56 protein-coding genes (2 of these 56 running past the window's edge) are annotated in these 57671 nt (G+C 46.1%); 37 read left to right on the forward strand and 19 right to left on the reverse strand.

Going from position 1 to position 57671, the window contains the following annotated elements; genetic code table 11:
- The 3 genes in view from I2494_RS15990 to I2494_RS16000 are tightly spaced (at most 55 nt apart) and all read left to right on the forward strand, a layout consistent with a single transcriptional unit that may run on beyond the window.
- On the forward strand, positions 1 to 1180 hold the 3' portion of the coding sequence (locus I2494_RS15990) for an AMP-binding protein (RefSeq protein ID WP_228350991.1). It extends 407 nt beyond the left edge of the window; 1180 of the gene's 1587 nt are visible here — the last part of the coding sequence; its start codon lies beyond the left edge, outside the window; it ends in the stop codon at positions 1178 to 1180.
- Positions 1180 to 1803 (forward strand): CDP-alcohol phosphatidyltransferase family protein, encoded by a 624-nt coding sequence (locus I2494_RS15995; protein ID WP_218467856.1) that lies wholly within the window; start codon positions 1180 to 1182, stop codon positions 1801 to 1803. The genes I2494_RS15990 and I2494_RS15995 overlap by 1 nt, the downstream gene beginning before the upstream one ends.
- A gap of 55 nt (positions 1804 to 1858) precedes the next feature.
- Positions 1859 to 2275, forward strand: a complete 417-nt coding sequence (locus I2494_RS16000; RefSeq protein WP_228350992.1) for a CDP-archaeol synthase — start codon at positions 1859 to 1861, stop codon at positions 2273 to 2275.
- Between the two features lie 137 nt (positions 2276 to 2412).
- Here the strand turns inward: I2494_RS16000 and rnk are convergent, their stop codons facing one another.
- The 10 genes from rnk to I2494_RS16050 all read right to left on the reverse strand — a co-directional run bounded on the left by rnk (position 2413) and on the right by I2494_RS16050 (position 10636).
- Complete coding sequence (gene rnk / locus I2494_RS16005; protein ID WP_218467857.1) at positions 2413 to 2808, reverse strand: nucleoside diphosphate kinase regulator; 396 nt, start codon at positions 2806 to 2808, stop codon at positions 2413 to 2415.
- Between the two features lie 326 nt (positions 2809 to 3134).
- Entirely contained in the window at positions 3135 to 4007 is an 873-nt protein-coding gene (gene rapZ, locus I2494_RS16010) for an RNase adapter RapZ (RefSeq protein ID WP_140920150.1), read from the reverse strand.
- 132 nt (positions 4008 to 4139) lie between these two features.
- Positions 4140 to 4649 carry a PTS IIA-like nitrogen regulatory protein PtsN gene (gene ptsN / locus I2494_RS16015; RefSeq protein ID WP_407657921.1) on the reverse strand — a complete coding sequence of 170 codons (510 nt, stop codon included), beginning with the start codon at positions 4647 to 4649 and terminating at the stop codon, positions 4140 to 4142.
- A gap of 20 nt (positions 4650 to 4669) precedes the next feature.
- The gene (rpoN, locus tag I2494_RS16020) at positions 4670 to 6100 is read right to left on the reverse strand and encodes an RNA polymerase factor sigma-54 (protein ID WP_218467859.1); all 1431 of its coding nucleotides are present in this window, start codon (positions 6098 to 6100) and stop codon (positions 4670 to 4672) included.
- A 70-nt stretch (positions 6101 to 6170) separates the two neighbouring features.
- Complete coding sequence (gene lptB, locus I2494_RS16025) at positions 6171 to 6896, reverse strand: LPS export ABC transporter ATP-binding protein (protein WP_130592741.1); 726 nt, start codon at positions 6894 to 6896, stop codon at positions 6171 to 6173.
- Positions 6897 to 6938: 42 nt separating this feature from the next.
- Complete coding sequence (gene lptA / locus I2494_RS16030; RefSeq protein WP_218467860.1) at positions 6939 to 7460, reverse strand: lipopolysaccharide ABC transporter substrate-binding protein LptA; 522 nt, start codon at positions 7458 to 7460, stop codon at positions 6939 to 6941.
- The gene (lptC, locus tag I2494_RS16035) at positions 7438 to 8031 is read right to left on the reverse strand and encodes an LPS export ABC transporter periplasmic protein LptC (RefSeq protein WP_218467940.1); all 594 of its coding nucleotides are present in this window, start codon (positions 8029 to 8031) and stop codon (positions 7438 to 7440) included. The genes lptA and lptC overlap by 23 nt, the downstream gene beginning before the upstream one ends.
- Positions 8032 to 8033: 2 nt before the next feature.
- Entirely contained in the window at positions 8034 to 8582 is a 549-nt protein-coding gene (kdsC, locus tag I2494_RS16040; RefSeq protein ID WP_218467861.1) for a 3-deoxy-manno-octulosonate-8-phosphatase KdsC, read from the reverse strand.
- Positions 8583 to 8634: 52 nt separating this feature from the next.
- Positions 8635 to 9603, reverse strand: coding sequence for an arabinose-5-phosphate isomerase KdsD (gene kdsD / locus I2494_RS16045; protein WP_218467862.1), 969 nt, complete (start codon positions 9601 to 9603; stop codon positions 8635 to 8637).
- Positions 9604 to 9667: 64 nt separating this feature from the next.
- Positions 9668 to 10636, reverse strand: a complete 969-nt coding sequence (locus tag I2494_RS16050; protein ID WP_218467863.1) for a calcium/sodium antiporter — start codon at positions 10634 to 10636, stop codon at positions 9668 to 9670.
- Between the two features lie 299 nt (positions 10637 to 10935).
- On the opposite strand from I2494_RS16050, the gene mlaF reads away from it, so the two are divergent.
- The 7 genes from mlaF to murA all read left to right on the forward strand — a co-directional run bounded on the left by mlaF (position 10936) and on the right by murA (position 15875).
- Positions 10936 to 11739: a phospholipid ABC transporter ATP-binding protein MlaF gene (gene mlaF / locus I2494_RS16055; protein WP_218467864.1), complete on the forward strand. Its 804-nt coding sequence runs from the start codon at positions 10936 to 10938 to the stop codon at positions 11737 to 11739.
- Positions 11739 to 12521: a lipid asymmetry maintenance ABC transporter permease subunit MlaE gene (mlaE, locus tag I2494_RS16060; protein WP_130592736.1), complete on the forward strand. Its 783-nt coding sequence runs from the start codon at positions 11739 to 11741 to the stop codon at positions 12519 to 12521. The genes mlaF and mlaE overlap by 1 nt, the downstream gene beginning before the upstream one ends.
- Before the next feature lie 4 nt (positions 12522 to 12525).
- A complete protein-coding gene (mlaD, locus tag I2494_RS16065; RefSeq protein WP_130592735.1) occupies positions 12526 to 13041 on the forward strand; it encodes an outer membrane lipid asymmetry maintenance protein MlaD in 516 nt (171 codons plus the stop codon).
- Positions 13042 to 13125: 84 nt separating this feature from the next.
- On the forward strand, positions 13126 to 13758 hold the full coding sequence (gene mlaC, locus I2494_RS16070; protein WP_218467865.1) for a phospholipid-binding protein MlaC: 633 nt from the start codon (positions 13126 to 13128) through the stop codon (positions 13756 to 13758).
- Positions 13758 to 14078: a lipid asymmetry maintenance protein MlaB gene (mlaB, locus tag I2494_RS16075; protein WP_218467866.1), complete on the forward strand. Its 321-nt coding sequence runs from the start codon at positions 13758 to 13760 to the stop codon at positions 14076 to 14078. The genes mlaC and mlaB overlap by 1 nt, the downstream gene beginning before the upstream one ends.
- 153 nt (positions 14079 to 14231) lie before the next feature.
- Positions 14232 to 14486, forward strand: coding sequence for a BolA family iron metabolism protein IbaG (gene ibaG, locus I2494_RS16080; protein ID WP_130592732.1), 255 nt, complete (start codon positions 14232 to 14234; stop codon positions 14484 to 14486).
- A gap of 123 nt (positions 14487 to 14609) precedes the next feature.
- Positions 14610 to 15875, forward strand: a complete 1266-nt coding sequence (gene murA, locus I2494_RS16085) for a UDP-N-acetylglucosamine 1-carboxyvinyltransferase (protein ID WP_218467867.1) — start codon at positions 14610 to 14612, stop codon at positions 15873 to 15875.
- Positions 15876 to 15964: 89 nt separating this feature from the next.
- On the opposite strand, the gene degS is transcribed toward murA, so the two are convergent.
- The 5 genes from degS to dpiB form a co-directional block, all read right to left on the reverse strand.
- Complete coding sequence (degS, locus tag I2494_RS16090; protein ID WP_218467941.1) at positions 15965 to 17038, reverse strand: outer membrane-stress sensor serine endopeptidase DegS; 1074 nt, start codon at positions 17036 to 17038, stop codon at positions 15965 to 15967.
- 88 nt (positions 17039 to 17126) lie between these two features.
- Positions 17127 to 18500, reverse strand: a complete 1374-nt coding sequence (gene degQ, locus I2494_RS16095) for a serine endoprotease DegQ (RefSeq protein ID WP_218467868.1) — start codon at positions 18498 to 18500, stop codon at positions 17127 to 17129.
- Between the two features lie 254 nt (positions 18501 to 18754).
- Positions 18755 to 19165, reverse strand: a complete 411-nt coding sequence (gene zapG / locus I2494_RS16100; RefSeq protein ID WP_218467869.1) for a Z-ring associated protein ZapG — start codon at positions 19163 to 19165, stop codon at positions 18755 to 18757.
- Between the two features lie 285 nt (positions 19166 to 19450).
- Positions 19451 to 20140: a two-component response regulator DpiA gene (dpiA, locus tag I2494_RS16105; RefSeq protein ID WP_218467870.1), complete on the reverse strand. Its 690-nt coding sequence runs from the start codon at positions 20138 to 20140 to the stop codon at positions 19451 to 19453.
- A gap of 4 nt (positions 20141 to 20144) precedes the next feature.
- Complete coding sequence (gene dpiB / locus I2494_RS16110; RefSeq protein ID WP_218467871.1) at positions 20145 to 21773, reverse strand: sensor histidine kinase DpiB; 1629 nt, start codon at positions 21771 to 21773, stop codon at positions 20145 to 20147.
- Between the two features lie 336 nt (positions 21774 to 22109).
- Between dpiB and citC the strand changes: the two genes are divergently transcribed.
- The 12 genes from citC (at position 22110) to sspB (ending at position 33111) form a co-directional block, all read left to right on the forward strand.
- Entirely contained in the window at positions 22110 to 23186 is a 1077-nt protein-coding gene (gene citC, locus I2494_RS16115; protein WP_218467872.1) for a [citrate (pro-3S)-lyase] ligase, read from the forward strand.
- On the forward strand, positions 23183 to 23479 hold the full coding sequence (gene citD, locus I2494_RS16120; protein ID WP_130592725.1) for a citrate lyase acyl carrier protein: 297 nt from the start codon (positions 23183 to 23185) through the stop codon (positions 23477 to 23479). The genes citC and citD overlap by 4 nt, the downstream gene beginning before the upstream one ends.
- Positions 23476 to 24372 (forward strand): citrate (pro-3S)-lyase subunit beta, encoded by an 897-nt coding sequence (gene citE / locus I2494_RS16125; RefSeq protein WP_218467873.1) that lies wholly within the window; start codon positions 23476 to 23478, stop codon positions 24370 to 24372. Before citD ends, citE begins: the two co-directional genes overlap by 4 nt.
- Before the next feature lie 16 nt (positions 24373 to 24388).
- The gene (citF, locus tag I2494_RS16130) at positions 24389 to 25945 is read left to right on the forward strand and encodes a citrate lyase subunit alpha (RefSeq protein WP_218467874.1); all 1557 of its coding nucleotides are present in this window, start codon (positions 24389 to 24391) and stop codon (positions 25943 to 25945) included.
- Positions 25946 to 25952: 7 nt separating this feature from the next.
- Entirely contained in the window at positions 25953 to 26483 is a 531-nt protein-coding gene (gene citX, locus I2494_RS16135; RefSeq protein WP_218467875.1) for a citrate lyase holo-[acyl-carrier protein] synthase, read from the forward strand.
- Positions 26473 to 27393 carry a triphosphoribosyl-dephospho-CoA synthase CitG gene (gene citG / locus I2494_RS16140; RefSeq protein ID WP_407657922.1) on the forward strand — a complete coding sequence of 307 codons (921 nt, stop codon included), beginning with the start codon at positions 26473 to 26475 and terminating at the stop codon, positions 27391 to 27393. Before citX ends, citG begins: the two co-directional genes overlap by 11 nt.
- Positions 27394 to 27414: 21 nt before the next feature.
- Entirely contained in the window at positions 27415 to 28560 is a 1146-nt protein-coding gene (locus tag I2494_RS16145) for a 2-methylaconitate cis-trans isomerase PrpF family protein (RefSeq protein ID WP_218467876.1), read from the forward strand.
- Positions 28561 to 29053: 493 nt separating this feature from the next.
- A complete protein-coding gene (locus I2494_RS16150; RefSeq protein WP_218467877.1) occupies positions 29054 to 30487 on the forward strand; it encodes an anion permease in 1434 nt (477 codons plus the stop codon).
- Positions 30488 to 30808: 321 nt separating this feature from the next.
- Positions 30809 to 31237, forward strand: a complete 429-nt coding sequence (gene rplM / locus I2494_RS16155) for a 50S ribosomal protein L13 (protein ID WP_130592719.1) — start codon at positions 30809 to 30811, stop codon at positions 31235 to 31237.
- A 15-nt stretch (positions 31238 to 31252) separates the two neighbouring features.
- Complete coding sequence (gene rpsI / locus I2494_RS16160) at positions 31253 to 31645, forward strand: 30S ribosomal protein S9 (RefSeq protein ID WP_130592718.1); 393 nt, start codon at positions 31253 to 31255, stop codon at positions 31643 to 31645.
- 318 nt (positions 31646 to 31963) lie between these two features.
- Positions 31964 to 32605, forward strand: coding sequence for a stringent starvation protein SspA (sspA, locus tag I2494_RS16165; protein WP_218467878.1), 642 nt, complete (start codon positions 31964 to 31966; stop codon positions 32603 to 32605).
- A 5-nt stretch (positions 32606 to 32610) separates the two neighbouring features.
- Positions 32611 to 33111, forward strand: a complete 501-nt coding sequence (sspB, locus tag I2494_RS16170) for a ClpXP protease specificity-enhancing factor (RefSeq protein WP_140920131.1) — start codon at positions 32611 to 32613, stop codon at positions 33109 to 33111.
- A 144-nt stretch (positions 33112 to 33255) separates the two neighbouring features.
- On the opposite strand, the gene I2494_RS16175 is transcribed toward sspB, so the two are convergent.
- The gene (locus tag I2494_RS16175; protein WP_218467879.1) at positions 33256 to 34674 is read right to left on the reverse strand and encodes a glutamate synthase small subunit; all 1419 of its coding nucleotides are present in this window, start codon (positions 34672 to 34674) and stop codon (positions 33256 to 33258) included.
- Between the two features lie 14 nt (positions 34675 to 34688).
- Positions 34689 to 39152, reverse strand: a complete 4464-nt coding sequence (gene gltB / locus I2494_RS16180; protein ID WP_218467880.1) for a glutamate synthase large subunit — start codon at positions 39150 to 39152, stop codon at positions 34689 to 34691.
- 719 nt (positions 39153 to 39871) lie between these two features.
- On the opposite strand from gltB, the gene I2494_RS16185 reads away from it, so the two are divergent.
- From I2494_RS16185 to I2494_RS16205, 5 genes are all read left to right on the forward strand, one after another.
- Entirely contained in the window at positions 39872 to 40798 is a 927-nt protein-coding gene (locus I2494_RS16185) for a TIGR01212 family radical SAM protein (RefSeq protein WP_218467881.1), read from the forward strand.
- Between the two features lie 313 nt (positions 40799 to 41111).
- Complete coding sequence (gene arcB / locus I2494_RS16190) at positions 41112 to 43442, forward strand: aerobic respiration two-component sensor histidine kinase ArcB (RefSeq protein ID WP_218467882.1); 2331 nt, start codon at positions 41112 to 41114, stop codon at positions 43440 to 43442.
- A gap of 184 nt (positions 43443 to 43626) precedes the next feature.
- Positions 43627 to 44280 carry an isoprenoid biosynthesis glyoxalase ElbB gene (elbB, locus tag I2494_RS16195; protein WP_218467883.1) on the forward strand — a complete coding sequence of 218 codons (654 nt, stop codon included), beginning with the start codon at positions 43627 to 43629 and terminating at the stop codon, positions 44278 to 44280.
- A complete protein-coding gene (gene mtgA, locus I2494_RS16200; protein ID WP_218467884.1) occupies positions 44277 to 44993 on the forward strand; it encodes a monofunctional biosynthetic peptidoglycan transglycosylase in 717 nt (238 codons plus the stop codon). Before elbB ends, mtgA begins: the two co-directional genes overlap by 4 nt.
- Positions 44994 to 45036: 43 nt before the next feature.
- Positions 45037 to 45177 carry a hypothetical protein gene (locus I2494_RS16205; protein WP_218467885.1) on the forward strand — a complete coding sequence of 47 codons (141 nt, stop codon included), beginning with the start codon at positions 45037 to 45039 and terminating at the stop codon, positions 45175 to 45177.
- Positions 45178 to 45374: 197 nt separating this feature from the next.
- On the opposite strand, the gene I2494_RS16210 is transcribed toward I2494_RS16205, so the two are convergent.
- Positions 45375 to 45953, reverse strand: coding sequence for a hypothetical protein (locus I2494_RS16210; protein WP_218467886.1), 579 nt, complete (start codon positions 45951 to 45953; stop codon positions 45375 to 45377).
- Between the two features lie 2 nt (positions 45954 to 45955).
- Positions 45956 to 47326, reverse strand: a complete 1371-nt coding sequence (locus tag I2494_RS16215) for an ExeA family protein (protein WP_218467887.1) — start codon at positions 47324 to 47326, stop codon at positions 45956 to 45958.
- 1019 nt (positions 47327 to 48345) lie between these two features.
- Between I2494_RS16215 and I2494_RS16220 the strand changes: the two genes are divergently transcribed.
- The 10 genes in view from I2494_RS16220 to gspL are tightly spaced (at most 22 nt apart) and all read left to right on the forward strand, a layout consistent with a single transcriptional unit that may run on beyond the window.
- Positions 48346 to 49122, forward strand: coding sequence for a PDZ domain-containing protein (locus I2494_RS16220; RefSeq protein WP_218467888.1), 777 nt, complete (start codon positions 48346 to 48348; stop codon positions 49120 to 49122).
- Positions 49123 to 49144: 22 nt separating this feature from the next.
- Complete coding sequence (gene gspD / locus I2494_RS16225) at positions 49145 to 51172, forward strand: type II secretion system secretin GspD (protein ID WP_218467889.1); 2028 nt, start codon at positions 49145 to 49147, stop codon at positions 51170 to 51172.
- A 19-nt stretch (positions 51173 to 51191) separates the two neighbouring features.
- Positions 51192 to 52676, forward strand: a complete 1485-nt coding sequence (gene gspE, locus I2494_RS16230; RefSeq protein ID WP_218467890.1) for a type II secretion system ATPase GspE — start codon at positions 51192 to 51194, stop codon at positions 52674 to 52676.
- Entirely contained in the window at positions 52676 to 53884 is a 1209-nt protein-coding gene (gspF, locus tag I2494_RS16235; protein ID WP_218467891.1) for a type II secretion system inner membrane protein GspF, read from the forward strand. The genes gspE and gspF overlap by 1 nt, the downstream gene beginning before the upstream one ends.
- Before the next feature lie 7 nt (positions 53885 to 53891).
- Positions 53892 to 54368, forward strand: coding sequence for a type II secretion system major pseudopilin GspG (gene gspG / locus I2494_RS16240; RefSeq protein ID WP_218467892.1), 477 nt, complete (start codon positions 53892 to 53894; stop codon positions 54366 to 54368).
- Positions 54368 to 54913, forward strand: coding sequence for a type II secretion system minor pseudopilin GspH (gene gspH / locus I2494_RS16245; protein ID WP_218467893.1), 546 nt, complete (start codon positions 54368 to 54370; stop codon positions 54911 to 54913). Before gspG ends, gspH begins: the two co-directional genes overlap by 1 nt.
- Positions 54894 to 55271 carry a type II secretion system minor pseudopilin GspI gene (gene gspI, locus I2494_RS16250; RefSeq protein WP_218467894.1) on the forward strand — a complete coding sequence of 126 codons (378 nt, stop codon included), beginning with the start codon at positions 54894 to 54896 and terminating at the stop codon, positions 55269 to 55271. Before gspH ends, gspI begins: the two co-directional genes overlap by 20 nt.
- Positions 55268 to 55999 carry a type II secretion system minor pseudopilin GspJ gene (gene gspJ / locus I2494_RS16255; protein WP_218467895.1) on the forward strand — a complete coding sequence of 244 codons (732 nt, stop codon included), beginning with the start codon at positions 55268 to 55270 and terminating at the stop codon, positions 55997 to 55999. The genes gspI and gspJ overlap by 4 nt, the downstream gene beginning before the upstream one ends.
- Entirely contained in the window at positions 55996 to 57006 is a 1011-nt protein-coding gene (gspK, locus tag I2494_RS16260; RefSeq protein WP_218467896.1) for a type II secretion system minor pseudopilin GspK, read from the forward strand. Before gspJ ends, gspK begins: the two co-directional genes overlap by 4 nt.
- Before the next feature lie 14 nt (positions 57007 to 57020).
- Positions 57021 to 57671, forward strand: the 5' portion of a protein-coding gene (gspL, locus tag I2494_RS16265; RefSeq protein WP_218467897.1) for a type II secretion system protein GspL. The gene runs 507 nt beyond the window's last position; the window shows 651 of its 1158 coding nt (coding positions 1-651); its start codon is at positions 57021 to 57023; its stop codon lies beyond the right edge, outside the window.

The following is a 57671-nucleotide window of genomic DNA, read 5'->3' on the forward strand; positions in this document are numbered from 1 at the left end:
TGGTATGAAGCAGCTACAGGCCAGTCTTAACCCACCGGATGACATGTTTATTTGTAAGTCTCTTACATCAGAGACTACCGGGTTGATTACCTTTACTTCCGGTACTACAGGAACCCCAAAAGGGGCAAATCGGACTCACGGTAGCCTGATGGAGCAGCATCTGGCTATCGAAAATAATTTTCCTTCAACAATTCATGATGTTGATTTACATAGTTTTCCTGTGCTTGTTTTGCAGTCTTTGAGTACCGGACTACAGAGTTTGTTACCCCATTTTGATTTTGCTAAGCCGGGTGAGGTCAATCCCCTTGATGTTATTCAGCAAATTAGTCGCTTTGGTGTTACACGCATCAGTGGTGCCCCCGCTTATATGCAAAAAATTATCCGTTATGCACAAACGCAGGGCTTAACCTTTCCTAAGGTTCGTCAGGTTGTTATCGGTGGTGCACCGGGCAATAAAGCGTTGTATTTGGGCTGCCTGCAAGTTTTTCCTCTGGCACAGCAGCATGTCATTTATGGTTCAACAGAAGCGGAGCCTATTGCTTCTATCGATCTGCAAACCTTAACCGAGTATTGGTCGCAACATGATGGCTATCTGGTTGGTAAGCCGATAGAGGTTGCTGAGATCTGCCTGCGGGAAATCATGCTGTCCGGAGATTCAGGGGCACTTAAAGCACCGATTGCCGGTGAAATCGGTGAAATTCTGGTGGCCGGGCCTCATGTGCTGTCGGAATATATTGATAATCCGCAGGCTACCCGGCTGCATAAAATTCCTCGAGAACAGGGTGGAATCTGGCACTGTACCGGAGATGTAGGTTACTTCGATGAATCAGGGCAAATATGGCTGCTGGGGCGAGTCAATGACGGGATCATGGTAAATCAGCAACGAATAATATATCCCTATACGCTTGAAAAAAGGCTTAACGATCTTAAAGAGATAGATCGTTGTGCTTTGGTAGCCCATCCGGAAGGGAATGCTGCTTTGATTTTGCAGTGTACCAGCCTGCCACAAGATCTGGCGGTCATTCTGGAAGAGCTACAGCTGGCAGATGCTACCCGAATTTACCAAATACCGGAGATGCCGGTTGATGTTCGGCATAACAGTAAAATTAACCGTCTGCAGCTGAAAAGTTTACTGGTAAAAAATGCTTTAACAGCCTGCCGTTTGAACCGGGAGGCTTAGTGAAACAATCTCATTTTCTCGTACGTTTAAATTCTGCCGATTGCATTACATTGCTTGGATTACTTTTTAGTGCCATTGCGATGGTTTGCGCTCTGCATCAGCAGTTATTTTTATCGGTTTCTTGGCTATTTCTTGCCATGTTAGCCGATGCACTCGATGGTATCTGGGCTCGTCGCAATAAACTGGTTCGTGCTTTTGGGCGTTATCTTGATGGGTTTATGGATCAGTTGATTTACCTGATTTCACCGGCAGTAGTGTTATACCTTTCTGGTTTTGATGGCTACTGGTCACTGTTTTTATTGCTGATGATTGCCTGCGGGTCTATCCGGCTCTCGGTGTTTAATGAAGTAGGTAATATCGAAGGTGGCAGTGGGCTTTCTTATCTGGGGATGCCAGTATTCTGGAGCCTGTTTATTCTTAGTGCTTATCTGCTGCTACGTTTTGTTCTATCACCGTTGCCGGGCTATCTGTTGCTTAGTACTACGCTGTTTCTGTTTAGCATGGCTATGTTGTGGCGACGGCCGTTTTATAAATTTAAGCATCTTAGCGTCATCGTATTGATTACCTTGTCTGGCGCATTCACTTTCTTCCTGCTCCATTTTAGAGGCTTCTGTGTGGTATAAAATATTACATGCCTGGTATCTGATGATCCCCGTGATACTAGGGGGCTGTGCCCATATGGTCATTGTTAAATATCACCGTTTTTCTGCGCTAAATATTCCTCTGGCTCCCTCCTGCTTCGGTGCCAATAAAACCTGGCGTGGACTGTTGCTGGTTCCTTTGTTAACCGCGCTGTTTTCTCTTTTGTGGATACCTATCGCTCAACTGCATTCACAACAGATATTGCCAGTGCTAATAGAAGAGTGCCTGCTGGCAGGGATGTTTGCCGGGCTTGGCTATATTTTGCTGGAGTTGCCTAACTCATGGATGAAAAGACGACTGGGTATTCCCCCGGGCACCTTACCCACTCGAAACCGGGCTTTTTTTATCTTCAGCGATCAGGTGGACTCGGCTATTGGCGTAACCTTAGCCTATACCCTCTATTTTGAATTGCCTGCCGTTTCAGCAATGCTGGTTCTGATTTTTTCTTGCTGAGTGCTTTTGTGGTGAAACGCCTGTTGTATTTACTGGCGTTGAAGAAGACGAAGTTTTAGGTTTGCTGTTGGATTAAAAGTGCAGCGTTATGTTGCTGCACTTATTTGCTATCTCATTTTTGAACCGGACTACGATACTTAGCCAACTTTTGGCTGAGACAATATCTCCAGTACTTTAATCTGTGTGACGGTACCGTTTGGTAAATGCCAGCTAATATCATTGCCTGCCCGCATTCCTAACAAGGCTGCGCCGATAGGTGCCATAACGGAAATTTGTTCAGCGCTGTCTTTCAGGTCGTGAGGAAATACCAGAGTGCGAGTCCGTTCTTCCTGGGTGCTGAGATCGATAAACCTCACCCGGCTGTTCATAGTGACAACATCCGCGGGAACTTCATCTGGTGCAACAATTTCAGCCCGATCGATTTCTGCATTAAGTGCCTGAGCCACCGGTGATGAAGCGAATTCAGGGTGTTCAAGCAGCATGTCGATACGCTCTGCATCCAGTTCATTTATGATTATGGCGGGTTTATGCATACATCACTCCGATAATATCTTTGATTAGACTAGTCCTATCTAATTTTAGGGTTCATTGTTTGTCGGCCTGAATTTCAGACCAGCAGTAAAATAATATACTAAGCAAAACAAAACCCCCGCAGGTTGAATGCGGGGGCTAAGAGCGCTGTTTCCTGAATATTAATAAAACCACGTTAAATTAAAGAGATCGGGATCACGCTCTACAGATTCTGGTTTTATATCGTCTTTGGCTTACCGGGCATTTTGAGCGCCGGAGCAATACGATAAGATGCTAAATCAATCATATCAGTAAAGCAGACCAAAGGCGAATTAACGATGTTTATCGCTTAGTTACTGTTTTTTCCGTCATTTTTACGTTTTTCCAACGTACGATGGCGCGACTGTACGTTTTTCCCACGAGAACGGAAATAATCAGCCAACTGTTCTGCTACATAAACGGAACGATGTTTACCACCGGTACAACCAATCGCGACTGTCAGATAGCTGCGATTATTGGTTTCCAGCATCGGTAACCATTGTTCAAGGTAGCTACGAGTCTGATAAATAAAATTATGTACTTCAGTATGGCGATCCAAAAAGGAGGCTACAGGCTTATCTAAACCTGTCATTGGGCGAAGTTTTGGATCCCAATGTGGATTTGGTAAAAAACGAACGTCAAAAACATAGTCGGCATCAATTGGAATACCGTGTTTAAAGCCGAATGACTCAAATACCATGGTCAGTTCGCGTTCACGTTTACCCAGCAGTCGGGTTCTCAGCATTTCAGCCAGTTCATGAACGGACATTTCTGCGGTATCGATAATCAGGTCAGCTCGTGAACGCAATGGCTCAAGCAGGGTGTCTTCTTCATCGATGGCACTTTCCAGCGATAAATTCTTATTCGATAGCGGGTGCAGGCGACGGGTATCGCTGTAACGTCTGATTAGTGTGTTACGATCGGCATCAAGGAACAATAGCTGAGGAGAAAAATCGCCTGGCAGATTATTCAGCACTTCTTCCAGAATTTCTGGCGTTTCAGGTAAATTTCGCACATCGATACTGACCGCTGCAGATGTCTTTCTTTCCGCCAGCGTTTCGGCTAACTGGGGCAGTAAGACTACTGGTAAATTATCGACGCAGTAGAAACCCATATCTTCCAGCGCGCGCAGCGCTACGGACTTACCTGAGCCTGAGCGGCCGCTGACAATCATCAGCACCATGTTGCTATTCCTCTTAATCATCACGATACGATATCAATATCGTCGGTATCTGAACCTTACACAACGCTTCATGTGTTGCTTTGGGCTAAACATCACCCCTGACAGAATAAACGTTAACACGAACAATCGTTTTTAAACAGATTGATTTTCAGTTGGTTCATTCTCTTTATCAGACGATTCCTGTGTAAATAGCTGATAAAGCTCTTCATCGGTTTGTGCCATTCGTAACTGGCGACACAAAGTTTTGTCTGCCAGACGCTGAGCTATGGCTGATAGTGTCTCCAGATAGGCCTGACACTCATCTGCCGGAACTAACAGGGCGAACAGGATATCAACCGGTTGATTATCGACCGCATCAAAACTGATAGGACTATCCAGTGTGATAAATACGCCTACGGCACGAGTAGTGTCTTCTTCCAGTTTGCCGTGGGGAAGAGCAATGCCTGCGCCAATACCGGTGCTGCCCATGCGTTCACGGTTGAGGATAGCCTCAAACACCACACTGGTGGGTATGTTTAATTGGCTGGCAGCCATTTCGCTGACAATCTCTAACGCCCGTTTTTTACTGGAGCAGTGAACGGCACTGCGTGTGCTGTCTAATTTCAGAATAGAGCGTAATTGCATGGTGGATAACGTGTTCATCATTTGTAGGAACCATTGAGTCAGATCAGTTGTTTACGCTGATTTGACGGGGGAATAGATAACGACTCCCTGTATTTTGCTACCGTCCTTCTGGCAACAATAATCCCTTGGTCGGTTAACATGCTGGCGATTTTACTGTCGCTCAGCGGCTTACCTGGATTTTCAGCCGAAATCAATTTTTTAACCAGTGCACGTATTGCGGTAGAAGAGGCTTCGCCGCCGCTATCGGTATTTACGTGACTGGAAAAGAAGTATTTTAACTCAAATATCCCTCTGGGGCTATGTAAGTACTTTTGAGTTGTTACGCGTGAGATGGTTGACTCATGCATATCAACGGCTTGGGCGATATCCGCCAAAACCATGGGTTTCATGTATTCTGCACCCAGTTCAAAGAATTCTTCCTGCCGTTCTACAATACATTCCGTTACCCTAAGTAGCGTGTCGTTACGACTTTCAAGGCTTTTAATCAGCCAGCGGGCATCCTGCAAATTGGTACGGATATATTGATTATCACTGGCATTGTGGGTATTTGCCATTGAAGCGTAGTGCTGGTTAATCTGCAAGCGTGGGATACTTTCTGTATTGAGTTCAACCACCCATTTGCCCTGAACTTTGCGCACCAACACATCAGGAATAACGTATTCAGACTCACTGGAATGAATTGACTGACCGGGACGAGGATCAAGGCTCTGAATCAGTTGCATGGCACCTTTGAGTGACTCTTCGCTGATACGGCTTAGTTTTAGCAAGGAGCGAAAATCATGGCTACCTAACAGCGCCAGATGGTGATCGGCAATCTGGCGAGCATCATTCAGATAAGGGGTATCAGGAGATAGCTGGGAAAGCTGCACCAGTAAACATTCGCGCAGGTCGCGGGCTGCAACACCCACCGGGTCGAAACGCTGAATACGTTTTAATACCGCTTCGATTTCATCGAGTTCAACTTCGTCTTGCCCCAGGCTGTCAGCAATATCTTCCAGCGAAACCGTCAGATAGCCGGTATTGTCCACCGCATCAATAATAGCGGTAGCAATGGCTTTATCCAGATCGGAGAAAGGGGTGAGATCCATCTGCCACATCAGATGGTCTTGCAGGGTCAGGGTGGTTTCACCCTGAAACACCGGGAGTTCATCATCGCCATAATCGTTATGGGTGCCGGATGGTGTACCAGCGGTATAAATTTCATCCCATGAGGCATCGAGGGGAAGATCTTCAGGAATATCAGACTGCTGTAGTGCTTCGCTGGTATCAAGCTGTTCGTGCTCGGTCTCTTCGCGAGAGTCTATTTCGTCATGATTATCCGCCTGCTCAAGCAGTGGATTGCTTTCCAGCGCGATTTGAATCTCTTGTTGCAGTTCAAGTGTTGACAGTTGCAACAGGCGAATTGCCTGCTGTAACTGAGGTGTCATGGTTAATTGTTGACTTAACTTGAGCTGTAAACCTTGCTTCATAATGACATATTACACTTATTATCGCATTCCGGAATGGCTAAGCGAATGTTCCCACAGAGTAGCACAATAGCTACAATCGGAATTCATTGCCTAAATAAACCCGCTTCACATGTTCATCTTCCAGAATAGATGATGGTGTTCCATGAGCAATTAAATGACCCTGACTAACGATGTAAGCGCGTTCACAAACGTCCAGTGTTTCACGTACGTTATGGTCGGTAATTAATACACCAAGCCCGCTATCGCGCAGATGCTCAATGATTTTCTTGATATCGATAACCGATATCGGATCAACGCCGGCAAAGGGTTCATCCAGTAAAATAAATTTAGGATTAGCCGCTAACGCTCTGGCAATTTCTACCCGACGGCGTTCACCACCGGAGAGTGATTGCCCGAGGTTTTTACGAAGATGCTCAATATGGAACTCTTCCAGCAACTCATTAGCACGATCTTCCCGCTGTTCATTGGTGAGGTCATTGCGAATCTGCAACACCGCCATCAGATTATCGTAAACGCTCAGGCGACGAAATATAGAGGCTTCCTGTGGCAGATAGCCAATACCGCGACGGGCGCGCGCGTGCAGCGGTAACAGACTGATATCTTCACCGTCGATAAGGATCGAACCCGCATCACGCTGGACAATACCCACTACCATGTAAAACGTGGTGGTTTTACCGGCGCCGTTTGGCCCAAGCAAACCGACAATTTCACCGGAATTGACGGTCAGGCTGACATCTTCTACCACTCGGCGACCTTTGTAGGCCTTGGCCAGATTCTCTGCTGTTAACGTTGCCATTCGCTATTGTTTACTCTTTTCTTTAACTGCGGTTAAAAGTGTTTATTTTTTCTGTATCTGAGATGGTACCAGAATGGTGTTTACGCGTTTGCCTTTGTTACTGAACGCTTCCATCTTCTGCTCTTTTACTTTGTAGGTGATTCGATCACCCTGAACATTACTGTCCAGCTGTTCCAGATAGGCGTTGCCCGTCAGGTCAACAAAGTCAGTGGCTAATTCATAGCGGAGTTTTAAGCCCCGGCCTTTTACCGGTTTACCGCTGTCTTGCATTTGGTAGAACGTCACTGGATTACCGAATGCTTCTACCACTTCTTTCCCTTCGTTGCCTTCAGGACGAGTCACAACGACTTTATCAGCTCGAATATCAATAGTTCCCTGCTTCACAATAACATCACCGGTGAAGGTGACGACATTACCATTCATGTCTAATGATTGCTGAGCGGAGCTAATGTTAATCGGCTGATTTGTATCATCCTTTAATGCAAACGCAGAGGCGCTGGTAACCAGAAGTATGCCGGCTACCACGCTGTTAACCACGCTTTTACGATGATGGCTGAGTTTCATTGCCGGCTTTTGGTTGAACTTCATAATAGGTTTTTACCTTTTCAATCAGCTTAGCTGTTCTACTGCGCAGATTACCACGCATCTTCATTCCTTCGGAGGTAAAATTAGCCCCGTACAGAGTAACATGATCGTCAGAGCTGATATCCTGAGTCACCAGATTGACATCAGCGCTGTTAGTCTTGATTCTTTCCAGCTGTGACGTGGTCGTCAGGCTGTTGACCTCAACATTATCATACAGATAAAGCATACGGTCTTTGGTTAATTTCGCGCGATCGGAACGCACTGACCAGGTTGCCACTTTATCCTTGTCATACATAATCATGACCGGTTTAGTGAACCAGGTATCTTCCGGCGTGGCGTAATATTTTACGTCTTCCGCCGTCAATTTGTAATTTAATTGACCTTCCGGATTGTACACTATCGTCACCATTTGTTGGCTCTGATAGGTGGGTTCTTTATCATCCGGTGGCACGATGGTTTTATTGTCATCAAAATCAGCCAGATTCCAGCCAATAAGACCTAAAGCGATTAGCGTTAGTACAATCGTCAGGCTTAGCTTTGTCTTGCTCATACTCATATGGATAGCCCTTGTGCCCCTTCGAGTTTATCTTGCGCTTGCAGAATTAAATCACATAACTCGCGTACAGCACCACGACCACCGGCAATTTGCGTTACATAGTGTGCTTTTGGTAAAAGCAGTGGGTGCGCATCCGCGACGGCTACTGCTAACCCCACTTTTTGCATCACTGGCCAGTCAATCAAATCGTCACCAATATAAGCCACTTGTTCTGGTGCCAGAGAGACATCTTTAAGTATTTTTTCGAAGGCCACCAGTTTATCAGATTGGCCTTGATACAGATGAGTAATTCCCAGAGTTTTCGCACGATTTTCAACCAGCTTAGCGCTACGTCCGGTGATAATAGCGACATCAATACCGGAGGTAATCAGGCAGCGGATACCGTAACCATCACGTACGTTAAAGGCTTTTAGCTCTTCTCCCTGATTACCCATATAAATCAGTCCATCGGACATGACGCCATCGACATCACAGATCAACAGCCGAATTTGAGCCGCCCGTTGAAAAACCTCTTTGCTTACCGCGCCATAGCAGGTGTTAATCATGTTTATACTCTTTTCACTCTTCACTTAAACCATGCAAACCAGCTATTCTGCCTTAAACCACGCCGGCGCGCAGCATATCATGCATATGAACCACGCCCACTAACCGATCGCCTTCAGCCACCAGAACGGCAGTAATATGGCGTGACTGCATCAGATTGAGCGCTTCTACCGCCAGCATATCAGGGCGAATACGAATGCCACCTTTGGTCATCAAATCGGCAATTTTAGCATTGCTGATCTCCACACCCTGATCGAAGACCCGACGCAGATCGCCGTCGGTGAAGATCCCCTGAATCAACATATCGTCATTACAGATAACGGTCAGACCCAGATTTTTTCTGGTAATTTCTACCAGCGCTTCACGCAGTGAAGCCTGATTATTCACCCGTGGAATTTCATCACCGGTGTGCATAATATCACTAACGCGTAATAACAGTTTGCGTCCAAGAGCTCCCCCCGGATGCGACAAGGCGAAGTCGTCAGCAGTGAATCCCCGGGCTTCTAATAAAGCAACGGCTAATGCATCTCCCATTACCAGCGTAGCAGTTGTGCTGGTGGTTGGCGCTAACCCCAGTGGACAAGCCTCCTGAGGAACATTAATGCATAAGTGTGTATCAGCTGCTTTCCCCATCGAACTGTTTGGATTACCGGTCATACAGATCAAGGGAATTTGTAAACGTTTAATCACCGGAATCAGCGCCATAATCTCGCTGGACTCACCGGAGTAAGAGATAGCAATAACAATATCATCCGCAGTGATCATGCCTAAATCACCGTGGCTGGCTTCAGCCGGATGAACAAAGAATGACGGAGTACCGGTACTGGCAAAAGAGGCCGCCATTTTACAACCAATATGCCCGGACTTGCCCATTCCCATCACTACGACTTTACCTTTGCAGTGAAACATCAGCTCACAGGCATGTGAAAAATCCTGATTGATGTATTGATAGAGTTGTTCAAGCCCGGATCGTTCAATATCAAGAACCTGTTTTCCTGCTTGTTGAAAATCAAAGTTAGACATTACTCATTCTCACTGTCATCAATAAAGTTTCCTTTGTCTTATGTTGGAGCGAGGAAACTTAAACTCAGGCGTACGCGGAATACATCAGCACACCAATATAAAGGGTAAAACCAGCTAACAGCGCCATTCCCATTGGTCGGGTTAATCGACGGCTGCGACCCACGCAGAGTAAGGTCAGAAGCAGGCTGGCGGTCAGCATAATCCAGTAATCCCGGCGGAAGGCCTCGCTAAAGAAGCTACCCGGTGAAATTAACGCTGGTATTCCCATGACCACCAGAATATTAAAAATGTTCGAACCAATCACATTGCCCAGCACCATATCATCTTCATGTTTATACATGCCGGTGATAGCAGTTGCTAATTCCGGCAGGCTGGTGCCAATAGCAATAATTGTGAGGCTTATCATCAGTTCACTCAAGCCTAAATAACGGGCAACTACAGTGGCGTTATCTACCGTTATTTTGGCGGCAATGGGTAAAACTAAAACGCCTATCAGTATCCATAAAAAAGCGACGGTTTGGCTTATCTCTTTGGGCGCTTCTGCTTCCTGGCTGACAGAAAGTGAATCCGCCTGTCGGAGAAAATTGCGCTTACTCATTTTGAATACCAGCGCCATAAAGCTGATAAAAGCAACCAGCAGGATAATACCATCACTGCGACTGAGCTGGTTATCATAAAGGACAAAACCCGCCAGTAACATGATCAGAAACAGTAAGGGAGCTTCACGCTTTAGTCGTTTGGAGCGCAGACTCAATGGGCGAATAATCGCAACGCATCCTAAAATGAGTAATATGTTGGTGATGTTAGAGCCAATGGCGTTACCGACCACCATATTAGTTTTACCGTTAAGCCCGGCGGTAACTGAAAATGCCAGCTCCGGCAGTGAGGTACCCATTCCGGTAACCATAATTCCTACAGCAAGACGGGGAATATTTAAGGTGTTGGCGATAGCGGTAGCACCAAAAACTAAGCGGTCAGCACCATAAACCAGCAAAATGAGGCCAATAAACAGCATTACTATGGCGATCAGCATACGTTACCCTGTTTAAAATTGAACTTTTTCATTCATTTATTCGTCTTAGTCAGGTCAGATGGACAGTAACATTCAGGTACCATTTAACACTGTTATTGCTGAATTATCACAAGGGCCTTTGGTTCAGGCAGAGAACATTGGTAAAATCGTTGAGTTAATTTTGACTGGCGTTGGATGAAAAGTAAAACACCGCCTGCGTTTCTGCCTCTGTTGAGTAAGGGGAATGAAATGTTGAGCCCGAGTATATTAATACTTATGATGGACGATATAGGTATTCATCCTGATAGTTTAAGGACGTTATGATTAAATCGGCAGTGAATTTGGTCGAAGTACGGGGGATGTCGTTTTCCCGTAATGGTCGTCCAATATTTCAGGATATCAACCTGACGGTACCCCGCGGTAAAGTGACGGCGATTATGGGGCCTTCAGGCATTGGTAAAACCACATTATTACGGTTAATCGGTGGGCAGTTAGCGCCGGATAGCGGTGATATCATTTTTGACGGGGATAATATCCCAACGCTTTCCCGTCGCCACCTGTATGAAGTCCGTAAAAAGATGAGCATGTTGTTCCAGTCCGGGGCGCTGTTTACTGATTTAACGGTGTTTGACAATGTGGCTTATCCTTTACGGGAACATACTAAATTACCCGAAGCATTACTGCACAGTACCGTATTGATGAAGCTGGAGGCCGTTGGCCTGCGTGGTGCTGCTAACTTGATGCCGGCAGAATTATCGGGCGGTATGGCGCGCCGGGCTGCGTTGGCTCGGGCAATTGCTCTTGAACCTGAACTGATTATGTTCGATGAACCTTTTGTCGGTCAGGATCCAATCACCATGGGGGTACTGGTTAAACTTATTGATGAGCTTAACCATTCATTAGGTATCACCTGTATTGTTGTTTCACACGATGTACCGGAAGTACTGAGCATTGCTGATTATGCTTATATTGTGGCGGAGCATCGTGTTATTGCAGAAGGAACGCCGGACGAATTACGTGCTAATCCTGACCCTCGCGCCAGACAGTTTCTGGACGGTGTGGCGGATGGCCCGGTTCCTTTCCGTTTTCCCGCCGGTGATTATAAAACGGAGTTACTAAGTTAATGTTGCTACAGGCATTGGCGTCTTTAGGGCGTCGTGGTATCCAATTTTGCACCTCTTTTGGCCGTTCCGGGCTGATGCTGTATGGGGCACTGGTTGGAAAGCCGGAGTTTCGCAAGCAGTGGCCGCTTTTACTCAAGCAACTGTATGTTGTGGGCGTTCAGTCACTGCTGATTATTATGGTTTCCGGCCTGTTTATCGGTATGGTTCTGGGCTTGCAAGGCTATCTGATTCTGACCACCTACAGTGCTGAAGCCAGTCTGGGTATGATGGTGGCACTCTCTTTACTGCGCGAACTGGGGCCGGTTGTTACCGCCTTACTGTTTGCCGGTCGGGCTGGCTCAGCGTTAACCGCAGAGATTGGTCTGATGAAGGCAACAGAACAGCTCTCCAGCCTGGAGATGATGGCCATTGACCCACTGCGTCGGGTGATTACCCCACGTTTTTGGGCCGGTTTTATCAGTATGCCATTGCTAACTGCTATTTTTGTAGCGGTAGGTATTCTGGGCGGAGCGATGGTAGGCGTGGACTGGAAAGGAATCGATGATGGTTTCTTCTGGGCTGCGATGCAGGACTCTGTTAGCTGGCACACTGACCTGCTGAACTGTTTAATTAAAAGTGTAGTATTTGCAATCACAGTAACCTGGATTGCGCTTTATAATGGCTATGACTGTATTCCTACGTCGGAAGGAATTAGCCAGGCGACTACTCGTACCGTCGTACATGCCTCTCTCGCCGTATTAGGTGTAGATTTTGTACTGACCGCAATGATGTTTGGGAATTAAATCGATGCAAAGTAAAAAAACGGAAATCTGGGTAGGGGTGTTCATGCTGATTGGCCTGTGCTCACTTTTATTCCTGTGTTTAAAAGTCGCAGATGTGAAATCTTTGGGTAATGAGCCAACTTATCGGCTTTACGCTACATTTGATAACATCGGTGGTTTAAAAGCGCGTTCCCCGGTGAGAGTAGGGGGAGTTTTGGTTGGTCGAGTGGCTGATATTACCCTTGATCAAAAGACCTACTTCCCGCGCGTAGCCATTGATATGCAGCAGCGTTTTAACCATATTCCGGATACCAGTTCTTTATCCATTCGTACTTCCGGCCTGTTAGGCGAGCAATTTCTGGCGATGAATATTGGCTTTGAAGATGAAGATATGGGGACTAAAATTTTGAAAGATGGCGATGAGATTAAAGATACCAAGTCAGCAATGGTATTGGAGGATCTTATTGGTCAGTTCTTATATAAAAGCGGCGGTGATGAAAAACCGGCTGATGAAGGTACTGCGCCTGCACCGGTTCATTAATTTATCCGGCGGGCAAAAAAGTTGGTTACGGAGTTAACCATGTTTATTCAACATTATGGACAACAGTAGGATAGAGGAACAGCTATGTTAAAACGTTTTATGATGGCAGCACTTTTCATGATTGCCCCTTTGGCGGCAAATGCAGCTGACGCCAGTAATCCTTACCAGCAGATGCAAGTTGCGGCGGAAAAGGTATTTACTCGCCTGACCAATGAACAACCAAAGATTAAGCAAAACCCTGACTATTTACGTACCGTAGTGAAGGAAGAACTCCTTCCTTACATTCAGGTTAAATATGCAGGCGCCTTGGTGTTAGGTCGTTATTATCGTGATGCAACTCCGGCACAACGTGATGCGTATATGCCCGCTTTTGAAGCCTACATGGAGCAAGCTTATGGTCAGGCGCTGGCTATGTACAATGGCCAAAAGTATCAAATCGCTCCTGAGCAGCCATTAGGTGATAAAGACAACGTTTCTATTCGTATCACTATTAATGATACCAATGGTCGTCCACCTGTCCGTCTGGATTTCCAATGGCGTAAAAACACCAAAACCGGTGAATGGCAGGCTTATGACATGATTGCTGAAGGTATCAGTATGATTACCACCAAGCAAAATGAGTGGGCAGAAACCCTGCGTCGTGATGGTGTTGATGGTTTAACTAAACAGCTGAAAACGTTGGCCAGTCAGCGAATTACGTTGGATGATAAAAAATAATGCAGAACGCTCTGAACTGGCAGGCTGAAAATGGCGTAATAATGTTAAGCGGTGATTTAGATCGCGAAACGTTGCTGCCGTTCTGGAAAGCGCGGCAGCAGATTATCAGTGCTGATATCACCATTATTGACGTATCTGGTTTATCCCGGGTGGATTCAGCAGGTTTAGCCATGCTGGTTCATCTGCTTGATGAAGGTGAAGCCCGTAAGCAGCCGTTAAAACTGGCTGGAATGACAGAGAAGCTACAAATGTTGGCATCTCTGTATAATCTGCAACAAATTATTCAGCCTTACCTCGTGAGTACACCAACTATGGTGTGATAGTATGTTCATTAGGCTGATTTGAAATGAGTCGCGGAGATATAGTCATCTATATCTCCGCGATGTTTTTATAGCGAATCTGAGCGTACGTGCTAATTTAAGCTGTTTCTCATTCTGAGTAACAGATCCTTTCTGATTAATATAGTGAAGACGATGGATACTAACGAAATAAGACAAATTTTGCTCGATGCATTAAATCTGCAAGATGTTCGCGTCACGGGTGACGGTAGCCATTTCCAGGTGATTGCCATTGGTGATATGTTTGAAGGTATGAGTCGCGTTAAACAGCAGCAGGCAGTCTATGCTCCGCTGATGGAATACATTTCTGATAATCGCATTCATGCACTGTCGATTAAGGCCTATACCCCGACAGAATGGGAACGCGATCGTAAACTGAGCGGTTTGTAATTGGGTAAATAACCCGTACGGACTGTAGTGATTTTATCTGTGCTGATTAAATAACAACATATAACAATAAATATTAAATCAGCATCTGACCTTTTAAATGTTGTTGTATTAGAGAGAGCGATTATGGACAAGTTTCGAGTACAGGGCCCCACCCAACTAAGTGGTGAAGTGACAATTTCTGGCGCTAAAAATGCAGCGCTACCGATTCTTTTTGCAGCTTTGCTGGCGGAAGAGCCCGTAGAGCTACAAAATGTGCCAAAGCTGAAAGATATTGATACTACCCTTAAGCTGCTGGGCCAACTGGGGGTAAAAATTGAACGCAATGGTTCGATTTTTGTTGATGCCAGCAATGTAACTGAGCTGTGCGCTCCTTACGATTTGGTTAAAACCATGCGTGCTTCTATTTGGGCATTAGGGCCATTGGTTGCTCGTTTTGGTTATGGTCAGGTATCCCTGCCGGGTGGATGTGCTATTGGTGCTCGTCCGGTTGACCTACATATTTCTGGCCTGGAACAACTGGGGGCAGAGATTAAGCTGGAAGAAGGGTACGTTAAAGCATCCGTTAACGGTCGTCTGAAAGCTGCGCATATCGTGATGGATAAAGTTAGCGTTGGCGCTACTGTAACTATTATGAGTGCAGCAACGCTGGCGGAAGGAACGACTGTTATTGAGAATGCGGCGCGTGAGCCAGAAATTGTGGATACCGCTGAATTCCTGAATACATTAGGTGCGAAAATTACTGGTGCAGGAACCGATCATATCACTATTGAAGGTGTTGAGCGTTTAGGTGGTGGTGTGTACCGTGTTCTGCCTGACCGTATTGAAACCGGAACGTTCCTGGTTGCTGCTGCCATTTCTGGCGGTAAAGTGATTTGCCGTAATACACGCCCGGATATGCTGGATGCAGTATTAGCCAAATTACGCGAAGCGGGTGCTGAAATAGAAACCGGTAGCGACTGGATTAGTCTGGATATGAAGGGCAAGCGTCCACACAGCGTAAATATTCGTACCGCACCACACCCTGGTTTCCCGACCGATATGCAGGCGCAGTTCTCTCTGTTAAATCTGGTAGCGGAAGGAACCGGTGTCATCACCGAGACCATCTTTGAAAACCGCTTTATGCATATTCCTGAGCTGATTCGTATGGGTGCTCATGCTGAAATCGAAGGCAATACGGTTATCTGTCACAGCGTTGATAAATTGTCCGCCGCTCAGGTGATGGCGACCGATTTACGCGCATCGGCAAGCTTAGTGTTGGCGGGTTGTATTGCTGAAGGCGTTACGGTTGTTGACCGCATTTATCATATCGATCGTGGGTATGAGCGCATTGAAGAAAAGCTGAATGCATTAGGTGCTAATATTCAGCGCTTTAAAGAGAAAGACGAATAACAGATAGGTTGGTTAGTTGATTGAAGTAGAAAGGGCGCAGATTTTATTGTCTGCGCCCTTTTTATTTTTACTTAACGGTATGAAATGAATTAGTTGTTCTGCGCCGGGTATTCGGAGATTTTTAGCGTGAAGGTCAGGCGCTGACCCTGACGTAATACCACTACCGGGATATTAGTGCCCGGGCGAATTTCGGAGACTTCATCCATCACTTCAATGGCCGAGATCGCAGGTTTGTTGTTGACGTTGACCAGAATATCGCCAACTAACAGTCCTGCTTCCTCCGCCGGGCCTCCGGGGGTTACGGAACGCACCAGTATGCCTTGTAGCCTATCGAATGGACTACCCTGGTTTTGCATTTGACTGAATTCACGACCTTCGATACCGATAAAACCACGAATCACTCGGCCGTCCCGAATCAGCTTATTCATAATTTTAGTGGCAAGTTCGGTTGGAATGGCGAAACCGATACCTTCGGGCATATCACCATCGGTACGTTTGTCTAATGACAGAGTGTTAATACCCACTAACTCACCCAGTGAGTTAATCAACGCACCGCCAGAGTTGCCGTGGTTAATCGACGCATCAGTTTGCAATAGATTTTGACGGCCGTAAGGGCTGAGGCTGGTTCGCCCTGTAGCACTGATGATGCCCTGAGTAACGGTTTGCCCAAGGTTATAGGGGTTACCAATTGCCAGAACGACATCACCAACGTGAGGAGAACGTTTCGAGTTAATTGGAATAACCGGCAGATTATCTTCTTTAATTTTAAGAACAGCCAGATCGGTTAAGGTATCAGAACCCACCAGAATCGCTTCATAAACCTGACCATTCTGTAATGTGATAATGACCTGGTCAGCATTTACGATAACGTGCCTGTTGGTAATAATATAACCTTTCTTATTCATAATAACGCCAGAACCCAGGGTGTTGATTCCTAATGTATTCTGGCTGGAAGAGCTGAGAGCACTGCGGTTATAAACGTTGACCACCGCAGGAGCGGCTCGCCTGACGGCACTGTTATAGCTTATTGGTGATTCACTAAGAGGTAAATTCAGAGAATTATCAAATAACCCCGATGCGTCACGCAGCGAAGGAAAGATCATCAGTAAAGCAGCGGCAATAATTAAGCCAATAATTATTGAACGTAACAGTTTGGCAAGCATGCATATCGTCAAAAATAGTAAAGGTAAGGAAGGATACCATGACTTGAACGGATACGGCATAGTGCCGTATCCGTTTTTGCGATCGGGATTAACGCAGGATTAGATAGATGTTGTCATCACCGCGTAAAATATTGAGTGCCAGCACATTTGGCTTGCTGTCCAGTATCTTGCGCAGTTCACCGATATTGGTGGTGCGGTCGCTGTTGACCCCAATGATCATATCGCCTGCTTTTAAGCCACTTTGAGCAGCCGGGGAACCTTTTTCCACGTCTTTAATCATCACGCCTTTGGTGCCTTTAACTTCACCATTGTTGAAGCTGGCGCCTTGCAGGGCAGGCGATAATGACTCGGCACTGATGGAAGATTGATCGCTGTTTTGTAACTCAACGCTGACTTCCATTGGTTTGCCTTCACGCAGCAGGCCCATTTTGACTTTCTTACCGGCACCGGCAGTTGCAACTTTGGCCCGGAGTTCAGCAAAGCTACTGATGGCTTTACCATCCAGAGAGACAATCACGTCACCAGATTTAATGCCGGCTTGTGCAGCAGCAGATTTCGGCAGGACTTCGCTAACAAATGCGCCGCGTTGTGCATCTACTTTAAATGCTTTGGCCATTTCGGCGGTCATTTCGCTGCCCTTAATACCCAGCATGCCGCGTTTAACTTCACCGTACTGAATTAACTGGTCGGTCAGGTTCTGTACCATATTGCTCGGGATAGCAAAACCGATACCCACGTTACCGCCGCTAGGGGCAAGGATTGCGGTATTAATACCAATCAGTTCACCGTTAAGGTTAACCAGCGCACCACCAGAGTTGCCGCGGTTAATGGATGCATCCGTCTGGATAAAGTTTTCCAGGCCTTCCAGGTTCAGGCCGCTGCGGCCTAAAGCAGAGATAATACCGGATGTAGCGGTCTGGCCCAGACCAAACGGGTTACCTACCGCAACGGCGAAATCACCAACGCGCAGGCTATCAGAATCAGACATCTTAATAGAGGTCAAATCCTTTGGATTAGAGTCGGTTAATTGTAACAGTGCGATGTCAGACTGCTCATCACGTCCAATCAGTTTTGCCTGATACTCTTTACCGTTGTTCAACTGAACGCGAATTTTGTCTGCGTTGTTGATAACGTGGTTATTGGTAACCACATAACCTTTATCTGCATTGATGATCACACCAGAACCCAATCCTTCGAATGGGCGGGTACTTTGTTGTTCCGACGGCATGTTTGGACCGAAGAAGAATTTGAACTCTTCAGGGATCCGCTGACGCTGAACTTGTGTACCTTCAACATATACGCTGACAACGGCAGGGAGAACTTTATCCAGCATAGGAGCCAGACTAGGAACTTGCTCTCCGGCTACTGTGGTTGGCAGGGCCGCATTGGCAGCCGGTACTGAGGAAAAAGTTAAACCTAAACTGACTGTCAGGGCGCTTAATAATAAAGTGGTTTTTTTCATGGATGATTACTCTCAATACCAACAGGTTACATGTTTAAACTATGACAAAAATGTGTAGCTAATGCTATGACTGTAAGTAGTGTCAAAAAGTTCATGATTCAAGCGCCAGCCAGGGCTTAGATATGTCGTACCCAGGAATGTGATACGCTTCAAATACAGTCGGGACGCAGATAAAACAGATAAAGTAAAGAAAGGTAATTAATTGTAGCAGAAGAAAATGACGCTATCGGGGGTGATAGCGTCATCAGAGATTTTTAATCTTTACGTTCCGGACGGAACAAACCGGAAGCGCCTTCAGAGTAGTCCCGTGGTGGGATATCAGCAGACAGCTGATCCTGCTCTGAAGCAGAAGAAACGGGCTTATAATTGATATAGCTAAATGGATTATCGCTGGTTGCCATATCAGGTAACAGCGTAGTTGAACTTTTAATCATATGCTTTTGGAACTGACGATAATCTTGAGCCATTTTTTCTAACAGCTCAGCGCTGTGGGAAAAGTGACTAACCAGTTCCTGACGGTAAGCTTCCAGCTCTGCTTTATTCTTATTCAGCTCCTGCTGTAATGCAGTTTGTTGACGTAGTTTTCTGTTACCAAAGCGCATAGCTAAAGCGCCAATGATAAGACCTACAACTAAGCCAGCAATCAGTGCATACTCCCAAGTCATATTGACTCCTTTTTACGGTCACAAATTACAGAGGGGCAATCCCGGATAACAGAGTGATAGTGGAACAAGTCATCTTTTACTGATAGTTATGTACTCACCTTACCAGTGAAATCCACTTACTCAATTTTTACTAACCAACTATACCTGTAAATAGTGCTCCGGGGGAACCTCGTTCGACATTTCCTTATATCTTACCATGATAAAACTCACTTTTTAATCTTAAACCGATAATGGGAGTTTTACGGTTTTATCAGCAGTAATTTGTCATTTATTAATCTGTTAACACTATTCGACCGGAGTACTTAAGCGATAAATTCTTTGAGGACGGCCAACTTTTCCGTAAATAATTTCGGCCTGTAAGAAGTGCTCTTTTGCACAAAACTCCAGATAGCGTCTGGCGGTTGTCCGGCTTAATCCTAACTTTTTGGCAATATCTTCAGCGGTATAGCCAATTTGTGCATCACTGAATGCGTCCTGAACGATCTTTAGTGTGATTTCATCAATACCGATAGGCATGGTTGGCTTAGCCTGAATGCGGGCGAAGGTATTAAACATTTCATCAACTTGCCACTGGCTGACGTCTTCCGTCTGTTTCTGAACTCGATGCAGATGGCTGAGACGGGCCAAAGTTTGTTCCAGGCGATCGTAAGAAACCGGCTTAAGCAGATAGTCAAAAACACCACAACGAATGGCTTCTGAAACCGTATCAATATCGCTGGCGGCAGTAATAAAGATAACTTCACCATGGTATTTTTCCGCAGAGAGCTCTTGTAATAACTCAATACCCCGACCATCCGGTAGATAGTTATCCAGAATGATCAGATCGGGTTTGAAGTTATTAATCATCATGCGCCCTTGCTCAAGGTTACCGGCAAGCCAAACCTGACGACAGCTGTTATGACGTTTAATAAATTCGGCGTGCATTTCGGCGAGCGGAGTTTCATCCTCAATAATTAGAATATTTAGGTATTTCATATAATTAACTTCCTTTTCCTTTGGGGATAAAAATAGAGAATACGGTGCCGCAAGGTTCATTATCATCAATGGTGATGGTGCCGTTATATTGGTCAATATAGGTTTTGACCAGATAGAGACCAATACCGTGGTCTCCGCTGTTTTTAGACGTCACGCCTCGCGTAAAAATAGTGTCACGAATATCAGGAGCAATGCCGCAGCCATTGTCTGAAACTTCAATAATCAGTTCAGATCCCTCATCTGAAATAAAAAACTCAATGAGTTTATTACTGTCAGGATTTTTTAATGTGGCTTCAAAAGCATTATTCAACAAATTGCCAAGAATACTGGCCAGTTCATTTTCTGTGAGCGGATTAATGTTAGTGTTAAGTGTACAGCCGGGAATAAACTGTATTTCCAGTCCGAGTTCTTTTGCCCGGTGATATTTACCAAACAGTAAGCCAGCAATCAGACGATTTTTAAACATCTGGCTAATGCTATCGATAAGGGACTGTTGGTTAGAGGATTCGAATTTAACCATCTCCAACGCACGGTCATACTCTTTTAGCTGTAACAATCCGCCAATGGTGGAGATCCAGTTAAGGTGTTCATGGCGTAGTGTCCGTAGGTTTTCTACATATTGTTGTATTTGGCTAAGTTGAGCACTGAGGGTATTGATTTCATCATGACGGCGAAAACTGATAACCCAGCCCTGAAATTCACCATCGATCCAAATCCCCACTCGGTTAGCAATAATTTTTAAACCGTTAATGATCAGCAGATCGTCAATACGGTTGGTACCGCTGGTTTCAAGAAAGTAGTCAGAAGGCGTAATTAAATCCTGTACCTGATGGCCCACCAGATATTTTGCTGCCCCGGCCAGTTTGAACATTTTTTGGGCGTTCTGATTAATCGCGGTGATCTTACCTTCGGTATCAACGGCGATAAGCCCTTCAAAAACGGCACCAAACAGCGCATCTTGCTGGCGCTGTACTCTGGCAATTTCCATGGGTTCCATACCCATCATCTGTTTTTTAATATGGGTGGAGAATTGCCAGGAGAGAAGAATAAGAATAAACAGAATCAGTAACAGGGCGCTGGTGAGAGGGAGAATTTGGTTGGAACGCCACATATCAATTTTACTGTTGAGATATCCTAACGATATAACACCGATAACTTGATTATTTTTATCCCAGATAGGCGTTTTAGCCCTGAGTGCCAGACCCATCGACCCTTCACTGCTGATAATGTAGCTTTCGCCTCGCTCCAGAGCACCGGGTTTATTCCACTGCATGGTAAAACCGATCTTTTCCGGATTTGGGTGATAAAGACGAGTGGATTTTTCATCACCAATGACCAGATAGCTAAAGTTGGATTCCATACTGAGGCGATCGGCGATCTTTTTAAGTTTTTGAGTATCTCTTTGCTCCACACCTTCAATCACATCATCCATTGAAGCGATGATTTTGGCCTGATTCATGGCGATTTCACTGACTTTATCGGTCAGGTAATTATCTAACTGATATTCCATGAATTTGTTTAATGCACCTAATAGTAAGGTAAAAACGACAAGCAATAATAAGAATACACGCCATTGGAATGACATGTTTTTTAACATATTCTTAATATATTCCTTTTTCGTTTTAATACGCATTTAACATTCACTTTTTATTATTTGATGAGTGAGGAATGAATATAATTAATTTATTTATAAAATGCATTTAATTAATAAAAAAAATAAAAACCATTAAGATATTAATGTTTATTCGGTTAAGTGTGAAGCAGATCAATTAACTCCCTCAACCTAGTTACTATGATGTTATCCATGATTTTATTAGTCAATTGACTTATTTTTTTAATTATTAAAATAACATTCCCAATAATGTTAAAGGCATCGTTTTCTTTTAATTATTAACTTCTGATAAGTGTGGAATTCAGCACGGTATTTTTCTTTATTGCAATAGCTAAATACTTATATAGAGAATAGAACATGTATAACTCAACAATATTCAGCCGTGTAAAACGTTCAGAGTATAAAAAGATAGCTGAAATCACCAAATTTCTGCGTAAGAACGATTTGAATATTGATACATCGGTTGAAGAGTTTATTACTGTAATGCGTGATAGCCAAATTATCGCCTGCGGTGGTATTGCCGATAATATCATTAAATGCGTTGCGATTAATGAAGAGCTTCGGGGTGAAGGGATAGCCCTCTCTCTGGCTACTGAGCTGGTGAATTTGGCTTATGAACGTCACCATAGCCATCTGTTTATTTATACTAAAACCCAAAATGAAATTTTGTTCCGCCAGTGTGGTTTTTTCCCTATCGCTTCGGTTCCCGGTATTGTGGTTTTAATGGAGAACAGTAGCTGTCGGTTACGTCGATATAGTCAGCAGTTAGCGACCAGCCGCCAGCCCGGGGAAAAGATTGGCTGCATTATTATGAATGCTAATCCATTTACATTGGGTCATCAGTATCTGGTACAGCAAGCAGCGGCACAGTGTGACTGGCTTCATCTGTTTTTAGTTAAAGAAAATACCTCTACTTTTCCTTATGTCGATCGCTTAAGACTGGTCACCGAAGGAACTGCGAGTATTCCTAATTTGACGGTACATCCGGGATCGGAATATATGATTTCCCGGGCAACTTTTCCTTGTTACTTTATTAAAGAACAGGGCATTGTTGATAATTGCTATACCGAAATTGACCTGAAAATTTTCCGTCAGTATCTGGCTCCGGCTTTGGGTGTAACCCATCGTTTTGTTGGCACTGAGCCTTTCTGTGAAGTAACCAGTAAATATAACGCCGATATGCGTTACTGGTTGAATACGCCTGAATTAACTTTCCCCCCTATTGAGCTGGTTGAAATTGAGCGTTTGCAGCATGAAGGCACCGCTATTTCAGCTTCCTGGGTACGTCGTCTGTTGGCCAAAAAACAGATGGATGTTATTGCTGATTTGGTACCCGACTGCACTTATAACTATTTAATTAATAACCCGAATATTCGGCAGAAAAGTGCAGGAACCCCCTCAGAAGAATCTGTTATTACCGTAGGTGAATTATGAAAATTGTAAAAGAAGCCGTTGCCGGCACACTTGAGTCAAGTGATGTCATGGTACGGATCGCACCCATTGGAGGGTCGGAGATCGATCTGCAGTTAAACAGCAGTGTGGAAAAACAGTTTGGTGATGCCATCCGGGAAACCGTGATGGATACATTATCCAAACTGGGCGTCACTGGTGTTCAACTGATTATCGATGATAAAGGTGCTCTGGACTGCATTTTACGTGCTCGTCTGCAAACCGTGTTGTTGAGAGCCAGTGACAGCAAAGAACTTCCGTGGGGGGCATTAAAATGAATCCAGCTCTAAAGCAGCGGGTCCGCCGCAGTATGCTGTTTGTTCCCGGCGCGAATGCCGCCATGGTGAGTAACTCCTTCATTTATTCTGCTGATGCCATCATGTTCGATCTGGAAGACTCTGTCGCTTTGAGAGAGAAAGATGCTGCGCGTTTACTGGTATTTCATGCGCTGCAACACCCGATGTATCAGAAGATTGAAACCGTTGTGCGGGTCAATGCACTGGATTCTGAGTTTGGTATTAAAGATCTTGAGGCGGTTGTTCGCGGTGGCGTTGATATTGTTCGCCTGCCGAAAACCGATAGCGCTCAGGATGTGATTGATATGGAACAACAAATCGCTCGCATTGAAGCGGAATGCGGCCGGGAAGTGGGCAGCACCGGAATGATGGCGGCGATTGAATCTGCCGAGGGCATCAATAATGCCGTTGAAATTGCGCAAGCGTCTCCTCGTCTGATTGGTATCGCATTAGGTGCCGAGGACTATGTACGTAATCTGCGTACCGAACGCTCACCGGAAGGTATTGAGCTACTGTTTGCCCGCTGTTCTATCCTGCAGGCGGCTCGTGCGGCGGGAATTGCGGCATTTGATACCGTCTATTCTGATGCTAACAACGAGCAGGGCTTCCTGAATGAAGCGGCTCATATTAAGCAATTAGGCTTTGATGGCAAATCGCTGATTAACCCTCGTCAAATAGAACTTCTTCACAACCTTTATGCGCCAACCATCAAAGAGCTGGAACATGCTCAGCGGGTGATTGAAGCGGCAGAAGCTGCGGCTGCTGAAGGTCTGGGTGTCGTTTCTCTTAATGGCAAAATGATTGACGGCCCGATTATTGAACGTGCTCGTCTGGTGGTACAACGCGCAGCGCTTTCCGGCGTTCGTGAAGAATAAGATGAGGTGAATAATAATGGCTCGCCAACAACGTGTAACCAATTTATGTAATAGCCTGATTCAACAACTTAATGACTTTAATGAAGAATCCGGAGCTAAAGCACCATTGAAACTGTCGCCTTTCCGCGATGTTTCCAAGGCTAATTTGCAATCGAAAAAACCAAGAGATAAGAAAATCTGCAATTCGCTGGAAGATGCGATTCGCCGTTCCGGCCTACAGGACGGCATGACTATCTCTTTTCACCATGCTTTTCGCGGCGGGGATTTAACCGTCAATTTGGTCATGGCTCAAATCGCCGCGATGGGATTCAAAAACCTGACGCTGGCTTCCAGTTCGCTGGCAGGTTGCCATTCTCCGCTGATTGAACATATTCGCAATGGTGTAGTGACCCGAATCTATACCTCTGGTCTACGCGGGCCACTGGCAGAAGAGATCTCCCGTGGTTTATTGAAAGAGCCAGTACAGGTTCATTCCCACGGTGGTCGGGTCAATCTGGTGGAATCCGGAGAGTTAAGCATTGATGTGGCTTTCCTTGGGGTTCCGGCATGTGATGAGTTTGGTAATGCCAACGGATTCACCGGCAAAGCCTGCTGTGGTTCGCTGGGCTATGGTCGGGTTGATGCAGAGCACGCTAAAACCGTGGTACTGCTGACAGAAGATATCCTGCCTTACCCACACCATCCGCTGAGTATTTGTCAGGATCAGGTAGATCTGATTGTACAGGTCGATCGCGTTGGTGATGCGGATAAGATTGGTGCGGATGCTACCCGTATGACCACTAACCCACGTGAACTGCTGATTGCCCGCAGAGCGGCTGAAGTGATCATTAACTCTGGTTATTTCAAACAGGGTTTCTCGATGCAAACCGGTACCGGTGGTGCTTCGCTGGCGGTAGTGCGTTTTCTTGAAAATAAAATGCGCAGCCAGAATATTACCGCCGGTTTTGCTTTAGGTGGTATCACGGCGGCCATGGTTGATCTGCATGAGAAAGGGCTTATCGACAAGCTGCTGGATGTGCAGAGCTTTGACAGCGGCGCAGCGGCATCACTGGCGCGTAATCCAAATCACGTTGAAATCAGCGCTAACCAATACGCTAACTTCACTTCCAAAGGCGCTTCCGTTGACCATCTGGATGTGGTGATCCTTAGTGCTCTGGAAATTGATACCCAGTTCAATATCAACGTACTCACCGGTTCTGATGGTGTATTACGCGGTGCATCTGGTGGACACTGCGATACCGCTGCGGCCTCCAAGCTATCCATCATTGTGGCGCCGCTGGTACGTGGTCGTATCCCAACCATTGTTGAACAGGTAACAACCCTAATCACACCGGGAAGCAGCATTGATATTCTGGTTACCGATCATGGTATTGCTGTTAACCCGGCACGCCCTGAGCTAGCCGAACGGTTGCAGAAAGCCGGTATGGATATTGTCAGTATTAATGACCTGTATCAGCGTGCAGTCATGCTAACCGGTAAGCCAAAGCCGATTGAGTTTACCGATCGGGTGGTGGCGGTAGTTCGCTATCGCGATGGCTCGGTGATTGATGTTGTTAATCAGATAAAAGAGTAACTGTGTAATGAATATTCTCCCGGAACAGGCGAGTTATCACAAAGTCACGCTGGAAGAGGTTTTGTTGAGCAGAGAAGCGCGTCAGGAACGGCAGCAGCTCTGGTTAGCCAAATACCAAACCACCCTGATTTCGTTAACCGTCGTGGTTCCGGGCGAAATTAAAGACAGCACGGTGGTGCGTCAGGCCTTCAATCTGGCCTGGCAAACGTTAGATAAGTTGTGCCAGCAGCAGAAATGGAATGTGGTTGATAAGGCCGTGTTTTGTTTGCCAACCGGCCCGGAAGGGCTGATGGCAATAAGTCATGATGCCAGAAACGTTAAGCGTGCTTGCGTAGAAAGTGAAGAGCAAAGCGCGGTTGGTCGCCTGTGGGATATCGATGTAATCGGCAGAGAAGGCATTATCTCCCGCCAGTCGATGGGCATGGCACCAAGGCAGTGTTTTCTCTGTTCCCTCGATGCGCGAATTTGCGCCCGTGAACGCACCCATTCCGTACCGGCGCTACATCAGGCGATGGAGGATTTAATCAATCATGTTTAGCTCAATGAATTCGGCGAATGCCGCTCATCGTCTGGAACTTAACAAGCTACCCTGGGTAGTCCGCTGCAGCCAACTGGCTAACAGCGCCATGCTGAATGAAGTTAATTTGACGCCGAAGCCCGGGCTAGTGGATATGCGCAATAACGGTGCCCATAAAGATATGGATCTGACGGATTTCTACCGTAGTGCCGAAGCAATTCGGGTCTGGATCCCTTATTTCATCGAGTATGGAATGAGCACTCATCTACAACCCAGTGGCGATATTCTGTATGGCTTACGCCCGTTGGGGTTGGCATGTGAAGCATCAATGTATAAGGCCACATCCGGCGTAAATACTCACAAAGGCACTATTTTCTCACTGGGCTTACTGGCAACGGCCATGGGTAGACTGGTTTCAAATCAGAAGGCAGTTACTCAACAAAGTTTATGTCATGAAGTAGCGGCCATGAGTCACGGCATGGTGATGCGTGAACTGGAACAGAATAATCAGGCGCTGACGGCGGGACAGAGGCTTTATCAGCAGTATGGATTGTCCGGTGCCCGTGGTGAGGCCGAATCTGGTTTTCAGTCAGTGCAGACTACGTCATTACCGGTTTATCAAAGTCTGATTGCTCAGGGAATTGACCCACAGCGCGCCCTATTGCAGGCACTGCTTAGTCTGATGGCGGTAAATGGTGACACCAATGTCGCTTCTCGCGGTGGGCCGGAAGGTTTGCGCTGGTTACAGCAAACGGCGCAGCAGTTTTTGGCCGAAGGCGGTGTGATGAAAACCGATTACATCACCAGGCTAAAAGAGTTCGATCGGCAGTGCATTGAACGCAATTTGAGCCCCGGAGGCAGCGCCGATTTACTGATTGTGACCTGGTTTTTGGCCCAATTTCCTGAATCCCATAGCAAGAATACTAATTAATCATCGCTGGAGGAGTTAATCGTGGAAAATCATACTATTCCCTGCTTCTGGATGCGCGGGGGAACCAGTAAAGCTGGCTGTTTTGTGGAAGATTATCTTCCGCCAGAAGTATCAGAACAGGACAAGTTATTGTGCCGCATTTATGGCAGCAGCGATCCTTCAGGGCGTCAGATAAACGGTATGGGTGGCGGAACCTCAACCACCAGTAAAGCGATGATTGTCGGTAAGCGCGCTGGTGAGAAAAACAGCGTTAACTATACCTTTTGTCAGGTTGAAACGGCGACTAACGCGGTAGATCGCAAAGGGAACTGTGGCAATATCTCTTCTGCGGTAGGGCCATTTGCTATTGAGAATGGGCTGGTGGATGAGGTCACAGAACCGGTAACCAAAGTTAAAATATTCAATACCAATACTCAAAAAACTATTGTTTCCCACGTGCCGGTTAAAGCGGGGAAAGTTGAGTATAACGGCGACTTCTCTATTTCTGGCGTGCCCGGTACCGGTGCGCGTATCCAACTGGACTTTCTGTCTCCGGGGGGAGCGGTAACGGGAGAATTGTTGCCAACAGGGCAGCCTAAAGATGTGATTGATGTACCCGGTTATGGGCCAACGGAAATTACCGTTGTTGATGCGGCAAACCCTCTGGTATTTGTCAGAGCTTCTGATTTAGGTCTTACCGGCAACGAACTACCTGCTGAAATAGACTGTAATGTTGAGTTATTAGACCGAATGCTGGCAATTCGTGAAGCCGCAGCAGTACTGATTGGGCTGGCGAAAGATATGCATGACGCAAAACATAATAGTCAGGCAGTGCCAAAGTTTTGCTTTATCGCACCACCGATGGGCTATACCAGCCAGTCCGGCCAGGTGGTTTCAGCGGATGCCATTGATATTCAGGCCAGAATGTTGTCTATGGGGAAACTGCATCCAGTGCTGGCCATTACTGGCGGTGTCTGTATTGGCGTAGCAGCCAAAATTCCGGGAACGCTGGTACATGAAATTGCAGGAAGTTGCAGTGAAAAAGATGAGTTAAATATCGGCCATTGCAGCGGAGTTCTATCAGTTAGTGCCGAAGTAGAAAGCCAGAACGGCGAACTGAAAGTACTAAACGGAACGGTATACCGAACAGCCCGGGTACTGATGAGAGGGGATATCGATTTTAATTAGTGATAAATCATCTTTTATATTCTTTATGAATTAAACAATAACAATTAGAAAATATACAGGCTCGAATAGGTCATAATTAATTTCCTGTTTGTTTCTCTGTCTTGGCACTTATTATTCCTTGGTAAGTGCCATTTTTTATTTGTGGATAATTTTATTCATATGAATAGTTAAATATATAAAATTAATAAGAGTTAAAAGGGTAATTAAAAACATTAAATTTATAACTTCAATTTAGTCTGCGTCACATAATTATTATTTGGTTTGCCGCATTATCTGATGCAATTAATAAGAATGTTTTGCCTTCAGGCATTGTGTTTATTTACAAAGGTTAGATAGTCATATCGACATCTATGTCGATAATAACAAGTCGATAACAATAAATAAAAGAGTACTAAAAGTAGTTCGCCAATTTTTATAAATAGCTTTGATGCTTATTTCTGTTGATTTAAGCACGCCCCCTTATTTTGTTTTTATCTTAAGGAGATTGAGAGTAATGAGTAAAGAAAAAATGTGGAAGCTATTGCTGTTAATAGCCATTCCCATAATTATTGCGTTAATACCGACGCCGGCAGGACTGCCACCAATAGCCTGGTTGCTGTTTGGCCTCTATCTGGCTGCAATCGTTGGTCTGGTATTAAAACCTTATTCTGAACCGGTTATCTTGCTGGCAACGATTGCGGCAACGGCGGTGGTGATTGGCCTCTACGGTGGTAAAGATATTAAGATATCTGAAGTGCTGAAAGGCTATTCCTCCGGTACAACCTGGTTAGTATTTGCTGCATTTACGTTGAGTGCCGCATTTGTTATTACCGGTCTGGGCAAAAGAATATCGTATATCCTGATTGGTAAACTGGGTGGAACAACGCTGGGTTTAGGTTATGTTACCGCTATTCTCGATCTGTTTATTGCTCCGGCTACACCTTCTAACACCGCGCGCGCAGGGGGAATTGTATTCCCGATTATCAACAGCGTGTCCGTAGCATTAGGTTCCGATCCTAACGATAGCCCACGTAAAGCGGGTCACTATCTGATGGTTAACGTATATATGGTGACTAAAACCACCAGTTATATGTTCCTGACGGCAATGGCACCTAACGCGCTGGCATTAGCCATGATGGCAGATATCCTGCACATTAAACTGAGTTGGGCTGGTTGGGCATTGGCTGCCGCAGTTCCGGGACTGATCATGTTGGCGATCACACCTTATCTGATTTACAAGATGTATCCGCCAGAGCTGAAAAAAGTTAACAACAAAGAGATTGCAGCAGAAGGGTTGGAAAAACTGGGCCCAATGACGCTGCGTGAAAAACTGTTGGGTGTGATTTTCGTATTAGCCCTGTCAGGCTGGATTGGCGCTGATTTTATCGGCATTGATGCATCTACTGTGGCACTGTGTGTTATGGCAGTGACACTGATTCTGGGCGTTGTCACCTGGGATGATGTGCTGAAGAATAAAGGTGGCTGGAACACGCTGATTTGGTACGGCGGTATTATCGGGATGTCCGGTGTATTGACTAAAGCTGGATTCTTCGCATGGTTGGCGACCTTTATGGGTGAGCACCTCACGTTTGGTGACCATGCTATGACGGCGTTGTTTGTTATCATGTTCATCAGCGTTGCCATTCGTTATCTGTTCGCTTCCGGCGGTGCTTATGTGGCGGCAATGGTGCCGGTATTTGCTACTGTTGGTATGGTGGCCGGTGCGCCACCAATGCTGCTGGCGTTAGGGTTACTGTTCTCTAACTCCTACGGTGGTAGCCTGACTCATTACGGAGGCGCTGCTGCTCCAATCGTGTTCGGTGCCGGTTATAACGACATTCGTTCATGGTGGATTATTGGTGGTGTGATTGCCTTCCTGAGTCTGTTTGTTCATATGACCATTGGTCTTGGCTGGTGGGAGCTGTTAATCAGCATGGGCATTATTTAAGTCCGATAGTTGATCAATCGTTAACATCATTCCACTGTTTAGCCCGCGGTATCCACTGCGGGCTAATTTTTTGCGTAATTAATCGTGAATAAAGTAGGTTTAGCGATAAAAACAGGTCGACCTTTGGGGGCGACTTCTCTATAATCTTGCGACCCCACGTTACAACAAAGTTTTTTTTCCCAGAAACTTTAATGGTGCCGGCATTTAACTGCTCGAAGGGGTAGGTTTGCTGGACTCGATTGGTCGTGTGAGCCTCAACAATGTTTTTAACGTTTTGGTGTTCACCAACGTGTGTAACTTTATATTGGGTAAGTTATTTAAATGAAAACTTTTTCAGCTAAGCCAGAAACAGTAAAACGTGACTGGTATGTTGTAGATGCAACTGGCAAAACGCTGGGCCGTCTTGCTACTGAACTGGCTCGTCGTCTGCGCGGCAAGCATAAAGCGGAATATACTCCGCACGTTGATACTGGTGATTACATCATCGTTCTGAACGCAGAGAAAGTTGCTGTAACCGGCAACAAGCGTTCTGACAAGATCTACTATCACCACACTGGTTTCATCGGTGGTATCAAGCAAGCGACCTTTGAAGAGATGATTGCCCGCCACCCTGAGCGTGTGATTGAAATCGCGGTTAAAGGCATGCTGCCTAAGGGCCCGCTGGGTCGTGCTATGTATCGTAAACTGAAAGTTTACGCAGGCAACGAGCACAACCATGCGGCACAACAACCGCAAGTTCTGGACATTTAATCGGGATTATAGGCAATGGCAGAGAATCAATACTACGGCACTGGTCGCCGCAAAAGCTCTTCCGCTCGCGTCTTTATCAAGCCGGGTAGCGGTAATATCGTAATTAACCAGCGTAGTCTGGAACAGTACTTCGGTCGTGAAACTGCCCGCATGGTAGTTCGCCAGCCGTTAGAACTGGTCGAGATGGTTGAGAAACTGGATCTGTACATCACTGTTAAAGGTGGTGGTATCTCCGGTCAAGCTGGTGCTATCCGTCACGGTATCACTCGTGCGCTGATGGAATATGATGAATCACTGCGTAGCGAACTGCGTAAAGCAGGTTTTGTTACTCGTGATGCTCGTAAGGTTGAACGTAAGAAAGTCGGTCTGCGTAAAGCACGCCGTCGTCCACAGTTCTCCAAGCGTTAATTGTTTGCCCTCCGGGCAGATGCTTAATGTTAAAAACCCGGTTTATACCGGGTTTTTTTATGGGGTAAGTAAAAAGAATTTTCGCTGTTATTCTGTAGAATTATAAACCCCCTACAAAGAATGTTGAATAAATCATCACTGACTTCTGATCAAGATGGCTAAAATCTGCTAGAATAGCCGACGCTTCGTATGCTTATCGATTCAGGTCATTCAGCTTGCAGGAAGATAATTCATAGCGGAAAGCACAAAATTAGGGGAGTTGTCGTGTCCGACGGCTGCCCATTTCTGGTCATTATTTTGAGAAACTTGGAGGTTTTCATGGCTGTCGCTGCCAATAAACGTTCGGTCATGACGCTATTTTCCGGCCCTACAGATATTTTCAGTCATCAAGTACGTATTGTTCTGGCTGAAAAGGGCGTGAGCGTCGAGATTGAGCAGGTCGACATGGATAACCTGCCGCAGGATTTAATCGATCTTAATCCTTATGGTTCTGTTCCTACTCTGGTTGATCGTGAGCTGACGTTGTACAAATCTCACATCATTATGGAGTATTTAGATGAGCGTTTCCCTCATCCTCCATTAATGCCAGTGTATCCTGTCGCGCGTGGAACCAGCCGTCTGATGATGCATCGGATTGAGCAAGACTGGTATTCACTGCTGAATACTATCCTGACTGGCAGTGCTTCAGAGGCTGAATCAGCCCGTAAGCAACTGCGTGAAGAATTGTTAGCCATTGCTCCGGTATTTAACGAAGCACCTTATTTCATGAGCGAAGAGTTCAGTCTGGTTGATTGCTATCTGGCTCCGCTCTTATGGCGTTTACCGCAACTGGGTATTGAACTGACCGGTGCCGGTGCGAAAGAAATTAAACTGTATATGAACCGCGTATTCGAACGTGAAGCATTCCTGGCTTCTTTAACCGAATCTGAGCGTGAAATGCGCCTGCAAATGCGGGGATAAGAGTGATGGAGCCTACACAGATGACTCCGCGTCGCCCTTATCTGTTACGGGCTTTTTATGACTGGTTATTGGATAACCAGCTCACTCCCCATTTAGTTGTGGATGTTTCTGTCCCTGGAATTTCTGTTCCAATGGAATTTGCCCGTGACGGTCAGATAATTTTGAATATTGCGCCTCATGCGGTAGGCAATCTGGAACTGGGGAACGATGACATTCGTTTCAATGCTCGCTTTGGCGGCATACCTCGCCATGTCCATGTTCCTATGGCAGCAGTTCTGGCTATTTATGCCAGAGAGAACGGTGCAGGTACTATGTTTGAACCGGAACCCGAGTATTTGGAATCCGCGTTCGCTTATCAGGATACTGATGAGACCGACAGCGACAAATCAGAAACGGGAATTCATCTGGTTTCAGATGAAGAACCAGAGGTTTCTGATAACGGTCCGGGTGATGATGAGCCACCTCAACCTCCGCGGGGTCGTCCTGCGTTGAGAGTGGTGAAATAACGGTACGAGTTTTACAGTAAAAAAGGCGGAGATTATCTCTGCCTTTTTTGTGTCCGAAGATATATTAATAACATAAAGAATAGGGCGACCAATGGTCGCCCTATTCTTTGTCAGCAGTCTGATTTGTTCAGCGCTGTGTTTAATCTAAACCCCTAAAAACGTCATAATTCCGTCGGCTGCTTTACGCCCTTCGGCAATGGCGGTGACTACCAGATCGGAACCGCGCACCGCATCACCACCGGCAAATATTTTGCTATTGCTGGTTTGATAAGGCATTTCGCTGTCATCCGGCGCGGTAATTCGCCCTTGCTTATCCATATTGACGCGCTGTTCCGCTAACCACGGCATACTGTGTGGTTTAAAACCAAAAGCCATGATGACGGCATCAGCGTTCAGGGTATGTTCTGAACCCTCGATCACCTGTGGATTACGACGCCCTTTGGCATCCGGTGCTCCCAGTTCAGTGCGTACTACTTTCACTCCGTTGACCTGACCGGCTGCATTCACTTCAATGCTGACTGGCTGCAAGTTAAACTGGAACTCGACACCTTCTTCACGGGCATTTTTCACTTCGCGTCGTGAACCCGGCATATTCTCTTCATCCCGGCGATAGGCACAGATCACCTGAGTTGCCCCCTGACGGATAGCGGTTCTGACGCAGTCCATCGCGGTATCACCACCGCCAAGTACCACTACGCGCTTACCTTCCAGATTGATATAGGGCTCATCACTGCTGGCGGCGTAGCCCATAATATGTTTGGTATTGGCAATCAGATATGGCAGGGCGTTATACACGCCGTTTGCCTGCTCATTCGGTAAGCCTCCGGACATGGACTGATAGGTGCCGACCCCAAGGAATACGCTATCGTAGTCATCCAGCAGTTGGGCGACGGAAATATCCTGACCAATTTCGGTGTTCAGGCGAAACTCGATTCCCATCTCGGTAAAGATTTGGCGACGTTTTACCATCACCTCTTTATCCAGTTTGAAAGAGGGAATACCAAACGTCAGCAGACCACCAATTTCAGGATGACGATCGAAAACCACCGCCTGTACGCCGTTACGTGCCAACACATCGGCACAGGCTAATCCTGCCGGGCCGGCACCGATAATTGCCACTTTCTTACCGGTAGGTTTCACCTGTGACATATCCGGTTTCCAGCCCATCTCCAGCGCTTTATCGGTGATATAGCGCTCAATATTACCGATGGTGACAGCGCCAAACTCATCGTTCAGAGTACAGGAGCCTTCACACAAGCGATCCTGTGGACACACGCGACCGCACACTTCCGGCAGGCTGTTGGTTTGGTGAGCCAGATCGGCCGCTTCCATAATTCTTCCCTCATTGGCCAGCTTCAGCCAGTTAGGAATGTAGTTATGTACCGGACATTTCCACTCACAATAAGGGTTACCGCAGGATAGACAACGGTCTGCCTGCGCTTTAGCCTGCGTATCCAGAAAGGGTTCGTAGATTTCAACAAACTGAATCTTCCGGATATTTAGCGGTTTTTTCGGCGGATCTACACGCTGCAGGTCGATAAATTGATAGACATTTTCGCTCATGGTTTACCTTCCTCTTACTGCGCCTGAATCCGCAACTCAGCGCTGGAACGGCTACGATGGCCGAGCAGTGCTTTGATATCGCTGGATTTTGGTTTAACCAGGACAAATTTAGTTGCCCACACGGACCAGTTTGCCAGAATCTCTTCTGCTCTGGCGGAACCGGTGTTCTGGATATGTTCGGTTAACAATCCACGCAAATGCTCTTCGTGAATGGCTAATGCATCGACTGCCAGTACTTCAACCAGTTCAGGATTAACCCGTTTACGGAACTCATTATCTTCGTCCAGTACATAAGCGAAACCGCCGGTCATACCCGCACCAAAGTTGATACCGGTACGACCCAGAATACAAACAATGCCGCCGGTCATATATTCACAACCGTTATCACCAATGCCTTCTACCACGGTAATGGCACCGGAGTTACGTACGGCAAAACGTTCACCTGCGCGACCTGCGGCGAACAGCTTGCCACCGGTAGCGCCATACAAACAAGTATTACCGATAATGGATGCTTCATGCCCACGGAAAGCAGAACCTACCGGCGGGCGAATAATGATGGTGCCTCCCGCCATACCTTTACCTACATAGTCGTTAGCATCGCCGGTCAGGGTGAGTTCAACCCCACCTGCATTCCACACCCCAAAACTTTGTCCGGCAGTACCGTTAAAGTGAACCTTGATAGGATCGCCCGCCAGCCCCTGATCGCCATGTGTCTCGGCGATAGCGCCGGACAGCGCAGCGCCCACTGAACGGTCGGTATTGCGAATATCAAAGTAGAATGATTTGCTCTGTTTCGCCTGCATGTAAGGCTCAGCCTGAGTCAGAATGGTCTGGTTCAGAATGCCTTTATCAAACGGCGGGTTATTTTCGGTACAAAACAGTGCCTTGCCAGGATGTGGCTGAGCGCAGTGCAGCAAACCGGAAAGATCCAGACGCTGCTGTTTAGCTGAGAAGCCGTCCAGCTCGGTTAACAGATCGGTGCGGCCAATCAGGTCGGTTAACTGTGCAATACCCAGTTCAGCCATGATCAGGCGGGTTTCATGAGCAATAAAATTGAAGTAGTTAATTACTCGCTCTGGCAGGCCGTGATAGTGGTCTGCACGCAGCTTTTCATCCTGAGTGGCTACGCCGGTAGCACAGTTGTTCAGATGGCAAATTCGCAGATATTTGCAGCCTAATGCCACCATCGGGCCGGTACCAAAACCGAAGCTTTCAGCACCAAGAATGGCTGCTTTTACAATATCCAGTCCGGTTTTCAGACCGCCATCCACTTGCAGGCGGATCTTATGGCGCAGGCCGTTAGCCACTAATGCCTGTTGAGTTTCTGCCAGACCTAATTCCCACGGACTGCCTGCATATTTCACCGAGCTTAATGGGCTGGCGCCTGTGCCGCCATCGTAACCGGCAATGGTAATTAAATCGGCATAGGCTTTGGCAACGCCGGTAGCGATAGTACCAACTCCCGGCTCAGAAACCAGTTTCACAGAGATCATGGCTTTATGATTGACCTGTTTGAGGTCAAAAATCAGCTGGGCTAAATCTTCGATAGAGTAGATATCATGATGAGGCGGTGGTGATATCAGGGTTACACCGGGAACGGAATAACGCAATTTAGCAATATAAGGGGTCACTTTATCCCCCGGCAATTGACCACCTTCTCCTGGTTTTGCACCCTGAGCGACTTTAATCTGGATAACATCCGCATTGACCAGATAAGCGGGAGTAACGCCAAAACGACCGGAAGCTACCTGCTTGATACGAGAGACTTTATTGGTGCCGTAACGTACCGGATCTTCACCACCTTCACCGGAATTAGACTTACCACCAATGGTATTCATGGCGATAGCCAGTGATTCATGAGCATCGGGGCTCAGTGCACCAATAGACATAGCGGCGGTATCAAAACGGGAGAACAGGGATTCTGCCGGTTCAACTTTATCGATAGCAATGGCCTGAGACTCATCCTGTGGTTTTAGCGCCAGTAAATCACGCAAAGTTGTTACCGGCCGCTTGTTCACCAGGTCGGCATACAGCTTGTAATCTTCATAATTGCCTGATTTCACCGCGGCTTGCAGTGTAGACACCACATCCGGGTTGTAAGCATGATACTCACCGCCGTGAACAAACTTGAGTAAACCGCCCTGATCCAGTGGTTTACGTTTCAGCCATGCCCGTTTAGACAAATTGAGCAGGTCTTGCTGGAAATCGCTGAAGTGGGCACCGCCGATACGGCTGGATACCCCTTTAAAACAGAGGGCTGTCAACTCAGAATGCAGACCAACGGCTTCAAACAGTTGAGAGCAACGGTAAGAGGCAACGGTGGAGATGCCCATTTTGGACATAATCTTATACAGTCCCTTATTGATACCATTGCGGTAGTTCAGCATTACCCGGCGCTGTTGCTTTTCGATAACGCCGTTCTCTACCATTTTGGCCAGCGTTTCATAAGCCAGATAAGGGTAGATAGCGGTAGCGCCAAAGCCTAACAACACGGCAAAGTGGTGCGGATCGCGGGCGCTGGCGGTTTCAATAATAATGTTGGCATCGCAGCGCAGGTTTGACTCCACCAGACGAGTTTGCAGTGCTCCTACCGCCATAGGTGCCGGAATGGGTAAACGGTTCGGTGCAATATTGCGGTCAGACAGTACCACCAGTACCGTGCCCTGACGCACTTTCTTCTCCGCTTCATCGCACATAGCGATAACGGCAGCATGCAAATCCATTTTATCCGGACAGTAAGTGATATCGACCGTGTCGGCGCGGTAATACTCCTCTTTCAGCGTGGTGAGCTGAACAAAGTCAGAGTACAGCAATACCGGAGAGGTGAAGCTCAGACGGTGAGCCTGTCCTTCCGCTTCACAGAATACGTTCATCTCACGACCAATATTGGTGGCCAGTGACATCACATGAGCTTCACGCAGTGGATCGATCGGCGGGTTAGTGACCTGAGCGAACTGCTGACGGAAATAGTCGTAAATAACCCGCGGCTTGCTCGATAGCACGGCAAACGGAGTATCATCCCCCATGGAACCGGTAGCTTCCTGGCCATTTTCGCCGATAACGCGGATCACCTGCTCCAGCTCTTCATTACTGTAGGCGAATTGCTTCTGGTAGGTTTCCAGCAGAGTGTCATCCATTTCACGGCTGCCGACCTGGTCGTCCGGCAGATCTTCAAACGGCGTTAAACGGCGAACGTTTTTGCTCATCCAGCTCAGATAAGGGTGACGGCTCTTTAAGTCATTATCGGTTTCATTGGTGCGCAGAATTCTGCCGGTGCGGGTATCGATCACCATTAATTCACCCGGGCCAACGCGGCCTTTTTCAACCACTTCATCCGGTTGATAATCCCAGATACCGACTTCGGAGGCGCAGGTAATCAGCTTATCTTTGGTTATCACATAACGTGCAGGGCGCAGGCCGTTACGATCCAGATTACAGGCGGCATAGCGGCCATCTGACATCACGATACCTGCCGGGCCATCCCACGGTTCCATATGCATGGAGTTAAAGTCGAAGAAGGCGCGCAGCTCTTCATCCATATCCGGATTGTTCTGCCATGCAGGTGGAACCAACAAGCGCATGGCTCGAATCAGATCCATCCCGCCGCTCAGAAACAGTTCCAGCATGTTGTCCAGCGAGCTGGAGTCAGAACCGGTTTCATTAACGAACGGTGCTGCATCCTGTAGGTCAGGAATTAGCGGAGTTTTAAACTTATAGGAGCGGGCTCTGGCCCACTGGCGGTTACCGGTGATGGTATTGATTTCACCATTGTGTGCCAGATAACGGAACGGCTGTGCCAACTGCCAGCGGGGTACGGTATTCGTGGAGAAGCGCTGATGAAACAGACAAATAGAGGATTCCAACCGCAGATCCGCCAGATCGAGATAAAAACGTGGCAGGTCAACGGGCATACACAGCCCTTTATAGATGCTAACCACGTTTGACAAACTACAAACGTAGAAGGTCTCATCTTGCACTCGTTTTTCGATACGGCGACGCGCCATAAACAGACGGCGTTCCATATCTAATGAGCGCCATCCTGCCGGGGCGTTAACGAAAATCTGCTCAATACGCGGCAGGGAAGAGAGCGCAATTTCCCCCAGCATATCCGGATTGGTTGGCACCACACGCCAGCCAATAATTGAAAGGGTTTCTCGTTGAAGCTCTTCTTCAACAATTTTACGGCTGGCTTCTGCCTCTTCTGCATCCTGACTTAAAAACAGCATGCCGACGGCGTAATTTTTTGCCAGTCTCCAGCCTTGCTCTTCCGCTACCAGACGAAAGAAACGATCAGGTTTTTGTAGTAATAGTCCACATCCATCGCCGGTTTTACCATCGGATAATATCGCGCCGCGATGCTGCATGCGTGACAGGCCATGAATAGCCGTTCTGACGACTTTATGGCTAGGCTCGCCTTCTATATGGGCGATAAGGCCGAAGCCACAGTTGTCACGTTCTTTCGACGCGTCGTATAGCATGATGTTGCTCTCCAGTTACCCCATGTGTGTATTTCTGATGTTGTTATAGTTTGCTGTCTATCCGGTAGATAGCGGACACCCCGTTTCCCGTGTTGATAACCACGCTATCTGCTATATCCGTTAATTATATTTTTCCAGTCCAGAGAGGGATGTATGGTCAGCGTTATGGGGACACTCCGCATACATAACGCCACTGTTATTGGATAGCAGAATCTATTCCTTAGATCCTTAAGAATGGCGCTCAACCAACTTAATATACAAAGAGAATTCAGGTCAAATATGCAGCGTAAAACGCACTATTTTATGCTTTTATGATTATCTAATTGAATATAAAAAGATTTATAACCTATTTGAGATAAGGGTTTTGTTTTTTTATCGCAATAAAATGTGAGCTAAGTCACTGTACTATTGGGTGGGAATTATGTTCATCCTCTCCTGATACAGTATATTCTGGTACTATATGTTGGTTTTTAAATTATCTTTAGTATTTAATTGCGTTGTTTGTTGAGATTATGTTACGGACTGGTTGAGTATCAGTATAAAAAGAAATCATAAAAAGCTAACGTTCTTCATTTTGGCTTATATCAACATTTATTCTGTGCTCACAGCCCAACTGATTTGATCTTTATCACTTCGTCACGGGAGAATTAAGCGTACTCTGATGCCCCGTTTTCTCCCGGAGAGATAAGCGAATATTCTTCTAAAACATGTGATTAATCATGCAACTGAATCAACATATCAATATGTTTGGCGCTGATTTACAGCAACGCTACGGCGAAAAAATTCATAAGCTGACGCTGCATGGCGGGTTCAGTTGTCCTAACCGCGACGGTACGGTAGGTCGGGGAGGATGTACTTTCTGTAATGTGGCTTCGTTTTCAGATGAGGCACAGCAGCATCAGAGTATTGCAGAACAGTTGGTTCGTCAGGCGAAGAAGGCGAATCGGGCCAGCCGTTATCTGGCCTATTTTCAGGCCTATACCAGTACTTATGCAGAGATTTGCCTGCTGCGTGATATGTATCAACAGGCGCTGTCACAGGCGGATATTGTTGGGATCTGTGTTGGTACTCGCCCTGATTGTGTATCGGAAGCGGTATTAGATTTACTATCAGGCTATTGTCAACAAGGGTATGAAGTGTGGCTGGAACTGGGGCTACAAAGTGCTCACGATAAAACCCTGAAAAAAATTAATCGTGGTCATGATTTTGCCTGTTATCAGACAACAACGATTGCCGCCCGGCAGCGGGGAATTAAAGTATGTACTCACCTGATTGCCGGATTGCCAGGGGAAAGCATCAATGACAATTTAGCGACGGTTGCCAGAGTGGCGGAAACGGGTACCGATGGTTTAAAACTTCATCCTTTACATATTGTCACCGGTAGCACTATGGCAAAAGCCTGGCAGGCCGATCGCCTGACGGCTCTGGAACTGGAAGAGTACGTACAACGCGCCGGTGAAATGATCCGCCATACGCCGGTTGATATTATTTATCACCGGATTTCGGCTACGGCACGGCGCCCAACCCTGCTAGCGCCGCTGTGGTGTGAAAACCGCTGGCTGGCGATGAATGCTATTGAGACGTATCTTATTGAGATGGGGAATCAGGGATCGGCTTTGGGGCAAAGCTTTATTCCTTGCGGGTAGCGGCGGAGTAGTCCGGTAAAGTTTTATGTTGATGTAGAGTGTTATGGCATATGCTTTAAATGTTTATTGCTGAAACTTGTTGGGTACTGATGAGCTGCAGATAACATCGTTCATTTTAATTTTAGCGGACATTCCGGCCGGAAGAGCATTCGTACTTGAGTTGGGAAAGCGAGATCGCTAACAATGGTCTCTTCCTCCGATTAACTTTGTTATCAATATGAAATTAATGCATTATTTGATTTAACTGCATTTTTCGCTATTTATCCCCGGTTTACGGTATGATTTCGGCGATAAAAAAATCTTGGGAGTAACAATGAAGCAACTGCGGAAATTAGCCCAGTATTATGTTGATGCCATGGTGAAGTTAGGCCTGGTACGCTTCTCTCTTATTTTAGCGTCGATCATTATTGTTTTGGCTTTTACCGTGCAGATTTCGGTAACCGCAGCGCTACATGGTGAAATTGAACGTATTGATGTTATCCGATCTATTTTCTTTGGGTTGCTGGTTACTCCCTGGGCAGTCTATTTTCTCTCTATCGTAGTGGAACAACTTGAGGATTCTCGCCAGCGATTAGCCAAACTGGTTGAAACGCTGGAGGACATGCGTGCGCGTGATTTAGAACTCAATCATAAGTTACAGAATAATATTGAGCGTCTGAATCAGGAAATTGGCGAACGGATAAAAGCAGAAGAGGCCAGAGAGCGGGCAATAGAAGAGTTACAAATTGAGATCGCCCAACGCCAGCAGGCGCAGATTGAGTACGAGCAACAGTCAGTATTCTTGCGCTCATTTTTAGATTCGTCTCCCGATCTGGTGTATTACCGGGATGAAGACGGGCGTTTTTCTGGCTGTAACCGGGCAATGGAGCTACTGACGGGGCGCAGCGAGAAGCAGTTAATTGGCCTCAGTCCGAGTGATATCTATAACAGTGAAGTAGCGGAAAAGGTCATTGAAACCGATGATAAAGTGTTCCGCCATAATGTTTCTCTCACTTATGAGCAGTGGCTGGTTTATCCGGATGGTCGCAAAGCTTGCTTTGAAGTGCGTAAAGTCCCTTTCTATGCGCTGGATGGTAAACGTCATGGCTTGATGGGTTTTGGCCGGGATATTACTGAACGTAAGCGCTATCAGGATGCGCTGGAAAAAGCCAGTCGGGACAAAACCACCTTTATTTCCACCATTAGTCATGAACTAAGAACGCCATTAAATGGTATTGTCGGGCTTAGCCGTATTCTGCTGGATACCGAGTTAAATGCCGAACAGCTTAAATACCTGCGTACTATCTACGTTAGCGCCACCACGCTCGGGTATATCTTTAACGATGTTATCGAGTTGGATAAAATTGAGCGGCGTAAAACCCAACTGGAAATTGCCCCGCTGGATTTATTGAATTTCCTCTCAGATTTAGAAAACCTATCCGGACTGTTGGTTGAGCCGAAAGGCCTGAGTTTTACGCTGGAATATGGTGATAACCTGCCGGCCTTTATTATGACGGACGGAACCCGCCTGAGACAGATTCTGTGGAATTTAATCGGCAATGCGGTGAAGTTTACTTCTCAGGGTGGGGTTACTGTTCGGGCACGTCGTGAAGGGGAAAATCACTTCTATTTTGAAGTGGAGGATTCCGGTATCGGCATTCCACAGGAAGAGATTGATAAAATTTTTGCCATGTATTATCAGGTTGCCAGCAAACACGGTGGTCGTCCGGCTACCGGAACCGGTATTGGTCTGGCGGTCTCCCTACGTTTGGCTCAGGCGATGGGGGGCGATATTTTTGTTAAAAGTGAAGTGGGTAGAGGCACCATCTTCACCGTGTTTATTAAGGCATCGGTAGCAGAAAAAGAGGCGCCGCAGAAAGAAGAGTTACCTTCTGCCTCTTTAAGGGTATTATTAGTAGAAGATATTGAGCTGAATGTGATTGTTGCCCGTTCAGTGCTGGAAAAACTTGGGCATACTGTTAGTGTTGCGATGACAGGGACGGAAGCGCTGGAGAAGTTTAAACCAGGCGAGTTTGATTTGCTGTTGCTGGATATCCAGTTGCCGGATATGACCGGTTTTGATATTGCCAGACAGATCAGAAATAATTATGCATCGGAAGAGATTCCACCGTTAGTGGCGTTAACCGCCAACGTATTAAAGGACAAACAAGAATATCTGAACTCAGGGATGGATGATGTACTCAGTAAACCGCTTTCGGTGCCGGAGTTAATGGTAGTCATCAAGAAAATCGGAAGTGCCCAACTAAAAATGTTACCTAAACTACAGGAGCAAGGCGCGATGAAGCCCAATGAGTCTATACTCGATTTAACCATGTTAGAGCAGTATATGGAGTTAGTTGGTCCACAGCTTATTCTTGACGGTTTGACTATGTATGAACAAGTGATGCCAGGCTATCTTGCGGTGCTTGAGTCGAATATGACGGCCAAAGATGAAAAAGGTATCACCGAAGAAGCACACAAAATTAAAGGGGCTTCCGGTTCCGTTGGCTTGAAACATCTCCAGCAGTTAGCTCGTCAAATTCAAACACCAACGTTGCCTGCATGGTGGGATAATGTGGAAGAGTGGATTGATGAACTGAAGCTGGAATGGCGTAATGATGTTCAGGTACTACGTGCTTGGGTTGAGGCTCAGGAAAAACGCTAACAGGCCTCAATACTCATGATTTTAATGCGGCGGAATCGAAAGATTTGCCGCGTTGTTGCTTATGGCTACAGGTAAATTTTCGGTACTGAATGTTGTACTGAATGTTGTACTGAATAGAATACCGAATATAGCTCTGATAATCGGTATATTAATAATCAGGTCGGTTTAACGGGAGGAGTGATTGATGAAACGGGTTGCCGTTGTATTAAGTGGATGCGGTTTTTTAGATGGTGCAGAAATCAATGAGTCAGTATTAACCCTACTGGCGTTAGACCGTGCCGATGCTGAGGTAACTTGCTTTGCCCCTGACCAGCCTCAGTCCGATGTCATCAACCATTTTACTGGTAAACTGGCTACCGAGAGCCGCAATGTACTGACCGAATCAGCACGTATTGCCCGAGGTAAAATTCAGCCCTTGTCTCAGGCTGATGCTGCGTTATTTGATGCACTGATTGTTCCGGGCGGCTTTGGTGCAGCCAAAAATCTGAGTAACTTTGCCTCTCGTGGTGCCGAGTGTGAAATTAATCCGGATCTGACTCGCCTGGTGAAAGCAATGCATAAAGCAGGTAAACCCATGGGCTTTATTTGTATTGCTCCGGTATTGTTACCAAAAATGTTAGGGGTTCCGGTTCGGGTAACCATCGGTAACGATATTGATACCGCAGAAGTGGTGGACGCAATGGGGGGCGAGCACATTACTTGTCCGGTTGATGATATTGTGGTGGATGAAGAACAAAAAGTGGTAACTACACCAGCCTATATGCTAGCGCAGCGCATCAGTGAAGCTGCTCAGGGCATCGAAAAACTGGTGGCTCGCGTACTGGTGTTGAGCGAATGAAGAAATTCGCCCCTTCAAAAATGATGGGGCGCCTGCTGTTTTGGTTAAAACGATGCATTAAGGTTGTTTTACTGATTTGGGGTGCCGGGATCATTCTCTTTGCCTTTTTACCGGTGCCATTCTCTGCCGTCATGGTAGAGAAGCAACTGGGAGCCTGGCTCACGGGTAATTTTTCCTATGTTGCTCATCAAACCTGGGTATCGATGGATGATATCTCTCCCCATATGGCACTGGCGGTAATTGCAGCGGAAGATCAAAAGTTTCCCGACCACTGGGGCTTTGATATGAATGCTATCGCTTCAGCATTCAGCCATAACGAACGTAAACCTAATCGTATTCGCGGTGCTTCAACCATTTCTCAGCAAACGGCTAAAAACCTGTTTTTATGGAATGGTCGCAGTTGGGTACGCAAAGGATTAGAAGCCGGGTTGACCGTTGGGATGGAGCTGGCGTGGACTAAACGCCGTATCCTGACGGTTTACCTGAACGTTGCTGAATTTGGAGAGGGCGTGTTTGGTGTTGAAGAAGCCGCCCAGCGTTACTTTAAGAAATCGGCAAAGAATCTGACCCCTTCCGAATCGGCAAGGCTGGCGGCGGTTTTGCCTAATCCTATTCGTTATAAAGCCAATAAGCCTTCTGGTTATGTTATTCAGCGGCAAAACTGGATATTACGTCAAATGAGGCAGTTGGGAACGGGAACACTGGATTGGTGATGTGGGGCTCAGAGGTATCCGCTGAGACTGCGGACAAAGTTTGATGAGTTTATGTCTGGCAACCAATCGACGGGAGAGGCCGCCGTTGGGGGCGACGTGGTGTAAGCCAGCAATAAACAGGCAAAGCCTGTTTGAACAGCGCGAGTACTGGTCTGAAGGGCAAAATACCTTCGGTATTTTGTAACTGCCTCAGGATGAACCAGGCCCGGAGTTCTCTGGTGCTGAGTACAAACGGTCTTCCGGCCGGGCACAACGTTGATATGAGTAACATCGTTTTTACGGCCGGAATATTCATTAAAGCCAATTTATCTGGTTTGTCAGCAGTCTGAGCGCAAAGATCTTCTCTAAGCCCGACGTATCGCTGTCGAAAACACTGCTCATTTATTTCTTCTGTGGCTCCGTTGTTACCTGCGGAATATCTGAATTATATTCCCGGCTTTGTTCCTGCAGGGCTTGCGCCAGTCGTTCCCTTAGATTTCGGGTTGCTTCACTTTCACTGGAGTCATCACTCACAGGCGCTCTGGCCTTATTGTTCATCGGCGCTAATGGAATATCACCTTCAGGTTCACCCCTGATTACATCGCGATCCACCAGAGGTTGGTTGAGATTATCCATGGTAGTTAATGGCGACGGTGCCTGTGGCTGAGGGAGTGGTTTAGTGGTGTAAAGGTAGTGCATATCAGACAGAAATATTTCTGGCTGTTCTTTAGGGGCTACTGGAGCAGGGACTGAGGTTTGTACTTCTATCGGTTTTGGATAGAGATATTGCCAGTACATATGACCAAAGGTTCCCGCTACGATGAGCAGCGAGGCGCCTATTGAGCCTGCAACAATATACAGACCTAACCGAAAATAACTCATGGGTGCTGCTGTGATACGAACCCTGTCATTGGTTCGTTGGTTAGTTTGGTTGCGTTGATTACGCTGATTACGATAAGCAGTAAGGGAAATAGCGGACATGATTACTGTATCCTTTGCTTGATTACCGACACATCCGGTATATTTTGCTCTTTTATTAACTTCGGTGAATCACCGGAGGCCAACGCCAACTTCATGAGTGTTTCTGAACCGACCAGTCCGTCATCTTTTAACCCTTCATTTTTCTGAAACTGTTTAACACTTTCCATCAGCTCAGGAGACCAGGTATTCTTTTTGCTTTTAGGTTTAAGTAAGGTGCGGCTTAACATTTTATCCAGCCAGGCAATTTCGCTACTGCTGCTGGTGCCATCGATCTTATCGCGGCCCAACGGTGTTAACCGATAGAAGATAATGTACTGTCCGGTACTTTTTTGCTCAAACCAACTGCGGCTGGTTTGCCAGGTACGATTATTAATCAACAGGTCGATATCTGTTTTGCCAACCCGAACCACATTGACATAGCCAATATTGTCGTCAACTTTCACCTCAGCGATCCATGGATAACCTACCTTTTCCATCTCCTCCAGCTTTGCCTGGCCTTTTTTGCATTGCAGGTTAGCCCTGCCAGCTTCTTCGCAAAAAGCATCATCATTCGAAACGTCATAGCCCCATATTTTGTACATTTGCTGCATGGCGGCTATCTGATTACCGATTTCAAGGTCAACGACGGGTTCTGCTTTAGGTTCAGGAATCACCATGGGTTCTGGTTCCGGCTGATTCCAGGCGATTGGATGCGGTAAATGTGGGGAGATCACCGGTAACATAGCCCAGCCAAGAGTCAGACAAACAACCACCGAAGCGAATACGATGGACAGTTGAGTTGGCGTAACCCGGCAGGAGCCGGTGATCTCTTTAGTTGCCATCCGCAGATGATGCTGAGTGATAACTTCGCTTCGTTCAGCATAGGCACCCAGCAGCGCATAATGAGCAATTCGATTAACCAGTGAAAGCTTGCCTCTGGCTGCCCGGTAAATCCAGCGTATCTGTTGAGGACTAAACAGGGCTGGATTACCATCATTCCAGGCTAATTGATGTTCAAAATATTCAGCGTACTCACGTATGCTTGGCATACGAAAGTTCAGATTGGTGTGTAACCATGGCTGGAAAGTTTTGGGTAACAAACGGCCTAATTTATCAGAACCACACAACAGAATGGTGAGTGAAGCGTTTTGTTCTTCCGCTTGAGCAAGGCGTTTTTTTAATATATCCCAACATCCTTCAGACATACATTGTGCGGATGTAATGATAAGTAGCTGTGAATTGGTGGTGATAAACCCATGATTTACTGATGAGTGATTGGCCTCAATATTTTCCAGTTTTTTTACTAACTCCTTTTTTGACAAACAAGGAGAAGCATTAATGGTTAAGCTATGGCCGTGATATTCAGCACCAATTCGTTTAATAACATCATTCAAGCTATTTTCATCTTGTGAATAGAATCCAATAACTCCTTTTTTATGACAGGCATGAGAAATTAATAATTAGATACTATGAAAATATTCAAGGAAAAATCGATTATTATGAAAAATAGTATTTCTAAAGGGTTCACTGCCGAATTTAAAATGTTCTAAATACATGATTATTATCGCCCTTTACCATATTGATACTGCTATTTATATTCTGTGAGTAAATATTTATTCATTTAAATCAATCAGGTGCTTTTTGTGGCTGATGGGGAGAAATATGTTTGCTATCAACAAATATTGTTGAACTCGTGATAAAAAGTTGCTTAATTTAAGATGATTAAATAATTGACTTAAATATAAGATTATCATTGTGATAATGAATTTATAGTTCTCGCATTTCACCCTGTCAAGAAAACACATTTCTTTTAGGTTAAAAATAGATGGAGCTGAAAGGGTTTATCCGTATCAGATAAAATAAATTTATTATTTTTTAGGGGAAATCACAAAAAGGGAAAATATGAAAGACTGAACTTGGTGATCAAATGTAACTGACTTTTTTCAACAGAAGAGAAAATGTACGATTTGCATAGCTCATTATTTTTTTTCTGCCTGTTATATATCAATAATATTTTTATTATTATAAGTGATAGTGAGTTTTATGGTTTTTAGCATAAGAAAGTGTTAACCAAAATGGTTTTTTGGGATTGCTTTGTTATTTTTTCAAAATAAATATTCGGATGATTTATTTTATTGTCACAAATGTAATGATTTATAAGAGTGTTTATAACAAAAGTAATGCTAAAGTGTTATTTTTATTTTTACATGCTGAACTTTTATTTTCTTAACTTATATGCACTTATGAAAAATAAGGTATATCCGTCTTTTTTAGGATAAGAAACGTGTGGATTTAGTAAGCAATTATAGGGAAAATATTCTTAACCCAATAAGTATACGAATACGTTAATTATTTCCCTGTTATCCGGGGCGGTAGCTTATTGTCCCTATTTTATCTATAAGGTATTTGAGTTATGCAGATTAATATTATTAATAAATTCACCGTTCCGGCACTGATTTTGGGCGTGTTTGGTCTTGGCTCTCTTCAGGCTTACCACACTTATGATAATCATAAAAACTACACATTAAATAGTAATATCAAACACTCAGCACACAAAACTAAAAAAGTGGAAGAGATTAAACCAGTGACGCTGGCTTTGTTTAATGCACCACAGAAAGCCGCACCAGGTGCGGCTAAAAAGGCACCTTTGGTATTGGATATTAGCGCCATTGTGTATAGCGATAAACCCGGATTATCTATAGCTACAATTAATCAGGCCGGAAAACAGGTTAGCTATCGTGAAGGTGAAAAATTGCAGGGTTATGAAGATGTTTGGATTGATACTATTGAGAAAAATAGCATTCAGGTTCGTTATAAAGATGACATGGAAACCGTACAATTAAAGAATCCTGATTATATTAAAGGTGTTGATACAACTCGTGTATTACCAGTAAAAGATACAAAGTTAGTTGAAAATCATTTAGGTGATTATTTTATTTTAGGCCCGGAATATAAATCATCAGATAAATTAGTGGGTTTGAAAATTACACCGAAGTCTGCTTCTGATATTTTTAAAAAAGCAGGTCTTAACCCTGGGGATATAGTTGTAAAAATAAACTCCAATGATGTAACAGGAAATAAAGAAATAAAAAGTGTTATTGACCAATGGGCTAAGTTAGATTCTGCCAATATTACGGTTAAGCGCGGTGGCGAAGACAAAAACATTCATCTAGATTTACAAATACTGTGACCCTATATGAATTAAATCTAATATGAAAAGAAAAATTTGCGCTCGCTCAGTGCTCGCATTATTGCTTTTATATTCCGGGCATTTAATCGCTGCTGATTTTAGTGCTAATTTTAAAGACACTGATATCAGAGAGTTTATTGATGTTGCCAGTAGAAATTTAAATAAAACAATTTTAGTTGATCCGGCAGTTCAAGGAAAAGTATCAGTAAGAACCTATGATCTTCTTACTGAAGAGCAATATTATCAGTTTTTTCTTAGCGTATTAGACTTGTATGGATTTTCGGCTATTCCGATGGATAACGGCATGATTAAAATTGTCCGTTCATCAACAGCGAAAACCGCAGGCGTACCGCTTGCAGATACTGCAAATCCGGGTAAGGGTGATGAGATCATTACCCGGGTTGTTCAAATGGAAAACGTACCCGTCAGGGACTTAGCACCTTTATTACGCCAACTTAATGATGCCTCCGGCGTGGGTAACGTGGTGAATTATGAACCGTCGAACGTTCTGTTATTGACGGGCAAAGCCTCTTCAATTAATCGCCTGGTGGATCTGGTTCATCGGGTTGATGCTTCAGGTGTACAGCAAAGGGAAACCATTCCTTTGCAATATGGTTCTGCCAAAGAAATTTCAGACATGCTGAATAACTTGAGCAACGAAGAACAGAAAGGGCAGAGTGCACCACAGTTAACGGCTAAAGTTGTCGCCGATACGCGCACGAATACTTTGGTACTAAGCGGTTCATCTCAGGCGCGGGAGAAAACTCGCAACCTGATCAAAAAGCTGGATCGTAACGAAAACAGTCAGGGTAATACCCGAGTGTTCTATCTCAAGTATGCTAACGCCGTTAAAATTGCCGCGGTGTTAACCGGTATTGGTGACAAAATTCAAACGGATAAAGGAGGTGGTGCTAAGGGCTCGTCTTCATTGTCCAACAAGAATGATTTGAATATTACCGCTGACGATCAGACTAACTCTCTGGTTATTACTGCACAGCCTGATGTGATGCAGTCACTGTCACAGGTTATCGGTAAGCTGGATATACGTCGGGCACAGGTTTTGGTTGAAGCTATTATTGTTGAAGTTCAGGATGGCGCAGGCCTGAATTTGGGCGTTCAGTGGGCGACCTCTAACGGCATTTCTCAGTTTACCAATACCGGTATCCCAATCTTTACCGCCAGACGGGGTAAAGATCAGTTAGATATTGATGGCAGATTTACCGCGACTAACCCGTTAACCGGAGTACTTGGCGGCTATAACGGTTTAGCTACCGGCTTCTCTAACGGTGATTTTGGCGCGCTGCTGACTGCTTTGGCCTCTGATAATAAGAGCGATATTCTTTCAACCCCAAGTGTGGTCACTCTGGATAACCGCGAAGCATCCTTTAACGTGGGTCAGGATGTGCCTGTTCTGTCAGGTTCTCAATCGAATACCTCTGGCGATAACGTATTCAGTACCGTCGAACGTAAAACCGTTGGTACTAAACTGAAAGTGACACCGCTGATCAATGATGACAATTCAGTTCAAATGAAAATTGAACAGGAAGTTTCCAGCGTCGATCCAACTTCTGCGCAAAGTACTTTAGGGCCAACCTTCAACACCCGAACCATTAATAACGAGGTTTTGGTTAAGAGCGGTCAAACGGTGGTATTAGGTGGTCTGGTTGAAGACTTCACCACTCAGACCGTATCTAAGGTTCCGTTGCTGGGTGATATTCCATTAATCGGTCAATTATTCCGTAGTACATCCAATACCAAAGCGAAACGAAATCTGATGGTCTTCATTCGCCCTACGGTTATTCGTAGTGATGCTGACTATAACTACAGTTCGAAAGTGAAATACAACAAGAGCCGTGAAGATCAGCAGTATCGAATTGAAGAGAACAAGATAGGTATTGTTCCACCAATCGATCCAAAAGTTCTGCCTGAATATCCGGATCACTTATCACCGGGAACTTTAGGCAGCACGGGAACTGACGACACGACTCAACCGATGGTACCGGCAGCGACAACGCCAGCACCGCGTGGACGTAATCCATTTCGCGACTAAATAGTACAAGGTGGATGATATGGAAACTTCGAGCAAAGACTTCAGTTCCTATAGTTATGCCAAAGAGAATGGAATTCTGTTGGATCAGGGCGAAGTTTACCTGCGTGAAGATACGCCCTTACAGGCGTTACTGGAAATGCGGCGCATACAGGAACAGGCATTTACTCCCATTACGTTGACGGTTGAAGCGTTTGATGAACGTTTGTCGCGAGTCTGGCAGCAGGGGAGCGGTGTGTCTCAACAAATGGTCGATGATATGGATGGTGATATCGACTTGATGGCGCTGACAGAAGAGATCCCGGATAGCGAAGATTTGCTGGATAGCGATGAAAACTCACCGGTTATTCGCCTGATCAACGCCATATTAAGTGAAGCGGTGAAAGAAGGCGCTTCGGATATTCATATCGAAACCTTTGAGCGTACTTTAAGTATTCGTTTTCGGGTGGATGGCCTGTTACATCCTGTTTTACAACCTGCCAGAAAGTTGGCTCCACTCTTGGTTTCCCGTATCAAGGTTATGGCCAAGCTGGATATTGCCGAAAAACGACTGCCTCAGGATGGCCGTATTTCTCTGCGTATTGGTCGTAAAGCCATTGATGTGCGGGTATCGACCATCCCTTCACAGTATGGCGAGCGTGTCGTTATGCGTTTATTGGATAAAAACAATATGCGTATGGATCTGGGCCAATTGGGGCTGGCAGATGATGACCGGGAACATTTGGAAGGATTGATCGCTAAACCACACGGCATTCTGCTTGTGACCGGGCCAACAGGTTCCGGTAAGAGTACCTCTCTGTATGCGGTGCTCTCTTCACTCAACAGCTTTGAACGCAACATTCTTACCGTAGAAGATCCTATCGAATATGAACTGGAAGGTGTCGGACAAACTCAGGTGAACCCTCGGGTCGAGATGACTTTCGCCCGTGGTCTGCGAGCGATTCTGCGTCAGGACCCTGATGTTGTCATGATCGGGGAAATTCGTGATAGCGAAACGGCACAAATTGCGGTGCAGGCATCGTTAACCGGTCACCTGGTCATGTCGACCCTTCATACCAATAGCGCTTGTGGTGCAGTTACACGTTTACGCGACATGGGATTAGAGTCATTTCTGATCGGCTCGTCATTATTAGGGGTTATTGCACAGCGTCTGGTGCGTCGTCTCTGTAAACACTGCCGTACGACTTCTGAGCTGTCTGCCAGAGAAAAGGCAATGTATAGCTTTTTACCGCAACCGCCAGATGTGATTTACCGTGCCGTTGGCTGTGAACAATGCCGTGACAGTGGCTATCAGGGGCGTGCAGGTATTCATGAGTTTTTGGTAATGAATACCGAACTGCGTCGCGCCATTAATGACAATCTGGATGAAATGACGCTGGACGATATATTGCGTAAACATACCCGAAGCCTGCGGCAGAACGGATTATTAAAAGTTATCAGTGGTGAAACCTCGATTGAAGAGGTAATGCGCGTCACTGCTGAGCAGAATGAATCCGGAGAAGCATAATGGCACATTACGCATGGCGGGCAACATTGCCAAACGGCAAAACTCAAAAAGGTACCCTACAGGCGGAAACGCCAAAGCAGGCACGCCAGCAGTTGCGTGAGCAGGGTATGACGCCAATAAGTATCGAAGAGACTAAAGCAGAATCGGGCAGTAAAAAATCATTCTTTGCGCGCAAAATTTCCAGTAACTCACTGGCGCTGTTTACCCGCCAGCTATCAACGCTGACCAATGCCGCATTGCCATTAGAAAGCGCACTGAAAGTTATCGCTCGCCAAACTGAAGACGAAGTCATGGCAAAAGCCATTGATGATATTCACGACAAAGTGGTGGAAGGCTACTCCCTTTCTGATGCGCTAAGTAATTATCCGCAGGCATTTGACAATTTATACCGCACGCTGGTGACCGCCGGGGAAAAGACCGGTCATCTGGGGGAAGTGCTCGACAAACTGGCTGATTACAACGATCAGCGTCAACAGATGAAAAGTAAACTGACTCAGGCAATGGTCTATCCCATTACTCTGACGTTAGTGGCAACAACAGTTATCTGTATTTTACTGGTAGCGGTTGTGCCACAAGTGGTTGAACAGTTTACCCATATGAAACAGCAGTTGCCGGTCACGACGCGAACGCTGATTGCCGTCAGTGACTTCTTACAAAATTATGGATTGTTCATTCTGATAGGAATTATCGCGGCGGTATTTGGGTTCCGGGCCTGGGTATCCAGAGGAAAGAACCGTCTGCGCTACCATAAATGGCTGGTGCGTTCCGCACCGATCAGCAAACTGGTGCGGGCAATTAACAGCGCTCGTTATATTCGAACCCTGAGTATTTTACAGGCCAGTAGCGTTCCATTGTTAGAAGCCATGAATATCTCGGTTGACGGGATAGAGAATCTTTATGCCAGAGAGGTACTTACCGAAGCTGCCGACAAAGTTCGCCAGGGAGCAACATTGAACTCCTCTCTGGAACAAACCCAGTTATTTCCACCGATGATGCTGTATATGGTGGCATCGGGAGAACAAAGTGGTGAGTTAGGGCCGCTGATGGAACGTGCTGCGGATACTCAGGATAAGGCCCTTCAGCATCGCATTACATTAACTTTAGCCGTTTTCGAACCCGCGTTGGTGATTACCATGGCGACCATTGTACTGTTTATCGTCATGTCAATTTTACAACCAATCCTGCAACTTAATAACATGGTGAGTTAAAAATATCATGAAAAATCAAACTATTAATCAAGATAGCACGCAGAGCCAGTCGGGTTTTACCCTGATGGAAATCATGGTGGTTATCGTTATTTTAGGTGTTCTGGCCAGTCTGGTTATCCCTAACCTGATGGGAAATAAAGAACGTGCGGATCGTCAGAAGGCGGTGAGCGATATTGTGGCATTGGAAAATACCCTCGATATGTACAAGTTGGATAACGGGCGCTATCCAACCACTGACCAGGGTCTTAAAGCGCTGGTGACTAAACCTGAACTTCAGCCAGTACCGAAAAATTATCGTTCAGATGGCTATATTCGTCGTCTGCCAACCGACCCATGGAACAATGATTATTTGATTGTTAGCCCTGGTGAACATGGGCCGATTGATGTGTTTTCCGTAGGCCCGGACGGTGAGGCAAATACTGCCGATGATGTCACCAACTGGGACATTGATAAGAAAGCTGAAGCTGAACCGGGACAAAAATAATGTCCAGCCATCGCTCCCGGGGATTTACGCTGCTTGAAGTCATGCTAACGCTGGTGATTTTTGCCATCAGCGCCACCATTGTGGTGATGACATTGCCTTCAAAAAGCGGGCCGGGGGTGTTTGGCGAACAGTTTAAGACGCTGGTGGATTATGGCTCAAGCAAGGCTGTCATGGAGGGAAGCATTGTTGGTCTGACGCTGACCTATCAGGGATATCAATTGATGATCCTGAAAGGGAACGGCGAAGGCGCTCAGGATAGCCTACAGTGGCAGCCGCTTGTTGCAGGCCGTATCACGACCAAAGGCGAGTTTCCGGAGGATCTGCGAATCACCATAGAGCCGCAGAAAATGGCTCTGAGTTTAAATGATCCTCCACAAGTTATTTTTTTACCGGACGGTGAGATCAGTCTGTTTCGGCTGACATTCGAGGGAGAGGACAGAAAAGATGTCTATTCTGTGGTCTCTCAGGGAGCATCTCCGGTTGAGGTGGTAAACGGTTACGGTAACGAAGCGAAAGAGGCACAAGATGCGAAAGAGGCACAATGAGCAAGGCATGACACTGTTGGAAGTCATGGTAGCCATGGCCATCTTCTCTTGTGCGGCGTTGGCTTTGATGAATACCGTAACCGTTAGTAGTCACTACACCGTACAGTTGGGAGAAACTTTACGGGCCAGTTGGGTGGCGGAAAATCAGATGGCGGAGGCACGATTAGCTCGCCGTACCTTTACCGATCAACCCAGTGGTAATGAAGAGATTGGTGGCCAGACCTGGTACTGGCAGGCGCGGCAGGCACAGATGCCGTCTGGCGTAAAAGTGAATGAAGTGAGCGTCTTTCGCGAAGGTGAAGAGGAACATCCGTTGGTTACATTGCGCGATGCTTCGCTGGTCGGAGGAACAAAATGAATGCCGTAAAGCGTGCCCGCCAGCAGGGATTTACCATGATGGAAGTCATCATTGCGCTGGTGATATTTGCCATGATCAGCATGATGGCGTGGCAGATATTAAACGGTTCAATGAGCAATTCCGCTGTGTCGGATGCGCAATCGGCTCGGTTTAACCAGTTGCAAATGACCTATAGTCGATTGGAACGTGATTTTTCACAGGCAATGCCTCGTGCCCCGGTTGGCAGCAGCGCAGCGTTTCAATTGAGAGACGGCATATTGGTACTGACCACTCAGGACAGCGTGGTTAGTCTGGGTAATCCACAAAGTGCAGACTTGATAAGGGTTTCATGGTGGCTGAAGGATAACCAGGTTTATCGTGGTATTGCTTCGGTACTGGATGGCGCCAGTGCCACTGACTGGACCAAGATCCCGATGATTGATCGTGTAAAAAAAATGGACTGGCGCTTTTTTAATGCTGACTGGCAGCCCCAGTGGGATGAAGCTGAAATGATCCCCAAAGGTATCGAGCTAACGTTAACACTGGAAGACGATACGGTATGGCGTTGGGTGTTTATGACTCCGGGCAATTGGCCTAAGGGTGGAACATCAAGCATCCAGGGGCTAAATGAAAACGATCCCGCTGCTGGTGAGCAAAAACCGGATGCAGATAAACCGGAAGCAGCAGCACCATCAGCAACACCACCAGCACAGGATGGCAGTTCGCCAGATGCCGGAGGTGCAAAATGAATCGCGGATCTAAAGGGCGTCAGCGGGGAGTGGCTCTGTTAGTGGTGCTGATTCTGTTGGTATTAATGTCGGTATTGGCTGCCCGCATTAGTCAACAATTTACGCGGAACTTACAGAAAATTCAGTTCCAACTGGGCCAGCAAACGTTGCGTTGGAACTCTGATGCGGCGGTGCAACTGGCGATTATCCGGTTGGGCGATGATTTAGCCGACGGGAAAAAGCCCAGCTCACTGGATCAATCCTGGGCTCAACCGGTAAATGTCAAAACGGAAGATTATCAATTAGATAGTCAGGTGTTTGATGCACAAACCTGCTTTAACGTAAACAGCCTGCTGACACCGGATAACAGTGCCACTTCATCGCTTCCCGGTGAAAAGGCGATGACTCAAAAAGTAGTGGAATACCTGATGACCAGCGCCGGTATTAATTCGGCGACGGCAGAAACGCTGTTTAACGAACTGACGGTATATTTAGGTATTGATAGCGGCACTGATAACAGTAAAGCCAGTTCGGCGATGGAAGCCTTTAAAACTCAGCAACCGCCAAGGGTACCTGCAAAGCAGATGATGTACTCCATCAGTGAACTGAAGTTACTGCCAGGATTTCCGCTGGAGTCTTATGCCAGACTGAGCAAATTGCTCTGTGCATTACCCAATACGAAAACCAAAGTGAATATTAATTCACTGACAGAACAGCAGGCTCCTTTGCTTTCAGGGTTATTTTTAGGGGAGCTTACGGTTGATGACGCCAGTCAGTTAATTAGTAAGCGGCCCGAGAGTGGATGGGAAACCGTTGAGGCATTTCAAGCCCAGTTGGAAAAGCAGTTTCCGGTGAAAGCTAAAGAGACCGCTGCGGATAGTTATATGACAGTGAACAGTAATTTCTTCACCGTTTATACCACCGGGCGTACGGACAATCTGACACTGCGATTTGTTGATAATTTGTACCTAGATGAAGAGACCAGAGAGGCTAGCCGCTGGTTACATCGATATCGAACTATTGAGTAGTAGGGATATTTATAATGAAACAGGCACTTTTTATCAGATTAGGTTCAACACCGGATTCGCCAGTTTGGTGGTGTGCTCTGCAGGCTGGAGTGGCATCAACCCCTGAGCGTCTGGATGGCTGGGATCAATTATCTCAACTGAGATCACATCCGCTATCGCATTACGTTTGCCTGTTACTTCCTACCAGCGATCTGATCTTTCGCCGTTTTAAGTTACCTAAAAAATGGGCTCTGCATCAAACCCCTCAATTTACCTGGATCGCAGAAGACTCACTGATGGGTGAAATTGATGATTTGCACTGGACGGTTATGCGCCGTTCCGGAGGTGAACTGGATACCGTGGCGGTACGCAGTATCAAATTGCAGCAGTGGCTGGATGCCTGTGGGAATGCAGGACTTAAAGTGATTCAGGCATTACCGGATGCGCTATTGTTGCCGGAGAACCCTCAAGGTCATACCGTTGTTTCTTTGGAGGATCAGTGGTGGGTGCGTTATGACACGGGTGCCAGCGTAGTGGAAACACCACTGTTGTCCGATTTGCTGCTTCGTTTACCTCAGGGAACACGGCATAGCTATGGTGATTTACCGGAAGGGATAACCACTGATGAAGCTAACCCGTGGCAGCACCCGTTACTGTTAATTCAGGATCGCTGGCGAGCGGAGCGG

Origin of the sequence: Limnobaculum allomyrinae, from assembly GCF_016649425.1 — a bacterium.
GTDB classification, from domain to species: domain Bacteria; phylum Pseudomonadota; class Gammaproteobacteria; order Enterobacterales; family Enterobacteriaceae; genus Limnobaculum; species Limnobaculum allomyrinae.

Coding starts and splice junctions, on each gene's coding strand:
- I2494_RS16050 (WP_218467863.1), bottom strand. CDS start 10,636: ATGCTGATCGCCATAGTAATGCTGTTTATTGGCCTCATTTTGCTGGTT.
- I2494_RS16000 (WP_228350992.1), top strand. CDS start 1,859: ATGGTCATTGTTAAATATCACCGTTTTTCTGCGCTAAATATTCCTCTG.
- citD (WP_130592725.1), top strand. CDS start 23,183: ATGAAAATTGTAAAAGAAGCCGTTGCCGGCACACTTGAGTCAAGTGAT.
- gspF (WP_218467891.1), top strand. CDS start 52,676: ATGGCACATTACGCATGGCGGGCAACATTGCCAAACGGCAAAACTCAA.
- rapZ (WP_140920150.1), bottom strand. CDS start 4,007: ATGGTGCTGATGATTGTCAGCGGCCGCTCAGGCTCAGGTAAGTCCGTA.
- dpiB (WP_218467871.1), bottom strand. CDS start 21,773: ATGCGTATTAAAACGAAAAAGGAATATATTAAGAATATGTTAAAAAAC.
- gspI (WP_218467894.1), top strand. CDS start 54,894: ATGCGAAAGAGGCACAATGAGCAAGGCATGACACTGTTGGAAGTCATG.
- mlaB (WP_218467866.1), top strand. CDS start 13,758: ATGCAGAACGCTCTGAACTGGCAGGCTGAAAATGGCGTAATAATGTTA.
- kdsC (WP_218467861.1), bottom strand. CDS start 8,582: ATGATTAACACCTGCTATGGCGCGGTAAGCAAAGAGGTTTTTCAACGG.
- citX (WP_218467875.1), top strand. CDS start 25,953: ATGAATATTCTCCCGGAACAGGCGAGTTATCACAAAGTCACGCTGGAA.
- gspD (WP_218467889.1), top strand. CDS start 49,145: ATGAAAAGAAAAATTTGCGCTCGCTCAGTGCTCGCATTATTGCTTTTA.
- I2494_RS16185 (WP_218467881.1), top strand. CDS start 39,872: ATGCAACTGAATCAACATATCAATATGTTTGGCGCTGATTTACAGCAA.
- I2494_RS16205 (WP_218467885.1), top strand. CDS start 45,037: ATGAGTTTATGTCTGGCAACCAATCGACGGGAGAGGCCGCCGTTGGGG.
- gspG (WP_218467892.1), top strand. CDS start 53,892: ATGAAAAATCAAACTATTAATCAAGATAGCACGCAGAGCCAGTCGGGT.
- degS (WP_218467941.1), bottom strand. CDS start 17,038: ATGCTTGCCAAACTGTTACGTTCAATAATTATTGGCTTAATTATTGCC.
- kdsD (WP_218467862.1), bottom strand. CDS start 9,603: ATGTCTAACTTTGATTTTCAACAAGCAGGAAAACAGGTTCTTGATATT.
- zapG (WP_218467869.1), bottom strand. CDS start 19,165: ATGACTTGGGAGTATGCACTGATTGCTGGCTTAGTTGTAGGTCTTATC.
- citE (WP_218467873.1), top strand. CDS start 23,476: ATGAATCCAGCTCTAAAGCAGCGGGTCCGCCGCAGTATGCTGTTTGTT.
- mlaF (WP_218467864.1), top strand. CDS start 10,936: ATGATTAAATCGGCAGTGAATTTGGTCGAAGTACGGGGGATGTCGTTT.
- gltB (WP_218467880.1), bottom strand. CDS start 39,152: ATGCTATACGACGCGTCGAAAGAACGTGACAACTGTGGCTTCGGCCTT.
- citC (WP_218467872.1), top strand. CDS start 22,110: ATGTATAACTCAACAATATTCAGCCGTGTAAAACGTTCAGAGTATAAA.
- I2494_RS16220 (WP_218467888.1), top strand. CDS start 48,346: ATGCAGATTAATATTATTAATAAATTCACCGTTCCGGCACTGATTTTG.
- I2494_RS16150 (WP_218467877.1), top strand. CDS start 29,054: ATGAGTAAAGAAAAAATGTGGAAGCTATTGCTGTTAATAGCCATTCCC.
- mlaC (WP_218467865.1), top strand. CDS start 13,126: ATGTTAAAACGTTTTATGATGGCAGCACTTTTCATGATTGCCCCTTTG.
- lptA (WP_218467860.1), bottom strand. CDS start 7,460: ATGAAACTCAGCCATCATCGTAAAAGCGTGGTTAACAGCGTGGTAGCC.
- gspJ (WP_218467895.1), top strand. CDS start 55,268: ATGAATGCCGTAAAGCGTGCCCGCCAGCAGGGATTTACCATGATGGAA.
- ptsN (WP_407657921.1), bottom strand. CDS start 4,649: ATGAACACGTTATCCACCATGCAATTACGCTCTATTCTGAAATTAGAC.
- murA (WP_218467867.1), top strand. CDS start 14,610: ATGGACAAGTTTCGAGTACAGGGCCCCACCCAACTAAGTGGTGAAGTG.
- sspA (WP_218467878.1), top strand. CDS start 31,964: ATGGCTGTCGCTGCCAATAAACGTTCGGTCATGACGCTATTTTCCGGC.
- rpoN (WP_218467859.1), bottom strand. CDS start 6,100: ATGAAGCAAGGTTTACAGCTCAAGTTAAGTCAACAATTAACCATGACA.
- I2494_RS16175 (WP_218467879.1), bottom strand. CDS start 34,674: ATGAGCGAAAATGTCTATCAATTTATCGACCTGCAGCGTGTAGATCCG.
- mtgA (WP_218467884.1), top strand. CDS start 44,277: ATGAAGAAATTCGCCCCTTCAAAAATGATGGGGCGCCTGCTGTTTTGG.
- rpsI (WP_130592718.1), top strand. CDS start 31,253: ATGGCAGAGAATCAATACTACGGCACTGGTCGCCGCAAAAGCTCTTCC.
- gspH (WP_218467893.1), top strand. CDS start 54,368: ATGTCCAGCCATCGCTCCCGGGGATTTACGCTGCTTGAAGTCATGCTA.
- I2494_RS16210 (WP_218467886.1), bottom strand. CDS start 45,953: ATGTCCGCTATTTCCCTTACTGCTTATCGTAATCAGCGTAATCAACGC.
- mlaD (WP_130592735.1), top strand. CDS start 12,526: ATGCAAAGTAAAAAAACGGAAATCTGGGTAGGGGTGTTCATGCTGATT.
- gspE (WP_218467890.1), top strand. CDS start 51,192: ATGGAAACTTCGAGCAAAGACTTCAGTTCCTATAGTTATGCCAAAGAG.
- arcB (WP_218467882.1), top strand. CDS start 41,112: ATGAAGCAACTGCGGAAATTAGCCCAGTATTATGTTGATGCCATGGTG.
- degQ (WP_218467868.1), bottom strand. CDS start 18,500: ATGAAAAAAACCACTTTATTATTAAGCGCCCTGACAGTCAGTTTAGGT.
- elbB (WP_218467883.1), top strand. CDS start 43,627: ATGAAACGGGTTGCCGTTGTATTAAGTGGATGCGGTTTTTTAGATGGT.
- sspB (WP_140920131.1), top strand. CDS start 32,611: ATGGAGCCTACACAGATGACTCCGCGTCGCCCTTATCTGTTACGGGCT.
- dpiA (WP_218467870.1), bottom strand. CDS start 20,140: ATGAAATACCTAAATATTCTAATTATTGAGGATGAAACTCCGCTCGCC.
- gspK (WP_218467896.1), top strand. CDS start 55,996: ATGAATCGCGGATCTAAAGGGCGTCAGCGGGGAGTGGCTCTGTTAGTG.
- citF (WP_218467874.1), top strand. CDS start 24,389: ATGGCTCGCCAACAACGTGTAACCAATTTATGTAATAGCCTGATTCAA.
- ibaG (WP_130592732.1), top strand. CDS start 14,232: ATGGATACTAACGAAATAAGACAAATTTTGCTCGATGCATTAAATCTG.
- lptC (WP_218467940.1), bottom strand. CDS start 8,031: ATGAGCAAGACAAAGCTAAGCCTGACGATTGTACTAACGCTAATCGCT.
- rplM (WP_130592719.1), top strand. CDS start 30,809: ATGAAAACTTTTTCAGCTAAGCCAGAAACAGTAAAACGTGACTGGTAT.
- lptB (WP_130592741.1), bottom strand. CDS start 6,896: ATGGCAACGTTAACAGCAGAGAATCTGGCCAAGGCCTACAAAGGTCGC.
- mlaE (WP_130592736.1), top strand. CDS start 11,739: ATGTTGCTACAGGCATTGGCGTCTTTAGGGCGTCGTGGTATCCAATTT.
- rnk (WP_218467857.1), bottom strand. CDS start 2,808: ATGCATAAACCCGCCATAATCATAAATGAACTGGATGCAGAGCGTATC.